Origin of the sequence: Nonomuraea sp. NPDC003804, from assembly GCF_040610675.1 — a bacterium.
In the GTDB taxonomy this organism is placed as follows: domain Bacteria; phylum Actinomycetota; class Actinomycetes; order Streptosporangiales; family Streptosporangiaceae; genus Nonomuraea.
Map to the genome: position 1 here is coordinate 1 of NZ_JBEXMT010000049.1, position 55,214 is coordinate 55,214.

47 protein-coding genes and 1 tRNA gene are annotated in these 55,214 nt (G+C 71.2%); 19 read left to right on the forward strand and 29 right to left on the reverse strand.

The annotated features are described in order from the left end of the window. Positions 1–323: 323 nt before the first annotated feature. The 5 genes from ABZX22_RS42090 to ABZX22_RS42110 all read right to left on the reverse strand — a co-directional run bounded on the left by ABZX22_RS42090 (position 324) and on the right by ABZX22_RS42110 (position 3,914). Positions 324–397, reverse strand: a tRNA-Lys gene (locus tag ABZX22_RS42090). Between the two features lie 45 nt (positions 398–442). Beyond that, positions 443–1,366, reverse strand: a complete 924-nt coding sequence (locus ABZX22_RS42095; protein WP_354921895.1) for a nucleoside hydrolase — start codon at positions 1,364–1,366, stop codon at positions 443–445. Between the two features lie 250 nt (positions 1,367–1,616). Then, positions 1,617–2,006, reverse strand: a complete 390-nt coding sequence (locus tag ABZX22_RS42100; RefSeq protein WP_354921898.1) for an OsmC family protein — start codon at positions 2,004–2,006, stop codon at positions 1,617–1,619. A 217-nt stretch (positions 2,007–2,223) separates the two neighbouring features. Next, the gene (locus ABZX22_RS42105; RefSeq protein WP_354921901.1) at positions 2,224–3,240 is read right to left on the reverse strand and encodes a HAMP domain-containing sensor histidine kinase; all 1,017 of its coding nucleotides are present in this window, start codon (positions 3,238–3,240) and stop codon (positions 2,224–2,226) included. After that, on the reverse strand, positions 3,237–3,914 hold the full coding sequence (locus ABZX22_RS42110) for a response regulator transcription factor (RefSeq protein ID WP_354921904.1): 678 nt from the start codon (positions 3,912–3,914) through the stop codon (positions 3,237–3,239). Before ABZX22_RS42110 ends, ABZX22_RS42105 begins: the two co-directional genes overlap by 4 nt. 45 nt (positions 3,915–3,959) lie before the next feature. Here ABZX22_RS42110 and ABZX22_RS42115 point away from each other — a divergent pair, with 45 nt between their 5' ends. Continuing rightward, a complete protein-coding gene (locus ABZX22_RS42115) occupies positions 3,960–4,598 on the forward strand; it encodes a hypothetical protein (protein ID WP_354921907.1) in 639 nt (212 codons plus the stop codon). A 43-nt stretch (positions 4,599–4,641) separates the two neighbouring features. Beyond that, on the forward strand, positions 4,642–5,391 hold the full coding sequence (locus ABZX22_RS42120; RefSeq protein ID WP_354921910.1) for an FAD:protein FMN transferase: 750 nt from the start codon (positions 4,642–4,644) through the stop codon (positions 5,389–5,391). 5 nt (positions 5,392–5,396) lie between these two features. Here the strand turns inward: ABZX22_RS42120 and ABZX22_RS42125 are convergent, their stop codons facing one another. Further along, positions 5,397–5,672 (reverse strand): hypothetical protein, encoded by a 276-nt coding sequence (locus tag ABZX22_RS42125; RefSeq protein ID WP_354921913.1) that lies wholly within the window; start codon positions 5,670–5,672, stop codon positions 5,397–5,399. Between the two features lie 211 nt (positions 5,673–5,883). On the opposite strand from ABZX22_RS42125, the gene ABZX22_RS42130 reads away from it, so the two are divergent. Together ABZX22_RS42130 and ABZX22_RS42135 are read left to right on the forward strand one after the other, a co-directional pair. Continuing rightward, positions 5,884–6,255, forward strand: coding sequence for a phage holin family protein (locus ABZX22_RS42130; protein ID WP_354921916.1), 372 nt, complete (start codon positions 5,884–5,886; stop codon positions 6,253–6,255). Further along, positions 6,255–7,571: an aromatic amino acid lyase gene (locus ABZX22_RS42135; RefSeq protein WP_354921919.1), complete on the forward strand. Its 1,317-nt coding sequence runs from the start codon at positions 6,255–6,257 to the stop codon at positions 7,569–7,571. The genes ABZX22_RS42130 and ABZX22_RS42135 overlap by 1 nt, the downstream gene beginning before the upstream one ends. Here ABZX22_RS42135 and ABZX22_RS42140 read toward each other — a convergent pair. Beyond that, positions 7,561–8,553 carry a LacI family DNA-binding transcriptional regulator gene (locus ABZX22_RS42140; protein WP_354921922.1) on the reverse strand — a complete coding sequence of 331 codons (993 nt, stop codon included), beginning with the start codon at positions 8,551–8,553 and terminating at the stop codon, positions 7,561–7,563. The two genes, ABZX22_RS42135 and ABZX22_RS42140, sit on opposite strands and share 11 nt — an antisense overlap. Positions 8,554–8,683: 130 nt before the next feature. On the opposite strand from ABZX22_RS42140, the gene ABZX22_RS42145 reads away from it, so the two are divergent. Both ABZX22_RS42145 and ABZX22_RS42150 read left to right on the forward strand, forming a co-directional pair. Then, the gene (locus ABZX22_RS42145) at positions 8,684–9,610 is read left to right on the forward strand and encodes an amidohydrolase (protein WP_354921925.1); all 927 of its coding nucleotides are present in this window, start codon (positions 8,684–8,686) and stop codon (positions 9,608–9,610) included. A gap of 6 nt (positions 9,611–9,616) precedes the next feature. Next, on the forward strand, positions 9,617–10,141 hold the full coding sequence (locus tag ABZX22_RS42150) for a cysteine dioxygenase family protein (RefSeq protein ID WP_354921927.1): 525 nt from the start codon (positions 9,617–9,619) through the stop codon (positions 10,139–10,141). Positions 10,142–10,143: 2 nt separating this feature from the next. Here the strand turns inward: ABZX22_RS42150 and ABZX22_RS42155 are convergent, their stop codons facing one another. Both ABZX22_RS42155 and ABZX22_RS42160 read right to left on the reverse strand, forming a co-directional pair. Beyond that, positions 10,144–10,815 carry a (2Fe-2S)-binding protein gene (locus ABZX22_RS42155; RefSeq protein WP_354921929.1) on the reverse strand — a complete coding sequence of 224 codons (672 nt, stop codon included), beginning with the start codon at positions 10,813–10,815 and terminating at the stop codon, positions 10,144–10,146. A gap of 33 nt (positions 10,816–10,848) precedes the next feature. Then, entirely contained in the window at positions 10,849–12,006 is a 1,158-nt protein-coding gene (locus ABZX22_RS42160; RefSeq protein ID WP_354921932.1) for an MFS transporter, read from the reverse strand. Between the two features lie 105 nt (positions 12,007–12,111). Here ABZX22_RS42160 and ABZX22_RS42165 point away from each other — a divergent pair, with 105 nt between their 5' ends. Beyond that, positions 12,112–13,089: a LacI family DNA-binding transcriptional regulator gene (locus tag ABZX22_RS42165; RefSeq protein WP_354922016.1), complete on the forward strand. Its 978-nt coding sequence runs from the start codon at positions 12,112–12,114 to the stop codon at positions 13,087–13,089. A gap of 28 nt (positions 13,090–13,117) precedes the next feature. Here ABZX22_RS42165 and ABZX22_RS42170 read toward each other — a convergent pair whose 3' ends face one another. Then, entirely contained in the window at positions 13,118–14,335 is a 1,218-nt protein-coding gene (locus ABZX22_RS42170) for an MFS transporter (protein WP_354921935.1), read from the reverse strand. A gap of 57 nt (positions 14,336–14,392) precedes the next feature. On the opposite strand from ABZX22_RS42170, the gene ABZX22_RS42175 reads away from it, so the two are divergent. Further along, positions 14,393–15,364: a winged helix-turn-helix domain-containing protein gene (locus ABZX22_RS42175; RefSeq protein ID WP_354921938.1), complete on the forward strand. Its 972-nt coding sequence runs from the start codon at positions 14,393–14,395 to the stop codon at positions 15,362–15,364. Here ABZX22_RS42175 and ABZX22_RS42180 read toward each other — a convergent pair. The 3 genes from ABZX22_RS42180 to ABZX22_RS42190 are packed head-to-tail and all read right to left on the reverse strand — an operon-like array spanning position 15,354 to position 18,388. Next, positions 15,354–16,151 (reverse strand): carbohydrate ABC transporter permease, encoded by a 798-nt coding sequence (locus tag ABZX22_RS42180; RefSeq protein ID WP_354922019.1) that lies wholly within the window; start codon positions 16,149–16,151, stop codon positions 15,354–15,356. The two genes, ABZX22_RS42175 and ABZX22_RS42180, sit on opposite strands and share 11 nt — an antisense overlap. Next, a complete protein-coding gene (locus tag ABZX22_RS42185) occupies positions 16,151–17,056 on the reverse strand; it encodes a sugar ABC transporter permease (protein WP_354922022.1) in 906 nt (301 codons plus the stop codon). The genes ABZX22_RS42180 and ABZX22_RS42185 overlap by 1 nt, the downstream gene beginning before the upstream one ends. A gap of 33 nt (positions 17,057–17,089) precedes the next feature. Beyond that, on the reverse strand, positions 17,090–18,388 hold the full coding sequence (locus ABZX22_RS42190) for an ABC transporter substrate-binding protein (RefSeq protein WP_354921940.1): 1,299 nt from the start codon (positions 18,386–18,388) through the stop codon (positions 17,090–17,092). Between the two features lie 565 nt (positions 18,389–18,953). On the opposite strand from ABZX22_RS42190, the gene ABZX22_RS42195 reads away from it, so the two are divergent. Beyond that, positions 18,954–20,816 (forward strand): ABC transporter ATP-binding protein, encoded by a 1,863-nt coding sequence (locus tag ABZX22_RS42195; RefSeq protein WP_354921943.1) that lies wholly within the window; start codon positions 18,954–18,956, stop codon positions 20,814–20,816. Positions 20,817–20,986: 170 nt separating this feature from the next. Here ABZX22_RS42195 and ABZX22_RS42200 read toward each other — a convergent pair whose 3' ends face one another. The 3 genes from ABZX22_RS42200 to ABZX22_RS42210 all read right to left on the reverse strand — a co-directional run bounded on the left by ABZX22_RS42200 (position 20,987) and on the right by ABZX22_RS42210 (position 23,806). Next, a complete protein-coding gene (locus ABZX22_RS42200; protein WP_354921946.1) occupies positions 20,987–22,420 on the reverse strand; it encodes a penicillin-binding protein 2 in 1,434 nt (477 codons plus the stop codon). A 272-nt stretch (positions 22,421–22,692) separates the two neighbouring features. Then, positions 22,693–23,052 carry a MerR family transcriptional regulator gene (locus ABZX22_RS42205; protein WP_354921949.1) on the reverse strand — a complete coding sequence of 120 codons (360 nt, stop codon included), beginning with the start codon at positions 23,050–23,052 and terminating at the stop codon, positions 22,693–22,695. Between the two features lie 94 nt (positions 23,053–23,146). Next, positions 23,147–23,806 (reverse strand): TetR/AcrR family transcriptional regulator, encoded by a 660-nt coding sequence (locus ABZX22_RS42210; RefSeq protein ID WP_354921952.1) that lies wholly within the window; start codon positions 23,804–23,806, stop codon positions 23,147–23,149. 72 nt (positions 23,807–23,878) lie between these two features. On the opposite strand from ABZX22_RS42210, the gene ABZX22_RS42215 reads away from it, so the two are divergent. Further along, positions 23,879–25,153, forward strand: coding sequence for a GH1 family beta-glucosidase (locus ABZX22_RS42215; RefSeq protein ID WP_354921955.1), 1,275 nt, complete (start codon positions 23,879–23,881; stop codon positions 25,151–25,153). A gap of 187 nt (positions 25,154–25,340) precedes the next feature. Here the strand turns inward: ABZX22_RS42215 and ABZX22_RS42220 are convergent, their stop codons facing one another. Continuing rightward, positions 25,341–26,246, reverse strand: coding sequence for a hypothetical protein (locus tag ABZX22_RS42220; protein WP_354922024.1), 906 nt, complete (start codon positions 26,244–26,246; stop codon positions 25,341–25,343). Between the two features lie 186 nt (positions 26,247–26,432). On the opposite strand from ABZX22_RS42220, the gene ABZX22_RS42225 reads away from it, so the two are divergent. Together ABZX22_RS42225 and ABZX22_RS42230 are read left to right on the forward strand one after the other, a co-directional pair. Beyond that, entirely contained in the window at positions 26,433–29,480 is a 3,048-nt protein-coding gene (locus tag ABZX22_RS42225; RefSeq protein ID WP_354921958.1) for a M14 family zinc carboxypeptidase, read from the forward strand. Positions 29,481–29,596: 116 nt separating this feature from the next. After that, positions 29,597–31,030, forward strand: coding sequence for an aldehyde dehydrogenase (locus ABZX22_RS42230; RefSeq protein WP_354921961.1), 1,434 nt, complete (start codon positions 29,597–29,599; stop codon positions 31,028–31,030). Between the two features lie 217 nt (positions 31,031–31,247). On the opposite strand, the gene ABZX22_RS42235 is transcribed toward ABZX22_RS42230, so the two are convergent. The 4 genes from ABZX22_RS42235 to ABZX22_RS42250 all read right to left on the reverse strand — a co-directional run bounded on the left by ABZX22_RS42235 (position 31,248) and on the right by ABZX22_RS42250 (position 35,805). Further along, the gene (locus tag ABZX22_RS42235; RefSeq protein ID WP_354921964.1) at positions 31,248–32,009 is read right to left on the reverse strand and encodes an alpha/beta fold hydrolase; all 762 of its coding nucleotides are present in this window, start codon (positions 32,007–32,009) and stop codon (positions 31,248–31,250) included. A 9-nt stretch (positions 32,010–32,018) separates the two neighbouring features. Next, positions 32,019–32,291 (reverse strand): hypothetical protein, encoded by a 273-nt coding sequence (locus tag ABZX22_RS42240; RefSeq protein ID WP_354921967.1) that lies wholly within the window; start codon positions 32,289–32,291, stop codon positions 32,019–32,021. A 56-nt stretch (positions 32,292–32,347) separates the two neighbouring features. Continuing rightward, entirely contained in the window at positions 32,348–34,756 is a 2,409-nt protein-coding gene (locus tag ABZX22_RS42245) for a LuxR C-terminal-related transcriptional regulator (RefSeq protein WP_354921970.1), read from the reverse strand. Positions 34,757–34,959: 203 nt separating this feature from the next. Beyond that, entirely contained in the window at positions 34,960–35,805 is an 846-nt protein-coding gene (locus ABZX22_RS42250; RefSeq protein ID WP_354921973.1) for a hypothetical protein, read from the reverse strand. Positions 35,806–35,933: 128 nt separating this feature from the next. Between ABZX22_RS42250 and typA the strand changes: the two genes are divergently transcribed. Both typA and ABZX22_RS42260 read left to right on the forward strand, forming a co-directional pair. Beyond that, a complete protein-coding gene (typA, locus tag ABZX22_RS42255) occupies positions 35,934–37,787 on the forward strand; it encodes a translational GTPase TypA (RefSeq protein ID WP_354921976.1) in 1,854 nt (617 codons plus the stop codon). A gap of 209 nt (positions 37,788–37,996) precedes the next feature. After that, complete coding sequence (locus tag ABZX22_RS42260) at positions 37,997–40,555, forward strand: hypothetical protein (RefSeq protein ID WP_354921979.1); 2,559 nt, start codon at positions 37,997–37,999, stop codon at positions 40,553–40,555. 379 nt (positions 40,556–40,934) lie between these two features. Here ABZX22_RS42260 and ABZX22_RS42265 read toward each other — a convergent pair whose 3' ends face one another. Then, the gene (locus tag ABZX22_RS42265) at positions 40,935–41,585 is read right to left on the reverse strand and encodes a DUF2461 domain-containing protein (RefSeq protein ID WP_354921982.1); all 651 of its coding nucleotides are present in this window, start codon (positions 41,583–41,585) and stop codon (positions 40,935–40,937) included. A 342-nt stretch (positions 41,586–41,927) separates the two neighbouring features. On the opposite strand from ABZX22_RS42265, the gene ABZX22_RS42270 reads away from it, so the two are divergent. Further along, entirely contained in the window at positions 41,928–42,458 is a 531-nt protein-coding gene (locus tag ABZX22_RS42270) for a hypothetical protein (protein ID WP_354921985.1), read from the forward strand. 38 nt (positions 42,459–42,496) lie between these two features. Here ABZX22_RS42270 and ABZX22_RS42275 read toward each other — a convergent pair whose 3' ends face one another. The 4 genes from ABZX22_RS42275 to ABZX22_RS42290 all read right to left on the reverse strand — a co-directional run bounded on the left by ABZX22_RS42275 (position 42,497) and on the right by ABZX22_RS42290 (position 46,861). Beyond that, a complete protein-coding gene (locus ABZX22_RS42275) occupies positions 42,497–43,246 on the reverse strand; it encodes a phosphotransferase (protein ID WP_354921988.1) in 750 nt (249 codons plus the stop codon). A gap of 50 nt (positions 43,247–43,296) precedes the next feature. Next, positions 43,297–44,826, reverse strand: a complete 1,530-nt coding sequence (locus tag ABZX22_RS42280; protein WP_354921990.1) for a helicase HerA-like domain-containing protein — start codon at positions 44,824–44,826, stop codon at positions 43,297–43,299. After that, positions 44,823–45,611, reverse strand: a complete 789-nt coding sequence (locus tag ABZX22_RS42285; RefSeq protein WP_354921993.1) for a polysaccharide deacetylase family protein — start codon at positions 45,609–45,611, stop codon at positions 44,823–44,825. Before ABZX22_RS42285 ends, ABZX22_RS42280 begins: the two co-directional genes overlap by 4 nt. A 653-nt stretch (positions 45,612–46,264) precedes the next feature. Further along, positions 46,265–46,861, reverse strand: coding sequence for a sigma-70 family RNA polymerase sigma factor (locus tag ABZX22_RS42290; RefSeq protein WP_354922027.1), 597 nt, complete (start codon positions 46,859–46,861; stop codon positions 46,265–46,267). Between the two features lie 237 nt (positions 46,862–47,098). Here ABZX22_RS42290 and ABZX22_RS42295 point away from each other — a divergent pair, with 237 nt between their 5' ends. Further along, positions 47,099–48,169, forward strand: coding sequence for a PLP-dependent cysteine synthase family protein (locus ABZX22_RS42295; protein ID WP_354921996.1), 1,071 nt, complete (start codon positions 47,099–47,101; stop codon positions 48,167–48,169). Between the two features lie 112 nt (positions 48,170–48,281). Here the strand turns inward: ABZX22_RS42295 and ABZX22_RS42300 are convergent, their stop codons facing one another. Then, positions 48,282–49,277 carry an iron-siderophore ABC transporter substrate-binding protein gene (locus tag ABZX22_RS42300; RefSeq protein ID WP_354921998.1) on the reverse strand — a complete coding sequence of 332 codons (996 nt, stop codon included), beginning with the start codon at positions 49,275–49,277 and terminating at the stop codon, positions 48,282–48,284. Between the two features lie 100 nt (positions 49,278–49,377). On the opposite strand from ABZX22_RS42300, the gene ABZX22_RS42305 reads away from it, so the two are divergent. From ABZX22_RS42305 to ABZX22_RS42315, 3 genes are read left to right on the forward strand one after another with little or no spacing between them, the layout of a single operon-like run. Then, positions 49,378–50,373, forward strand: coding sequence for an iron ABC transporter permease (locus ABZX22_RS42305; RefSeq protein WP_354922001.1), 996 nt, complete (start codon positions 49,378–49,380; stop codon positions 50,371–50,373). Further along, positions 50,370–51,413 carry an iron chelate uptake ABC transporter family permease subunit gene (locus ABZX22_RS42310; RefSeq protein ID WP_354922004.1) on the forward strand — a complete coding sequence of 348 codons (1,044 nt, stop codon included), beginning with the start codon at positions 50,370–50,372 and terminating at the stop codon, positions 51,411–51,413. Before ABZX22_RS42305 ends, ABZX22_RS42310 begins: the two co-directional genes overlap by 4 nt. Beyond that, the gene (locus tag ABZX22_RS42315) at positions 51,410–52,228 is read left to right on the forward strand and encodes an ABC transporter ATP-binding protein (RefSeq protein ID WP_354922007.1); all 819 of its coding nucleotides are present in this window, start codon (positions 51,410–51,412) and stop codon (positions 52,226–52,228) included. The genes ABZX22_RS42310 and ABZX22_RS42315 overlap by 4 nt, the downstream gene beginning before the upstream one ends. Here the strand turns inward: ABZX22_RS42315 and ABZX22_RS42320 are convergent. Together ABZX22_RS42320 and ABZX22_RS42325 are read right to left on the reverse strand one after the other, a co-directional pair. Beyond that, complete coding sequence (locus ABZX22_RS42320) at positions 52,194–53,393, reverse strand: MFS transporter (RefSeq protein WP_354922010.1); 1,200 nt, start codon at positions 53,391–53,393, stop codon at positions 52,194–52,196. The genes ABZX22_RS42315 and ABZX22_RS42320 overlap by 35 nt on opposite strands. Positions 53,394–53,398: 5 nt before the next feature. Then, positions 53,399–55,051 (reverse strand): tetratricopeptide repeat protein, encoded by a 1,653-nt coding sequence (locus tag ABZX22_RS42325; RefSeq protein ID WP_354922013.1) that lies wholly within the window; start codon positions 55,049–55,051, stop codon positions 53,399–53,401. Between the last annotated feature and the right edge of the window lie 163 nt (positions 55,052–55,214).

Genomic DNA, 55,214 nt, shown 5'->3' on the forward strand with positions numbered 1-55,214 from the left:
GCTGCAGGAATGACGACCCACAGCCAAGAGCCGAACCACAACAAGCGACAAGCCACCTCGAGGTGTCGCGCACCTACCGGAACTGCTGTCGCACATCAGCCGGAACCCTGTCGCCCGGCTACCGGAACCGCGTCTTCAAACCGTCGCGCAGGAACCGGAACCGATGTGTCCACCATCTACCGGAACCACACACCGAATACACACGACCACACCACGAGCAGCACGAAGATCAACAACGCCGAAGACAGGCAAATAAGTTGAGACGGCAAACAAAGCAAACAAAGAAACCCCAGCTCAAACGCATGAGCTGGGGTTTCTCGCTGTGCGCCGCCAGGGACTCGAACCCCGGACCCGCTGATTAAGAGTCAGCTGCTCTAACCAACTGAGCTAGCGGCGCTTGCGACAGGTGTAACTGTAGCAGCCGCCGACCACCACTCGCACATCACGCGATCGTCGCCGCCAGCCTCCCGTACGCCTCCATCACCAGCTTCCAGAACCGGTCGACGTCCAGTTCCACCGCCACCGAAGCGTTCGGCACCTTCCCGTCGAGCTGGAAGTCCGTGACCGTCATCCCGGACGTGTACGTCCCGACCGTCTCGACGTTCACCACCGCCGGGAGCACCTTCAGCAGGCTCGGGTCGATGACGTGCGCCACGGCGACCGCGTCGTGGATGGCCGGTCCGCCGTCGGCCTCCACCACGCCGTAGAACTGGGAGATCGGCACGACCAGGTCGGCCAGCCGGCCCAGGGACCGCATCTGGTCCAGGATCGACTCGGTGACCACGGCGGTCAGGGTGACGTCGAGGCCGACCATGGTGACGTTCCATCCCGCGCCGAACACGATCGCCGCGGCCTCGGGGTCGGCCTTGATGTTGAACTCGGCGGCGGGCGTGTGGTTGCCGCGGGTGTAGGAGCCTCCCATGATCACGAAGTCGCGCACCCACTCGACGATCCGCGGCTCCCGCCGTACGGCGAGGGCGATGTTGGTGAGGGGGCCGACGGCGACGAGGGTGATCTCCCCGGGCGCCGAGCGGAGGGTCTCGATGATGAAGTCGACGGCGTGCCCGTCGGTGACCCCGTTGACCGGCACGGGGAGGATCACGCCGCCCAGGCCGGTGGCGCCGTGGACGGATTCGGCGCGCACTCCCGCTCCGAGCAGGGCTTGGGCACTGCCGGGCGTGACGGGCACGTCGTCGATCCGGTAGAACTCGCGCAGCGCGAGCGCGTTGGCGGTGGTCAGGTCGAGGTTGACGTTCCCTCCGACGGTGGTGATGCCGACGAGGTCGATCTCGGGGGAGCCGGCGGCCAGCGCGAGGGCCAGGGCGTCGTCGATGCCGGGGTCACAGTCAAGGAGGAGCTTTTTCACGACAAGACAGTACACATGAATCGGGACCGGGTGGTTTCCCCCAAAACCACCCGGCCCCGATCTACCGCGGTCCAGGCCGACACCTTCCCCCAAAGTGCCGGCGGTCCCGCTCAGCAGACGACGGTCCCCCTCCGCGTCCGCATCGGCAAAAGCTCTGCAAGTCAGTCGCAGCACCCTTGACCTGCTTCAACGTTACAGAGACGAATGCAACGGACGCGTCATACCAGGGTCGATTATCGCCCTAATCAGGCTAGGGGAGCTCCAAGCGGACCTCCGTACCCTCCCGGAGGGAACGGCTCACCGTGCAGTGCTTCTCCTCCACCCGTTCGGCCACCGCCCTGAACACCTGGTCGGCCTCGTCGGAGGGAACCTCCACATCGTAGGTCACCGTCAGCGGCCCGAGCAGGTTCGACTCGATCTTCTCCGCCTCGACCGTCATCGCCAGGCGCAGCAGGCGGTGCCCACGCTTGGCCGTGAGCGGCTCCACGGTCACGATGTTGCACCCGCCGACGGCCGCCAGGAGCAGTTCGACGGGGGTGAAGACGCCGTCCTGGTCGCCGCCGCCGATCTCGACTCGCGCGCCCCGGGCGTTGGTCGCCACGAAGCCGTCATCTGTCCGCTCAACACGCACGTTTGCCATGCCGGCAAACCTACCGGGAGTATCCGGACATCGCGCAGCAGGCGTTCCGGACGGCCCTCGCGTACGGCGTTCCCGACGATCCTCACGTACGGCAGGGCGCCAGGGAAGATCCCCCTTTACCGCAGAGCGCGCGGGAAGATCCCAGCGTTCGCAAGATCGGCGCATGGACCCCGGGGGGCGCCGCGGCACGCCATCGTGCTGCCCGCGAGCGCCAGGGTCACGCCATGGCAGGCAGGACCAGGCGTACCAGCGTTCCCCCGTCCGGCGCCGGTACCGCCGACACCGTCCCTCCGTGGCTGTCCACGACCTGCCGGACGATCGCCAGTCCCAGCCCCGATCCCGGCTTGGCCCGCGCCTCGTCGGCCCGGTAGAACCGGTCGAAGACGAACGGCAGGTCCGCGACGGGAATCCCCGGCCCGTGGTCCCTGACTTCCAGCACGCCTTCCCGCAGCGTCACCTCCACCGTGTCGTCGGGCGCGCCGTACTTGGCCGCGTTATCGAGCAGGTTGCCGACCGCCCGGGCGAGCCGGTCGGGCACCCCGCGCACCACGGTCGGCTCGACCGCCACCGTGAACGTGGTCACGGCCCAGTGCAGCCCGGCTCGGGCCACCTCGTGCGTGACGATCTCGTCCAGCCGTACGTCTTCCACCAGTGCCGCCGGCTCCTCGTCCCTGGCCAGCTCGACCAGGTCGGACACCAGCCCGCTCAGCTCCTCGAGCCCGTAGACCACGGCCCGCCCGACCTCGTCGCGCTCGGCGGCCGGCACGTCGCCGCGTACCAGCAGTTCCGCGTTGGTGCGCACGGCGGTCAGCGGGGAGCGCAGCTCGTGCGAGGCGTCGGCGACGAGCTGCTTCTGGGCTTTGGCGGAGCGTTCGAGCGCGTCGAGCATCGTGTTGAAGCTGGCCGCCAGTTTCCCGATCTCGTCGTCCCGCGTCACGTCGATGCGCAGCCCGAGGTCTCGGGTGCGGGCGATCTCGCCGGCCGTGGCGGTGAGTGTCGACAGGGGGCGCAGCGACGCGCGGGCCGCGAGCCACCCGAAGACGGCCGCGATGACCAGCCCGCCCGCCGCCACCGCGAGGAACGGCCAGCCGAACTCGGCCTGCCACCGCCCGATCTGCCCCATGACGCTCTCGGCCCTGCGGCAGGTGACGTAGTAGGCGGCGCCGAGCACGAGCAGGACCGACAGCGCCGCCGCGATGCCCGCCGCGAGCGCGAGCCTGAGATGCAGCCTCATGTCTCCCTCAACACGTAGCCGAGTCCGTGAACCGTCTGGATCAGCCGCGGTTCCCCGTCGTGCTCGGTCTTGCGCCGCAGGTAGCGGATGTAGACCTCGAGCGAGTTGGAGCCGGGCGTGAAGTCGTATCCCCAGATCCGCTCCAGGATGACCTCCCTGGTGAGGACCTGGCCGGCGTTGCGCATGAGCAGTTCGAGCAGCGCCGCCTCGGTGCCGGTGAGGTCGAAGATCCGGCCGCCGCGCCGGGCCTGGCGGCTCTCGGTGTTCAGGGCGAGTCCGGCGAACTCCAGCGCTCCGCCCGAGGAGGAGGTACGGCGCAGCAGCGCGCGAACCCTGGCGAACAGCTCTTCGAGGGCGAACGGCTTGACCACGTAGTCGTCGGCGCCGGCGTCCAGTCCCTCCACCCTGTCGCCCACGCCGGACAGCGCCGTCAGCATGAGGACGGGTGTCCTGTCGCCTTCGGCGCGCAGGCGGCGGCAGACCTCGAGGCCGTCCATGCCGGGCATCATGACGTCGAGCACGATCAGGTCGGGCCGGTCCACGGCCGCCACGGCCAGCGCGGTCGGCCCGTCTGGGGCGCTGCTCACCTGGTAGCCCTGGACGCGTAGCGCCCTGGTGACGGCGTCGCGCACCGAGGGTTCGTCATCCACCACCAGAACTTCGGATTTACCCATGTTTTATTCAGGCAACTCTCATGTAAGTCCCAGACCGTCGTTTCTATGACTACCAGTACGGTGCTCTTCTGGTCTGGCGCGATAGTGGGACACTTCGGAGCGCTTCACCCCGCATGGAGCTTCCCGTGGCTGCCGACCGCCCATGTCGGCGCCGCCGTCCTGGTGGGGCTCGGCCTGGTGGCGGCGCGCTGGAACCGTCGGGAGCGGCCGCATCCGAGCCTCAGGTGGGCGGCCTACCTGTCGGGCGCGCTGCTCGTCGCCTACCAGCTGGCCGCTCCCGCGACCGTGACGGGGCCGAGCCGCGTGGCCGCCTTCCTCCTGTACGGCGCGGCGCTGGCCGTGCTGCTGTGGGAGCGCAGGCCCGCCTCCAGCAGGTCGACGCTGCTGATCGCCGAAGGGGTCGGCGCGGCGGCGATCGCCGCGAGGGTCAAGGATCCGGCCAGCACGCTGGTTCTCTACCGGGCCCGCGACACCCGCGAGGCCGAGCAGGCGCGGGAGTTGCGCGAGCTGGGCGTGCCGGTGGTCCTCGTGGAGGGGACCGAGCACGATCCTCGGGCGAAGGAGGCGGTCAGCGCCTCGGGGCTGCGCCGCCTGGTGCCGGACATCTCCCAGCGCACGGTCCAGGTGTACGGCCCGCGGGCCTTCGTCCGCTATGTCAGGGGCGCGCTGACCAAGCTCAGGTAAAGGGCTTAGCCGAGCGTTATCCGTGCCGTGGGACGGTGGCTGTATGACCTTTCCTGGCGCCACCCGAGTCCAGATGGTGATGAACCTGCCGGTGTGCGTGGACATCCGCACGGCGCTGCCCGAACGCGAGCTGACGCCCCTGCTGGACGACGCGTTCGCGTGGCTGCGCTGGGTGGAGGACACCTTCCATCCCGACGTGGACGGCAGCCAGATCGCCCGGCTGAACAGCGGGCGGACCATCGCGCAGATCCCCGAGGTGGTCGAGGTCCTGCACCGGTGCGAGGAGCTGAGGGAGGCGACCGGCGGCTGGTTCGACAGCCGCCGCGACGGGCGACTGGACCCGATGGTCTACGTGCGGGGCTGGGCGGTGGAGCGGCTGTCCCGCGCCCTGGCCGGCGCGGGCGCGGTGGACCACCGGGTGACCGCGGGCAGCGGGACGCGGGTGCGCGGCTCGTCCTCGCCGGGACGCTCCTGGCGCGTGGGCATGCGCGACCCCTACGACGGGGTCACCACCAGGGTGCTGTTCGCCCACGACGCGGCCGTGGCCACCGCTGGCGGTGAGGAGTACAGCGGGCCGGGAAGGTCGTGGGTGTGCGTGGTCGGCCCCGACCTGGCGGCCGCCGGGGCGTACGCCGGTGCCATGCACGCCATGGGGACGGCGCGGGCCAGGCGGTTCGCGGGGGAGCTCGCCGCGGCCCAGCCGTACCAGACCATGGTGGTCGGGGCGGATGGGCGCGCGACGACGACGCCCGGTTTCACCGGCCACGGCGTGGAGACCAGCCTGGCCGGCTGACCGGGCTAGGCGTCGGGATGCTTCGACAGGTATTCGACGTAGAGCGGTTTCAGCGCCTCTCCCAGCTCACCCTGCCCTGAGGCCATGGCATCACTGAGCAGGGCGGACAGGTGGCTCAGGTCGTTGACGACCTCCCCATGGTGACCGGTGGCCGCCTCCGCGGCGGGGATCGCCTTGAGCAGGTCCCAGATGAACGCGAAGTCGCCGTGGCGTACGGCATAGCGGACCGCCCGCTCGTGCAGTTCGCTCGCCGTCAGCGTCTCGAGTTCTTCCGTGTCCATGTCACTCCCTCCACAGGAGGGGCCTTCCCCGCGATGTCACCTCGATAACGCTTCCCGAAGACTCCGTGGAGCGATCGACGGGCGCGTGGTGTCCGAGTCCGCCCGGACGCGGCGCCGGAGATCCTTTTCGGCCCGCCGGTGGGACCGGCCGTGCCGCGCCTGCTTGCGCCTCTATCGCATCGCCGATCAGAAAGTGCGAGGATCCTGTGGCGTGAAGCTCATCATCAAAGTTCTCGTCGTGGCCGCGTCCCTCTGGGTCGCCACGCAGCTCGTGAGCGGGGTGGCGATCACGACACCACCCGGCACGGCCCAGTACTGGGGCACGCTGCTGGTGGTGGCGCTGATCTTCGGCCTGATCAACGCCGTGATCAAGCCGATCATCGAGACCATCGGCTGTGCCTTCTACGTGGTGACGCTGGGGCTGTTCGCCCTTGTCGTCAATGCCGGTCTGATGCTTCTGACGAGCTGGATCTCCGACCAGCTCGACGTCCCCTTCCATGTCTCCGGATTCTGGCCCGCGTTCTGGGCCGCGATCGTGGTCTCCATCGTGAGCTGGGTGCTCAGCCTGATCCTGCCTGACTGATGGAGCTCGACGGCAGCGGTCTCACCTGCGCGCGGGTGGCCGCCGGCGGCCCGGTTTCGATCGCGTCACTCGATCGGGCCCGGGCCGCCTGGCGTACGGCCCAGTCGCTGACCGGGCCCGTGTACGGCAGGAGCACGGGGGTCGGTGCCAACAAGGAGATCTCGGTGGAGGAGGGCGGGCTCGCCCTGCTGCGCAGCCATGCCGGCGGGGCCGGGCCGCTCGTGCCGGCCGAGCGGGCCAGGGCGATGCTCGTCGTCCGGCTGAACCAGCTGCTGGCGGGCGGTTCCGGCGTGGATCCGGCGCTGCTGCCGGTTCTCGCCGAGGCGATCAACACCGGCCACACCCCTCCGGTGCGCACGTACGGCGCGATCGGCACCGGCGACCTGACCGCGCTGGCGACCACCGCGCTGTGCCTGCTCGGCGAGCGGGAATGGCGGGGGCCCGGCCCAGGGCCGCGTTTCGCGCTCTCGCCGGTGGACGCGCTGCCGTTCATCAGCTCGGGGGCGGCCACGCTGGCGGACGCGGCGCTCGCGCTGCACGAGGTGCGGCTGCTGCTGGAGGCGGCGGTCGGGGTGGCGGCGCGCACGTTCGCCGCGGTCGACGCCTCGGTGGAACCGCTGGCGCCGGCCGTCCACGCGGCCAGGCCGCAGCCGCGGCAGGCGGAGGTGGCCGACCGGCTGCGCGGGCTGCTCGCCGCGCGTGAGGCGGCCAGGATCCAGGATCCGTACGGCTTCCGCGCCTTCGCCCAGGTGCACGGGGCGGCGCTCGACGCGCTGGCACGGGCGGAACGGGCGGTCGAGGTCGACCTCAACGCGGCCACCGAGAACCCGCTGGTCGGCGCCGGGCGCGCCTGGCACAACGGCAACTTCCACTCCGCGCCGATCGCCCTGGCTCTCGACGCGATGCGCGCGGCGCTGGTGCCCGCCGCGCAGCTGGCGACCGCCAGGCTGGCCACGCTCATGGAGCCCGCCTATACCGGGCTGCTTCCCTTCCTGTCCGGGCGGCTGGGCGAGTCGGGCGCGATGATCCTGGAGTACGTCGCCCAGGACGCCCTCGCCGAGCTGCGCCTGCTGTCGGCGCCCGTGACGTCCGGCACGGCGGTGATCTCGCGGGGCGCCGAGGACCACGCCGGTTTCGCCACGCAGGCGGCGCGGGCCGCGCTGCGCTGCGTGGAGCCGCTGGAGATCGTGCTGGCCTGCGAGCTGGTCGCCGCGGAGCGCGCGCTGGCGCAGCGCTCCGCGCCCGGTGAACCTGACCGGCCGCTCGACACCGACCTCGAGGCGGCCAGGGCGGAGCTCCGCCTGATCAGCCCGTGATCCGGCGCACCGAACCGCGTTCGCGCAGCGTGGGCTGCTGGACGACCCTGCGGCGGCGCACCGCGCCGTCGGCCGCCGCCGCCACCAGCCGGACGGCGGCGCGGACGATGCCGTCGAGGTCCCAGTCGACGGTGGTCAGGCCGGGGGTGAGCAGGCCCGACATGGGATGGTCGTCGTAGCCCATCACCGACACCTCGCCGGGCACCGCGATGCCCCGCTCGGCCGCGGCGGCGTAGACGCCGTAGGCGATGGAGTCGGAGAAGCAGAACACGGCCGTGTGACGCCCGCCGGCCAGCACCTGGTGGGCCACCTCGGTGGCGCCGGCGAGCCCGTGGGGCGCGGTGGCCACCTCGATGTCGAGGCCGAGCCGGTCAGCCTCGGCGCTGGCGTGGACGTCGGCGGGCCGGTCGGGGGTGCGCGCGCCCGTGGGGGTGAGCACGGCGATGCTGCGGTGGCCGAGCTGCTTCAGGTGTTCGAGGGCGAGGGTGACGCCGTGCCGGTTGTCGAAGACCACCTCGCCCGCCGTGCCGGGCAGCCCGTCGCCGATGGCGATGACCGGCACGGACTCGCACAGGTCCGCCCAGAACGGCGCGGCGGGGTCGACGGGCTGCACGATGAGGCCGTCGACGCGCTGGTCGCGCAGCTGCTGGGCGAGCACCCGCTCGCGGCCAGGGTCGCCGACCGCGTCGAGGATCAGCGCGTAGCGGTCCTTCTCCCTGAGGCCCCTGCTGATGCCGACCGCGAGCGACTGCTGCCACAGGTCCTCGAGCGAGCCGCAGAGCAGGCCGATCATGCCGGTGCGGCCGCTGGCCAGCGCTCGGGCGATGGGGTCGGCCTCGTAGCCGAGCTCGGCCGCCGCCGCGCGGACGCGTTCCATGGTCTCCTCGGAGACCTGGAGGCCGCGCAGCGCGTAGGAGACGGCGGCAGGTGACAGGCCGGTCGCCTGCGCGACCTCTTTGATGGTCGCTCGCTTTCGGGCCATTCGCCAAGCCTACTCAGCATTGACAGGCACGGGGGTGAAGCGGTTCACTGAATCGCATCACTGAATCGCTTCACAAGCAGGACCCAGGGTTTACCTGTATTGTCAGTAGGAAATAGAGGGAGGTGTGGCCGTGAGCATTGACGTGCACCAGCATCTGTGGACCCCGTCGTTCGTCGACGCGCTCCGCGCCCGCGCCACGCCTCCCTACCTCGACGGGTGGACGCTGATCCTCGACGGCGAGCCGCCCTACGAGGTGAACCCGGCCGACCACGCCGCGCGCGACACCACCGGGCTCGAGCTCGCGCTCGTGTCCCTGTCCAGCCCGCTCGGCATCGAATCGCTGCCGCCCGAGGAGGCGTGGCCGCTCATCGACGCCTACCACGAGGGCGCGCTGGAGCTGCCGGAGCCGTTCGGCGCGTGGGCGGCGACCTGCCACAGCGAGATCGACCCCGACCGGCTGGCCGCCGACCTCGACCGCGGCTTCCACGGGCTGCAGATCCCGGCGACCGCCGCGCCCGACGACCGCCTGCTCGAGGTGCTGACCGCGCGCGACCTGCCACTGTTCGTCCACCCGGGACCGGCGGCCGCCGAGCAGGACCGGCCCGGCTGGTGGCCCGCGCTGGTGCCGTACGTGCAGCAGATGCACGCCGCCTGGCACCACTTCCGCGCCGTGGTGCGCCCGCGGCACCCGCGCCTGCGCGTCTGCTTCGCGCTGCTGGCGGGGCTCGCGCCGCTGCACTCCGAGCGGCTCATCGCCAGGGGCGGCGGCCGCGGCCGGGTCGACCCCGACCTGTTCGTGGAGACCTCGTCGTACGGCCCGCGCGCGATCGACGCGATCATCCGCGAGCTCGGCATCGACGTGGTGGTGAACGGTTCGGACGCGCCGTACGCCACCGCCTTCCAGGACGGCCCCGGCATCGGGCCGGCGGCCGCGCACGCCATCAGGGTCACCAACCCGCGTCGCCTGCTGTGCGGAGACGCGTCGTCGGCCCCTTCGCCGCCTCCGGCCAGGAGAGCGGCAGCAGCCACGTTCTCACGAATGGGACGAGAGGAGTAAACGCCCGTGAGCACCAACCTTCCCGCCCGCACGCTCGATCGGCGGGAACTGCGCGATCTGGTCGACGACCTGGCCGCGAACCCTGCCCAGTGGCAGGACCAGGTGGCGTTCCCGGCCGACGGCGGCCGGCACTACGCCTCGCTCTACCGCGACGCCTATGTCGATGTGTGGCTGCTCTGCTGGCGTCCCGAGGATGACACGGGCTGGCACGACCACGACATCTCCTCCGGAGCGGTGCACGTGGTGCAGGGCGGGCTCCTGGAGTGCAACCCGCGCATCGGCGGCGAGCACCTGGAGACCGTCGTCGCCGAGGGGCAGTCGTTCCACTTCGGGCCCGACCACATCCACCGGCTGACGGGGGCGGTGGACCGGAGTGTGTCCATCCACGCCTACTCCCCGCCGCTGTGGCGGCTCGGGCAGTACTCCATCGACGACACGGGCCTGATGCGCAGGGTCTCGGTGAGCTACGCGGACGAGCTGCGCCCCATCGACGAGACCCCGGCGAGCGGCGTCATGGAGGAGGTGGCCTGAGCTCAGGCCGCGCACGCCTCCCGCAGCACGCAGCACGTGGCGCACGGCTCGGCCTCCGGGAGCGTGACCCACAGGCAGCAGGTCCTGCGCCGGTAGCCGTCGGCGGTCTGTTCGAGCAGGCCGTCGACGGGCCGCCCGATCGCGCGCAGCAGGCCCATGTAGTCACCCTGGACCACCGCGGTCATCGGGTGCGCGAACGCCTCGGCCGTGGAGCCCCACAGCGTGCGCCTGCCCACCCTGGCCTGGACGCTGATCGCGTTGACCAGCGGCTCGTGCGCCTGCAGGAGCGCGGCCCCGATCGCCGCGGCGCTGTCGACGACCGACACCGAGGTGGCCGCGATCGTCACGCCCGCGTCGGAGGGCTTGAAGTAGATGTCCTCGAACCGCATGACGGGCACCTGCCGGTTCAGCGCCCAGCCGACCGCCATCGGGAAGGTCAGCCAGTAGCCGAGCGCCTTCCACAGCAGCGCCGCGCCCACGTGCCTGGGCGCGCCGTAGCGGCCCGCGGTCTGCTCGACCAGCCCGTCCAGCAGGGTGTACGGCGCCCGCGTCAGCTCGCTGAGCGGCGTCCACGAGGCGTCGGGGTCGATGACGAGACCCGGCTCGACGCCCAGCACACCACCGCGCTCGGCGGCGACGCGCTCGAGCACCCCGGTCAACTCCGCGAGCGGCACGGCAAGGCCCTTCCTCGTAAAGGTAAGCCTTACCTAAGATAGCAGAGGCCGTCCCGCACGGATCCCGACGGCCAGCTGGATCAGGCACGCGACGAGGCCAGCCAGCAACGGCAGGGTCCACCCTCCCGACGCCTGCCGGAGGAACCCGATCGCCAGGGGGCCGAGCGCGGCCAGCACGTAGCCCACCGACTGGGCCACGGCCGACAGCGCGGTCACCGACGACGGGTCGGGCGCGCGCAGCGTGATGATGAGCAGCGCCAGCGCCAGCGAGGCGCCCTGACCGACACCGAGCACGATCATCCACAGCCACGGCACGGTGGTGGGCGCCAGCAGCACGCCGGCGTAACCGGCCGCGGTCAGCAGCGCGGCGGCGGCCACGTGCGGGGCCTGCGACGCCCGGCGCTCGGCGTGCACGGGGACGGCGAGCGTGGCGGCGACCTGGGAGAGGTTCGAGACGGCCAGCAGGAAGCCCGCCTGCTCGGCGGGGACGCCCGCCTCCTGGAAGATCGTGGGCAGCCAGGCGAGCATCGCGTAGAAGGTCAGCGACTGCAGGCCCATGAACACCGTCAGCTTCCAGGTGAGCGGGCTGCGCATCAGCGCCATGAACGGCCGCGGGCCGTTGGCGGGCGCCGCCCGCCCGCCGAGGGCCTGGGGCAGCCAGAGCGCCGCGGCGGCCAGGGCCGGCAGCGCGACCAGAGCGGAGACGCCGCGCCAGCCGTACCCGGTGAGGTGCTGGAGCGGGATCATCAGCGCGGAGGCCGCCGCGGCGCCGGCCACCAGGGCCGTGACGTAGACGGAGGTGAGCAGGCCGGCCTTCGCCGGGAAGTGCTGCTTGACCACGCCCGGCATGACCACGTTCATGATCGCGATGGCGGTGCCGGCGATCGCGGCGCCCGTGTAGAGGGCGGACGCGCCGTCCAGGCTGCGCAGCAGCACGCCCGCGGCCAGGACGAGCAGGGCGACGAGCAGCGTGCGGTCCAGGCCGATCCGGCGGGCGAGCAGCGGGGCGACCGGACCGAACAGGCCCAGGCAGACCACCATGACGGTGGTGATCGCACCCCCGCCCGCAGGAGTGAGGCCCACATCGGTCATGATCTGGTCGAGGAGGGGGGAGACGCCTGCGATGGCGGGTCGCATGTTGAGCGCGGCCAGCACCAGCCCGGCGACGACGAGGGCGGATCTCAACGACATAGCGGGCCCCACTCTGTCATGCCGTCGCGGCCTGTCCGACGCGGGGCGGCTGACAACGTTGTCAAGCAGGCGTACGTGGGAAAGGATCCCTGTGTGAGACCGACGATGAAGGATGTCGCGGCGGAGGCGGGGGTCGCGCTCAAGACCGTCTCCAGGGTCGTCAACAACGAGCCGGGCGTGAACACCGCCACCGCCGAGCGGGTACGCGCCGCGATCGAGCGGCTCGGCTACAGCCGCAACGAGAGCGCCAGGGTGCTGCGCCAGGGCAGGACGTCGAGCATCGGCCTGGTCATCGAGGACGTCGCCGACCCCTTCTACTCCGGGTTGACCCGGGCGGTCGAGGAGGTGGCGATCAAGCACGGCTCCCTGGTGCTCAGCGGCTCCTCCGGCGAGGACCCGGCCCGGGAGAAGGAGCTCGTGCTCACCTTCTGCGCCCGCCGGGTCGACGGCCTCATCGTCGTGCCCGCCGGGAACGACCACTCCTACCTGCGGGCCGAGCTCGACGCGGGCACGCCCGCCGTCTTCGTCGACCGGCCCGCCGGCCCTGGCCCGGAGGTCGACACGGTGCTGTGCGACAACGCGGGCGGGGCGCGGCTGGCCGTACGGCACCTGCTCGCGCACGGGCACCGGAGGGTGGCCTTCCTGGGCGACAGTCCGACGATCTTCACGGCGGACGAGCGGCAGCGCGGTTACCGGGAGGCGCTCGGCGACCTGGTGGACGAGCGGCTGGTCTCGATGGCCCACCCCTCTCCCGAGAGGGTGCGGGCGGTGCTCGACCGGTGGCTCGGGATGGACGACCCGCCGACCGCGCTGTTCACGGGCAACGGCCGGTGCACGGTCACGGCGCTGCGGGCGCTGGAGGGGCGGCGGATCGCGCTGGTGGGGTTCGACGACTTCGAGCTGGCGGACCTGCTGGATCCCGCGGTGACCGTGGTGGCGCAGGACCCGGCGGGGCTGGGGAGGATGGCGGCCGAGCTGCTGTTCAGGAGGATCGCGGGGAACGGGGGGCCGGTCGAGCGGGTCATCCAGCCGGTGCGGCTGATCGCGCGGGGATCGGGGGAGATCGGGCCGGGCGGGGGCTGACGGTGGAGGCCGGTGGGCGCCTTCTTCGTCAACGGTGGAAGTGGGTGGATGCGGTCCGGGGTTCGGCAGGGCGGCGAAGGGTGCGGGACAGGGCGAGGGCGGCGAGGATGCCGGCCGCGCCCGAGGCGGCCATCGCGGCCCCGGGTCCGGCCACCTCGGCCAGCCCGCCGACCATCGCCGCCCCCAGCGCCTGACCGGTCATCAGCCCGGCCGACTGCAGGCCGTACGCGTGGCCTCTGACCTGCTCCGGCACCGCCTCCAGAAAGTGCCGCTGCAGCCCCAGCTGGTAGGCCAGGCAGCCCGCCGACAGCGCCGCGAGCAGCGCGGTGACCGGCAGCCCCGGCGCCGCCACGAAGGCCAGCCACGGCACCCCCATCGCCGCCGCCAGCGGAAGCGACAGCCGCTCGCGCGTCGCGGGCGCGGCGAAGCGGCCCACGGCGAACTCCCCCACCGCCATTCCCGCCGCCGCCACCGCGAGGGCCAGCCCGGCCCCCGTCGCCGACCCCGCCGCGGTCAGGTACGGCACGACCATGGCCTCGGCGCCCGCCAGGCACATCGGCGGCACCCACATCGCCAGCAGCAGCCCCCGCACGCCACGCGACCCCAGCAGGCTCCGGTTGACCCGCAGCGTCGTGCGCACCGTGCCGCGCCCGGAGCCGCCCCGCGCCGGCGCGGCGGGCAGGCCGTACCTGAGGACGAGCGCCGCCACCGCCGAGATGGCCGCGGTGATCGCCAGCGCGCCCTCCGGCCCCGCCACGGCGAGGATCCCGCCGCCCAGCGACAGCCCGCCGATCTGCGCGCCCGCGCTGGTCATCCCCAGCAGCGACCGGCCCAGGACGAAGGCGTCGCCGGGCAGCACGTCCGGCAGCATGGCGTTGCGCGCCGCGCCGAAGACGGGCTGGACCAGCCCGGTGACCAGGATCAGCGCCAGCATCGCCCACACCGGCAGTCCGGCGTAGGCCAGCAGCAGGCACACCACGAGCCTGACCAGTTCGCCCGCCACCATGAGGCCGCGGGCCGGGAGCCTGTCGGCCAGCGACAGCAGGAACATGCCGCCCACGAGGTAGGGCAGCCAGCCCGCCATGTAGGCGGCCGCCGACAGCCCGGGCGAGCCGGTCCGTTCGAACACCAGCACCGACAACGCCAGCATCTTGACCCCGTCGCCGACGATCAGCAGCGCGAAGCTGCCGAACAACACCCTGAACTCCCTGACCCTGAACACGTCACGGAATGTCGCCTGCTCCATGCGCTCACCCTGGGCACCGGCACGACAAATGACGATTTATTCGGGAATATCCGAAAGGTGATCAGGATCGAGGTCAGCCCGCAGGACATTGCCGCCAGCCGCTTCGCCATCTCGCCGCTCGTGGAAACCCTCCACGCCACCTGGGTGCTCGAAGGCAGGGAGAGCGCCGGGGCGCTGCAGGCGTGGGCCGCGCGGTGGCGGGAGCCGTACCGGCGGCTGGGGCAGCCGGGGCTGCCGCTGGTCCAGGCGATCTCCGGCAACCTCGGGCCGGCGAACGTGGACTTCATCGCGCCCCCGCCGACCGGCGTGAGCGTGCCGTTCGACACGGAGCTGGCCGCGCTCAGGGCCACCCCGCTCGCGCGCGCCCACGAGGAGATCGCGCGGATCCCCGTCCCCCGCGCGCTGCGGGCGGCCCTCACCGGCCCCGACGTCGTACGGCTGGTCGCCGACGCCCTCGAGGCGGTGTGGCGGGAGATCATCCTGCCCGAGTGGCCGCGCTTCCAGGCCGTGATGGAGCGCGACGTGGTGTGGCGGGCGGGCAGGCTGGCGACCTTCGGGTGGGCGGCCGCGCTCGACGACCTCAGCGCGCAGATCCGCTGGCGCGACGGCGGGCTCGACTGCGACCTGACCAGCGACTTCGTCAAACGCGACCTCAACGGCAGGGGGCTGCTGTTCCTGCCCTCGGTGTTCGGCTCGCGGGTCGGCGCCTACCTCGACGACGCCTGGCCGTACGCGCTGGTCTATCCCGCACGCGGCGTGGGCGCGACCCAGGCCGGCGCGGGCCCGCGCCTGGAGAGGCTGACGCGCCTGATGGGCCGCACGCGCGCCCGCGTCCTGGCTGAGCTGGCCACGCCCGCCACCACGACGCACCTGGCCGCCGTCATGGGCCTGGCCCTCGGCACGGTCGGCGAGCACGTCGGGGCCCTGCGCGGGGCCGGCCTCGTCACCGGCGCCCGCGCGGGCCGCGGCGTGGTCTACGCGCGCACCCCCTTGGGCGACGCGCTGGTCTCCGGCGAGCTCACCCCTTGAGCGCGCCCGCCATCAACCCCCTCATGAAGAACCGTCCGAGCAGCAGGTAGATCAGCATCGTCGGGATCGAGGCGAGCAGCGCCGCGGCCATCTGCTGGCTGTACGGCGTGGCCTGCGCCCCGGCGATGTTGTTCAGCATCACGGTGGTCGGCCAGCTCGTCGGCCCGGTGAGGAAGACGGCGAACAGGAAGTCGTTCCACAGCGAGGTGAACTGCCAGATGATCACCACGGCGACGGCGGGTCCCGACACGGGCAGCACCACCGACCAGTAGGTCCGCAGCATGCCGGCGCCGTCCACCCGGGACGCCTCGACCAGCTCGTCGGGGATCGTCACGTAGTAGTTGCGGAAGATCAGCGTGCAGATCGGGATGCCGTAGACGACGTGCGCGAGCACCAGGCCGGGGATCCCGCCGTAGATGTCGAGGTTCACCATGAGCTGCACCAGCGGGATCATGACCCCCTGGTAGGGGATGAACATCCCGAACAGGAACAGCGTGAACAGCACGTCCGCGCCGGGGAAGCGCCATTTCGACAGCACGTAGCCGTTCATGGAACCCAGCGCGCACGACAGCAGCGATCCCGGCACCGCCAGCAGGACGCTGTTCCAGATGCCCGGCGCCAGCTTCTCCCACGCCACCCGCCAGGCCTCGAACGTCCACACCTGCGGCAGGTTCCACGCCTGCGCGGGATTGGCCTCGGTGAGCGGCTTGAAGCTGGTGACCAGCAGCACGTAAATGGGGATCAGGAAGACGACCGCGAAGGCGATCAGCAACCCACGGCGGACGATCACGAGCGCCTCTCCTTGCGGACCGACCAGATCAGGTAAGGGATCACGAAGATCGCCACGCTGAGCACGATGTAGGAGGCGATGGTCGCGCCCTTGGCCGGGTCGTGGGAGTCGAAGACCGCCACCCACATGAACACGGCGGGCACGTCGGTGATGATCTGCTTGCCCGACACGGCCATGACCAGGTCGAAGGTCTTCAGCGAGATGTGCCCGAGGATGATCAGCGCCGACAGCGTCACGGGCCGCAGCAGCGGCAGCACGATGTGCCGGTAGACGCCCCACTCTGTGCACCCGTCCACCCGGGCGGCCTCACGCAGCTCCTCGGGGATCCCGCGGAACCCGGCCAGGAAGAGCGCCATGACGTACCCGGCCATCTGCCAGATCGCCGGGACGGCCATGGCGGCCATGCCCCAGTCCTGGTCCCTGAACCAGGCCCACTGGGGCAGCCCGAGCACGTCGAACAGCCGGTTCAGCCCGACCGCCCGCTCGCCCTCGGCCGAGTTCATCAGCCAGCGCCAGACGATGCCGGTCGCCACGAACGAGATCGCCATGGGGAACAGGTAGATCGCCCTGAACGTGCCCTCGCCCCTGATCCCCTTCTCCATCAGGAAGGCGAGGAACCAGCCGAGCAGCAGCGCCCCGCCGACGAACACGACGGTGAACAGGATCGCGTGGCTGACCGACAGGTGCCAGCGGGGCAGGTCCCAGATGTCGATGAAGTTGCGCAGGCCGACGAACGAGCCCTCCGACACCTCGTCGTGCTTGTCGGTCATGGCCAGGCTGAAGTTCCAGCCGAGCATGCCGTACACGAACACGCCGATCAGGATGATCGAGGGGGCCACCAGCAGCAGGCCCGGCAACCAGGCGCGGGCCCGCCGCAGGGCGGGCCCGCCTTTTCTAACCATCACGATGCCTCACGGGGCCTCATCACCAGGGCCTCACTGGGCGTTGGCGGCGGCGGCGTCGACGAGGCCCTTCTGCAGCGCGGCCACGTCCTTGCTGCCGATGAACAGGCCGACCGCCTCGTTGACGGCGGCGAGCCACGGCTGGTTGACGGCCACGCCGTGCTGGATGGATCCGGCCAGCTTGTCGGCCGACCAGTCCTTCAGCGCGTCACCGAGGTAGTCGGTGTAGAGGGAGGCGTCGGCGTCCTTGCGGGCCGGGATGGAGCCCTTCTTCGGGTTGAAGGCGTCCTGGCCCTCCTTGCTCGCCGCCACCTTGAGCCAGGCGATCGCGCCGTCCCTGTTCTTGGCGCCCTTGGGGAGGGTGAAGCTGTCCGACAGCCACAGGTAGGTGCCCCCGGTGCCGGGCGCGGGCGCCCAGTCGAAGTCGGTCTTCGACTTCTTGCCGAGACCGCCGTCCGGCGGGTTGTGGAAGTAGCCGTAGGCCCAGTCGCCCATGATGTTGAAGGCGGCCTTGCCCTCCGCCACCTGCGCGGCGGCCGGCTGCCAGTCGTCCTGCGGGTCACCCGCGTACGACAGGATCGTCTTGAAGTTCTCCAGCGCCTTGGTGACCTCGGGGGAGGCCCAGTTGGCGCCCGGCTTGAACAGCGCGTTGTAGCCGTCGGTGCCGAGGGAGCCGAGCAGCACGCTCTCCATCAGGTGGGTGACGGTCCACTCCGAACCGATCGACAGCGGGATCTTGCCCTTGGCCTTGACCTTCTCCAGCGCGGCGACGAACTCCTCGATCGTCTTGGGCGCGCCCGCGACCCCGGCCTCCTTGAGGACGCTCGGGTTGAACCACAGGATGTTCGAGCGGTGGATGTTGACGGGCACCGAGTAGATCTTGCCCTGGTAGCTGATCTGCTCGACCAGCTGTGCGGGGAAGACGTCCTTGAGCTTCAGCTCGTCGTAGAGGAAGGTCAGGTCCTCCAGGTCGCCCGCCTTGATGTAGCCCTGCAGTTCGGCGCCCGCGTGCCCCTGGAAGGTGTCAGGCGGGGTGTCCGCCTGGAGTTTGGACTGCAGCAGCGCCTTGGCCTTGTCGCCCGAGCCACCCGCGACCGCGGCGTCGAAGAAGGAGAAGCCGGAGTTCTGCTTCTCGAAGATCTCCTTCATGGCTTTCAGGCCGTCGGCCTCGCCGGGGCCGGTCCACCAGGAGAAGACCTCCACCTGTTTCTTCGCGTCGCCGCCCGCGCCGGAGGCCTGGCCCGACGGAGCCGCGGGGCCGCCTCCGCCCCCGCAGGCCGTCAGCCCGAGCACGGCCGCCATGGTGATCGTCGCTAACCACCGTCGTCTCATCGCACACCGCTCCTTTGCCACGGTCGGGTGACAACGTTGTCAGTAGGGCAATCAACCCACTTCGCACTCCGCGACGTCAAGGCATGTGCGGGTAACAGCTCGGCATAGCCGGGGAGCGCTCTCTCCGGCCGCGCCCGGTCCATGCGGAACGCCGGGCGCTCAGGGAGGCTGTGCGGGCTCGAGCCCTGCGCGACTCGAGCCCGCTGCCGCGCCCGCCGGACCACGACCTCCACCCCTCCGAGGAGGCCGGGCCCTCACGCGAACGCGACGTCCCGATGGATCGACCGGCGGCTCTCCCGCGTGTGGGTACACCCGGGAGCACCGGGCCGAGGCGTGTGCCGCCGGTCGATCACAGGGCAACGCTAGGCCGCGCGCGCCGCCGGCACATGCGCCGAGATGGCCATTCGGGCATGTATCCGGTGTGGGTCAACAATGTGTAGAGAATGTGCTCCGGCATGGTCAGGCACCGGCCCCCTGTGTACGCCCCCGGGCACCCGCGGCGCACCAGAACGGTCTGGCGGGAAAGCCGTAGGAAATTGTCGGTGCCACCGTTCACACTCCAGGTATGGCGGACGAGCCCCTCGAACTAGGCGAGATCTCCTTCTCCGACTGGCACGCCCACACCGACAAGATGGCCGAGGTCGGGTTCCTGACCATCGCCAGGCGGCTGCCCGCCCTCGTGGGGCAGGCGATGCGGATGGCATGGCGGGCCAGCCCCCGTGACACCGCGGCCACCGTCGGCTTCAACCTCGCGGGCGGCATCTTCACCGCCTTCGGGCTGCTGGCCACCACCGGCGTCCTCGAAGCACTGTTCAGCGAGGGGCCCACGCCCGAACGGGTGTGGGCCGCGCTGCCGAGCCTCGCGGTGGTGGCGGGCGCCGCCGCGCTGCGCACGCTGACGCAGGCGGCCGCGGGCTGGGCGCAGTCCCGGCTCGACCCGCAGGTCTCCCGGCTCACCGAGGAGCGGCTGTACGGCCTGACCAGCCGGGTGCCGCTGGTGGCCTACGACGATCCCGACTTCCACGACGCGATGGAACGTGCCAGGGTGCGCGGCGTCGCCATGGCCGACGTGGTGGTGATGACGGCGATCGACGTGATGACCGCCGCCATCGGCATCGCCGCCGCGGCCGGCGTGCTGGGCATCCTGCACCCGGTTCTGCTGCCGCTCCTGGTCCTCGCCGTACTGCCGGACGCGTGGGCGGCGGTGCGTTCGGCCAGGATGCGCTACTCGTACATGTACTCGCTGATCCCCGCCCGCAGGCGCAAGTGGATCATCGCCGAGCTGCTCGCCGACCGCTCCCCCGCCGCCGAGGTCCGCTCCTTCACCATGCGCGGCTTCCTGCTGCGGATGTACGACGCGGTGGCCAGGGCCGAGCAGGAGGTCCTGCTGCGGCTGGCCCGGCGGCAGACGATGGCCAGGCTGGTCGGCGAGGCGCTGGGCGGCCTCGGCACCGGCCTGGTCTACGTCGCGCTGGGCGTGCTGCTGGCCGTCGGGGCGCTGCCGCTGGCCGTGGCCGGCACCGCCGTCCTGGCGATCAGGCAGGGCCAGATGTCACTGAGCAACCTCATGTACGCCACCAACCGCCTCTACGAGGAGGGGCTGTACTTCACCGACTTCCTCGACTTCTGCGCCGACGCCGAGCGGCGGATCGCCGACCCGAGGCCCACGCCCGCGCCCAGGTCGTTCGACGAGATCAGGGCCGAGGACATCACCTTCACCTATCCGGGCTCCGACAGCCCGGCGCTGCGCGGGGTGTCCATCAGGGTCGGCAAGGGCGAGGTCATCGCGTTCGTCGGCGAGAACGGCTCGGGCAAGACCACGCTCGCCAAGATCCTGTCAGGCCTCTACGAGCCGGACGGGGGCACCGTCAGCTGGGACGGGCTCGACGTGCGGGAGGTGCCGCCCGAGGAGCTGCGCCTGGCCACCGCGGTCATCGCGCAGGACCACACCAGGTGGCCGCTGACGGCCCGCTACAACATCACGATGGGCACCGACAAGGGCGAGCCCGCGCTGGTCGCCGCGGCGGAGGTGGCCGGCGCCGACGAGGTCGTGGCCGAGCTGCCCCACGGCTACAGCACGCTGCTCGACCGGCGGTTCAAGGACGGCCAGGAGCTGTCGGGAGGGCAGTGGCAGCGCATCGCGGTGGCGCGCGGCTTCCACCGCGACGCGCCGCTGCTGATCTGCGACGAGCCCACCGCCGCGCTCGACGCCAGGGCCGAGCACGCGCTGTTCGAGCGCATCCGCCGGCACTCCGACGGGCGCACCGTGCTGCTGATCACGCACCGGCTGGCGAGCGTGCGCTACGCCGACCGGATCTACGTGCTCGACCACGGCAAGGTGGTGGAGGAGGGCACGCACGAGCAGCTGATGGCCGAGGACGGCCTCTACGCCGACCTCTACAACCTCCAGGCGCAGGCCTACCGCTGACCGACCGGGCCGCCCGTGCGGGTCGGGGCCGGGGCGGGGGACTGCGGGGGCACGTGCCGGGAGTCGCGGCGGATGCCGGGGCGGGGTACCGCAGGGGCGTGCGTGCCGGGGTCGCCAGGGCCAGGTACCGCCGGGCGTGTGCGTGCCGGGCGGGTGTGCGGTGCGGGTGGTCAGGCCAGGAGGGCCTGCATGATGCGGCGGGCGATCGGGGCGGCCACGTCGCCGCCGGAGCCGGACCGCTCGACCACCACGCCCACCGCCACGCGCGGGCTGTCGGCCGGGGCGAAGGCCGTCAGCAGCGCGTGGTCCCGTGCTCCCGGCGCGTTCTCCGCCGTGCCCGTCTTGGCCGCGACCACCACGCCCGGCAGCGCCGCCGCCGTACCGGTGCCGCCCTCCTCGGTGACGTTGACCATCATCGCGGCGAGCTGCGCGGCCTCGCGCGGGCTCATCGCCGAGCGCCACTGCGACGGCTCGGCCGTGTCGATGACCGAGCCGTCGGGCAGGCGCACCTCGTCCACGAGATAGGGCCGCATCAGCGCGCCGCCGTTCGCCACGGCGGCCGACAGCATGGCGATCTGGAGGGGAGTGGCCTTGTCGTCGAACTGGCCGATGGCCGACAGCGCGGTCTGGGCCTGGTCGAGACCGCTGGGGTAGACGCTCATGGAGACCGGCATCGGGACGGTCAGCGTGTCGTCGTTGAACCCGAACGCCTCGGCCTGCTGGCGCAGCGCGTCCTGTCCCATGTCGAGGCCCATGGCGGCGAAGGCGGTGTTGCAGGAGATCTGGAAGGCGTAGGCCAGCGGGGGGCGCCCGTCGCCGCACGCCGCTCCCCCGGCGTTGCGCAGGTACGTCGAGGTGCCGGGCAGCAGCAGGCTGCTGGGCGCGTCGAGGGGCGAGTCCGCCTCGTAGGTCCCGGAGTTCAGCGCGGCGGCGCTGGTGACGACCTTGAAGGTGGAGCCGGGCGGATAGTTCTGGTTGAGCACCCTGTTGAGCAGCGGCCGGCCCGGGTCGGCGTGCAGCAGCGCGTCGGCCTCCCTCAGCTTGGCCGGGTCGAAGGTGCTGTAGAGGTTGGGGTCGTAGGAGGGGTAGGAGACCATCGCCAGGATCGCCCCCGTCGTGGGGTTGACCGCCACCGCGGCGCCACGCCGTCCCGTCGCGGCCAGTCCTTCGTAGGCGGCCCGCTGCGCGCGCGGCTCGATGGTGGTGCGCACGTCGGCGCCCTCGCTGATGCCGTCCGTCACCAGTGCCCGCACCCGCGCCTTCGGGGCGCTGCCGGTCAGGGCGTCGTCCTCGGCCCGCTCCAGACCCGTGGTGGTGTAGAGGGAGGCGTGGCCGGTGACGGTCGCGTACAGGTCGCCGCCGGGATAGAAGCGCCGGTAGGCGTAGCTGGGGTCCTTCGTCCTGCGGCTGACGGCCATGACCGTGCCGTCGCGGGCGAGGATCTTGCCGCGCGGATGCGCGAACTTGGAGATCACCGTGCGGTGGTTGCGCGGGTCGGCGTTGAGGCTCGCCGTCCTGAACCCCTGGATGAGGGTGACGTTGGCGAGGAGCGCGAACATCATCGCCGCGCACACCATCGCCGCGCGACGCAGCGGGATGTTCATCCGTCTCGCCCGGGGCCCGGCCATCAGACGCGCGCGGAGGGGACTGCCCGCTTCAGCTGACCGGGCACCGTGGAGAGGTGAAACCCGTGGCCCGGGCCGCGTTCCGAGGCGGCGGTCACGAGGCGCGCCCTGACGTGAGAACGGCGATCGGCGTCGTGAGGGCGGGGCTCGCCCTTCGGGAGGCTGCGGAAGCGGCTTGGCGAGAAGCCGCTCCCTTCAGGGAGCGGAGGAGTCACACCTCCCGGTTTAGCAACCGCAATCCCAAGCGGGGGCTAGAGCACGCTGCGGTAGTAGGAAATCTTGTGCTGGATGTAGCGCTGGCGCTCGATCAGGTTGTCGATCTGGCCGCGCACCCTGATGTCGTGCTCCTCCAGGAGCGCGATCCTGTCGGGAATGGTGTGGTCGCCCGCGCGCACCAGCTCGGCGAAGCGCAGCATCTGGGCGATCGGCATGCCCGTGTCGCGCAGGCACCGGATCGTGCCGAGCCAGCCGAGGTCGTCCTCGGAGAACCTGCGCTGCCCCGCGGCGTTACGGTCGACGGGGGCCAGCAGACCGATCTTCTCGTAGTAGCGAAGGGTGTCGAGGCTGAAGCCGGTCTCCTCGACCACTTCAGCGGGCGTGTAGACGGTCACACGGCCGATCCTTCCACCTGGAGTGCGCTCCAGGTCAACCGCTTGACACGGAGCGCCCTCCAGGCCGGCGCCGCGCCCAAGCTGGACGACACGCTCACGGCGCGGCTGGACGCGCCGTGCTGAGGTGGCCGGCGAGGTAGCGGCGGACCAGCTGCTTGCACTCGGCGATGAGCTCGGGGTCGCCGTCGGGGCTCCTGCTGAAGGCCAGCTTCAGTACGGCGTCGGCGGCCTCGACGGCGACACGCAGCGCCAGGTCGAGCCGTTCGCCCTCCGGCTTGTCGTACAGGCCGACGACGAGGGCGCGCAGCCGCTCGGCCACGACGGCGCTGTTCTCGGTAGCCGCGTCGAGCATGTGGCTGGTGCCCGGCAGGGCCGGACCGCCGGGCGTGGGCAGCACCTCGCCGAAGTCGACCACCGCGAAACCCGGTGTGCTGCGCTTCATCGCCACGAATTCGTCGATCGCCAGGTCGGACAGCTCCGACCAGTGGGCGAGATCGGCCGTCGCGATGCGGTCGGTGACGCGGGTGAGGAACCTGTCGAGGTTCCGCATGGCCAGCGCCCTGACCAGACCCTGCTTGTCGGGGAAGAACTGGTAGAAGGTGCCGATGGGCACCTCGGCCCTGCGGGCGACCTCCTTGGTGGTCAACCCGTCGTAACCCACTTCGTCCAGGAGCGAGGCGCACTCGTCGAGCATCCGCTCGACCCGCTCGGCGCTGCGGCGTTGGGAGGGACGGCGGCGCAGAGTAGTCGTCATGCTCCCATCCTTGCCCATTCCGGCGGCCGTGCCGCGCGACTCCGGTTCCTTGATCGCCTAATATGACCGGTTATGTTCCTCTGGGGTACGGCCACCGCCGCCTACCAGATCGAGGGCGCCGTCCACGAGGACGGCCGCGGCACCTCCATCTGGGACACCTTCTCCCACGAGCCCGGCAGGACCCGCGACGGGCACACCGGCGACGTGGCCTGCGACCACTACCATCGCTGGCCCGAGGACCTCGACCTGATGAGCGACCTGGGCGTCAACGCCTACCGGTTCTCGATCGCGTGGCCGAGGATCCAGCCCGACGGCTCCGGCGAGGTCAACCCGAAGGGGCTCGACTTCTACGACCGGCTCGTGGACGGCCTGGGCGAGCGCGGCATCACCCCCGTGCCCACGCTGTTCCACTGGGACCTCCCCCAGGCGCTGGAGGACAGGGGCGGGTGGCTCGACAGGGACACCGCGTACCGCTTCGCCGACTACGCCGCGGTCGTGGCCGAGCGGCTCGCCGACCGCGTACCGATGTGGATCACGCTCAACGAGCCGTTCGTGCACATGGTGTTCGGCTACGCGATGGGGGTGCACGCGCCCGGCCGGGCGCTGATGCTCGACGCGCTGCCGGTGGCGCACCACCAGTTGCTCGGGCACGGGCTGGCCGTAGGGGCGCTGCGGGCGGCGGGCGCGCGGCAGGTGCTGGTGACCAACAACTGCACCCCCGTGTGGGCGCAGGACGCGGCGGCGGGCGACGCGTACGACGCCCTGCACAACCGGCTGTTCAACGATCCCGTGCTGCTGGGGCGCTACCCCGACCTGTCGGCCTACGGCGTCACGCTCGACTGCGTCCGCGACGGCGACCTGGAGATCATCTCCACCCCGCTCGACGGGCTCGGCATCAACTACTACAACCCCACACGGATCGGCGCCCCCACCGACGACACGCTGCCGTGGACCGACCTCGGCATCACCGGCTACCCCACCACCGCCTTCGGCTGGCCGGTGGTCCCCGACGGGCTGCGCGAGCTGCTGGTGGGCCTGCGCGACCGGTACGGCACGGCGCTGCCGCCGATCTACATCACCGAGAACGGCTGCTCCTACCCCGAGCAGGACGACCAGGCCAGGATCGCCTTCCTCGACGGCCACCTCGCCGCCCTCCGCGCCGCCCAGGACGAGGGGGTCGACGTACGGGGCTACTTCGTGTGGTCGCTGCTGGACAACTTCGAGTGGGCCGAGGGCTACCACCAGCGCTTCGGCCTGGTCCACGTCGACTTCCCCACCGGCAGGCGCACGCCCCGCGCCTCCTACCACTGGCTGAAGGACCGGCTCTCCGGCACCGCGCACCCGTAGCCGACACCCGCCCGGGTACGGCCCGCTTCCCGCCCGGCCCGAACCGGCTGGTCCCACCCGGTACGGCCCGCTTCCCGCCCGGCCCGACCGGGTGCCCGGTCCCGGCGGGCGCGGTCCACCTGCCGCCCGGCCCGCCCGGTCCCGCCGGGTGGGCCGCGGCGGGCGGCTCGAACGGATCAGGCGCGGCTCAGAACACCGACACGTGCACGTGGTCCCAGTGGTTGGCGGTCACGCCGCCGCGGTCGGACATCATGTCCCAGCCGCCGCCGGTGCGCACGTCGTAGTAGCGCTGCTTCCAGATGATGTACATGACTCCGAGCCGCGACCCGTTGGAGATCAGCCACTGGGCCAGCTCGTCGCCCCTGACCAGGTTGGCGCCGGTGGCCATGGTGCCGCCGGGGCTCATCATGAAGTCGCACGCCCGGCCCTTGCCGTGCTCGCCGGGGTCGCCGACGCGCAGGCAGCCGACGCCGTAGAACATCGGGAAGTTGCGCATCACCTCCTCGCGGACCGAGATCATGCGCGAGGTGAGGCCGTTGGCGTTGCCGGGCTGCTGGATGCCGTACTTGGCCAGCAGCTTCTCGATGTCGCGCCGCTTGCTCTGCATCTTCTTGATGTCGCGCTCGAGGTCGTCGATCTTCGCGGCGGCCTCCTTCTTCGCCTTGTTGGCGTTGGCGACCATCTCCTTGATGCGGCCGAGTTTGGAGGTGCGTTCGGCCGACAGGTAGGTCATGTTCGCCGCCTGCCCCAGCACCTGGTACGGCTCGCCGGGGATGGAGAACAGGCTGGTGCCGTCGAACGGCCCCTGGATGTAGGTGGTCTGCGCGATCTGGCTGACCTCGACCTCGGCGGCGGCGAGCGCGGCCTTGAGGTTGCCCGCCCGGTCGGTGGCCTTCTTCGCGGCCAGCCTGGTGTCCTCGAGGCTCTCGAGGGTGCCGCGGTAGACCTTGTTGAGGTCGGCCGCCTGCTTGGTGAGCTGGCGCAGCTTGGTCCTGTTGTCGGGGTCGGCGGTCGCCGCGTGCGGCAGGGGGAAGGCGACCAGCGCGACGAGGATGACGGCGAGCGCGGCAAGACGCCCTGATCTCACGTCCATCCTCCCCTCATAGACGCAGTGACTATAGAAGATGATCTTGACTGCTGCCACCCGAACCATGGAACTCGTGCGCCTTTGGCGAAGTATCTAGCACTTTGTCCGACAACAGGCCAACACTTGGGTCTTGCCGAGCCCCCGACGCCGGGTGACATTTCGAGCATTCCGTCTTCTGCAAAGGGGCAGAACTTGTCTCGTACTTTCACCCTCGTCACAGCCGTGACCGCCTGTCTGGCCACCTCCCTGGTGGCGGGGCAGGCCGTCGCGGCTGAGGACCCCGCCTTACCCCCGTCCGACCGGATCGAGCTCTACCAGGTGGACGGCCCGCCGGGCACCGGTCAGGCGCTCGCCGAGGACGGCGTCGACGTCGTGCAGAAGCAGGCCGTCGCCGGCAAGGAGCACATCGAGTTCACCGCCGACCAGGCCGACCTGGTCAGGATCACCAAGCTCGGGCACAAGCCGCAACCCGTCCGCAACCCGCAGGGCCAGACGCAGCTCGAGGCCGCCAAGGCGCAGGCCGCGGGCGGCTACACGGTCTGGCGCAGCTACTCCGAGCAGGGCGGCATCGCCGACCAGCTCAAGGCCATCGCCGACGCCAACAAGGACATCGTCAAACTGCAGTCGATCGGCAAGACGATCAAGGGGCAGGACATCCTGGCGGTCAAGGTGACCAAGCACGCCAGGATCCTGCCGGACGGCGCCAGGCCCGCCGCCCTCTACTCGGCGACCCAGCACGCCCGCGAGTGGATCGCGACAGAGGTCGACATGCGGCTGCTGAAGCACGTGGTGGCCAACAAGAAGGCGCTGGCCGACCTGCTGGGCTCGACCGAGCTGTGGTTCGTGCCCGTCGCCAACCCCGACGGCTACGACTACACCTTCACCGAGGGCAACCGCCTGTGGCGCAAGAACCTGCGGGACAACAACGGAGACGGGCAGATCACCGCGGGCGACGGCGTCGACCCCAACCGCAACTTCCCCACGAACTTCCACTATGACGAGGAAGGCGCCTCCAGCGTCCCGAGCAGCGAGACCTACCGGGGAACCGGCCCGGCCAGCGAGCCCGAGACCAGGGCGATGGACGGGCTGCTGCGCCGGATCAAGTTCAAGCTGCAGCTCAACTACCACTCCTTCGGTCCGCTGCTGCTGTACCCGATGGGCTGGCAGATGTACACGCAGACCGCCGACAACCCGGTCTACGAGGCCCTGACCGGCACCGACGCCAACCCCGCCGTCCCCGGCTTCAACCCGGGCCTCGCCGCGGGAGAGCTGTACATCACCAACGGCGACACCAACGACCGCGCGCACGCCCAGTACGGCACGCTGTCCTGGACGCCGGAGCTGAACGAGGGCTGTGACGGCTGCGGCTTCGTCTTCCCCGACGACGAGGCGCTGGTCCAGGCGGAGTTCGACAAGAACCTGCCCTTCGCCCTCGACATCGCCAGATCGGCGGCCAACCCGGTCGAGCCGGTCAGCCACCTGGGCAACACCACGCCCGACTTCGTGGTCGACGACTTCGAGGTCAGCCACGGCACCGACCAGGTCGTGCAGGTCAACGCCAAGCGCAAGCTCGGCCCCGTGGTCGTGCAGTACCAGGTCAACGGCGGCCGCACCAGGACCGCGCTCACCACCGAGTGGAAGGGCGGCGAGCGGTACGGCAAGGGCTACAACGTCTACTACCACCAGCTCCGCGGCAAGATCACCGGCACCAAGCCCGGCGACAGCGTCAAGGTCTGGTTCCGGTCGCTGACCAAGAAGAGCGCCGACTTCACCTACAAGGTGGCCGACGACATCGGCGGCAAGGTGCTCATCCTGGCGGCCGAGGACGTCACGGGCATCAGCCCCGCGCAGGGTGTGACGGAGTCGAAGTACGTCGACGACTACGCCAAGGCGATCTCCGAGGCCGGTTACACCTCCGACGTCTACGACATCGACAAGAACGGCCGCAAGGCGCCGCACCCGCTGGGCGTGCTCAGCCACTACCAGGCCGTGGTGTGGGAGACCGGTGACGACATCAACCCGCGTTCGGCCGGACAGGTGCCCGGCACCATCGCCAGGCACAGCGTCGAGACCGAGCTCGCGGTGCGCGACTACCTCAACGAGGGCGGCAAGCTGCTGTCGGCCGGCAAGTACGCCCACTACGCGCGCAACGCCAACCAGGGCTTCTTCTTCCAGCCCGACCCCTCGCTCGGCGAGTGCGTGGTCGCGGCCACGCCGCCGTGCTTCGAGATCAACAACGACTTCCAGCAGTACTGGCTGGGGGCCTACATCTGGTTCGACAACGGCGGCACCAACCCGCAGACGCACGAGCCGTACGCGCTCAAGGGCAGGGTGGGCGCCTTCGACGGCTTCACCGGCACGCTGAACGGCGGCGACTCGGCCGGCAACCAGGACCACAACAACTCGTGGGTGGCCACCTCGGCGATCCTGCCGGTCGAGACCTTCCCGCAGTTCGAGAGCAGGGCGGGCATCTCCTGGGACCGGCCGGGCGGGCCGTTCGACCCGCACACGGGGTCGTGGGACGTGCAGAGCGGCATCGCCGACGCCTCCTGGAAGCGCCTGACCAGGACGATCGACCTGACCGGGAAGAGCAGCGGTGAGCTGACGTTCTGGGCCTCGCGCGACACCGAGGCGGACTGGGACTTCTTCACCGTTGAGGCGCACACCGTCGGCCAGGACGACTGGACGACGCTGCCGGACGCCAACGGGCACACCACCCAGTCCACCGGGTCGAGCTGCAACACGCCCAGCGGCCAGCACTGGCGGACCATCCACCCCTTCACCACCCGTTACCAGGGGCCGAACTGCGAGCCGACCGGCAGCAGCGGCGCGTGGCACGCGGCCAGCGGCAACTCGGCAGGCTGGCAGGAGTGGAAGATCGACCTGACGCCCTACGCGGGCAAGCAGGTCGAGATCTCGCTGTCGTCGATCACCGACTGGTCCACCCACCAGGCGGGCGTCTTCCTCGACGACGCGAAGGTCACGCTCGACGGCGCGGTGGCCGAGCAGACCTCCTTCGAGTCCGACCTCGGCGGCTGGACGGCGGGCGGACCGCCGCCCGGTTCGGGCCCGCTGCTCAACACCTGGGCTCGCACGGACAAGGTCTTCGACGAGGGCGGCGGCATCGTCACCAAGGACACCGTCCTGCTCGGGTACGGCGTCGAAGGTGTCACCACGCAGGCACAGCGCACCGATCTGGTGAAGCGGTCGCTGGCGCACCTGCTGGGCGACTCCCGCTAGCGCACGGCGCTGAGGGGTACGGCTCTGTGGGCCGTACCCCTCTTGCGTGCCTTCACAGAACATGATTCGGTCTCCCAAAGGAAGCAAGCACTCGGTCACATGAGAAGGGTCACGACATGCGCCAGCACGACACGCTGTTCATCGGGGGCGAATGGGTGGCTCCGGCGGGCACCGGCATCATCGAGGTCGTCAACCCCCACACCGAGCAGGTCGTCGGCCGGGTCCCCGACGGGACGCCCGCCGACATGGACCGCGCTGTGGCCGCCGCCCGCGAGGCCTTCGACCACGGCCCCTGGCCCAGGCTCAGCTTCGGCGAGCGGGCCGCGGCGATCGGCAGGCTCGCCGACATCTACGCCGCGCGGCAGGGCGAGATGGCCGCCCTCATCACCGAGGAGATGGGCTCGCCGATCACCTTCTCGCAGCTGGCCCAGGCCCCCCAACCGCTCGGGATGCTCCAGTACTACGCCGAGTACGGCAAGACCTTCCAGCAGGAGGAGGAGCGCCCCGGCCTGTTCGGCCCCACGACGGTGCGCAGGGAGCCCGTCGGCGTGGTCGCCGCCGTCGTGCCGTGGAACGTCCCGCAGTTCGTCTCCATGACGAAGATCGCCCCCGCGCTGCTCGCGGGGTGCACGATCGTGCTCAAGCCCGCCCCCGAGACCCCGCTCGACGCCTACCTGCTGGCCGAGATGGTGCAGGAGGCCGGCATCCCCGGCGGCGTGCTCAACATCGTCCCCGCCGGCCGCGAGACGGGCGAGCACCTGGTCTCCCACCCCGGCGTCGACAAGGTGGCCTTCACCGGCTCGACCGCCGCGGGCCGCCGCATCGCCGCGATATGCGGCGAACAGCTCAAGCGGTGCAGCCTGGAGCTCGGCGGCAAGTCGGCGGCGATCGTGCTCGACGACGCCGACCTCGGCGCGAGCATGGGCATGCTCGCCATCGCCTCGCTCATGAACAACGGCCAGGCCTGCGTGGCCCAGACCCGCATCCTCGCCTCCCGCCGCCGCTACGACGAGGTCGTCGAGGCCGTGGCGGGCATGGTCACCTCGCAGGTCGTCGGCGACCCCGCCGATCCGGCCACCGGCATCGGCCCGCTGGTCGCCAAGCGGCAGCAGGAACGCGTCGAGGGCTACGTCAAGATCGGCATGGACGAGGGCGCGAAAATCGTCGTGGGCGGCCTCGACCGGCCCTTCGACACGGGCTGGTACGTCGCGCCCACCGTCTTCTCCGGCGTCAGCAACGACATGCGCATCGCCCGCGAGGAGATCTTCGGCCCGGTCCTGGCCGTGATCCCCTACGAGGACGAGGCCGACGCCGTCCGCATCGCCAACGACAGCGACTACGGCCTGGCCGGCACGGTGTGGACGGCCGACACCGAGCACGGCATGGACATCGCGCGCCAGGTCCGCACCGGCACCTACGGCGTCAACTGCTTCATGCTGGAGTCCAACGTGCCCTTCGGCGGCTACAAGGCCAGCGGGGTCGGCCGCGAGCTCGGCCCCGAGGGGCTGTCCGCCTACCTGGAGTACAAGACGATCGCCCGGCTCGGCTGAGTCCCGGCGACGAGGTGCCCCGGTACGGCGTGCCGTACCGGGGCAGGGTGCGGGGTGGCACCCAGCGCGCCCCCGCGACGCTGGGCGTTCACCCGGCTACAGAAGGAAGTATGTCCCGCGTCTACCGCCGTGACGGCCGATGCGGCCGATGGCAGTCCCCCGGCGGGTTCCTTCCTTACGTCATAGGTAGACGCTCTTCATCCGGAAAAGGTTCGATCTAGTCCCGCGCGGTGTTCGTGGTGATCCACTTGCCGACGCGGCGGATGAGTTCGGGTGTCGCGGCCGACTCGGCGTGCCCGAAGCCGGCCTCGATCCACAGCTCCTTCGGCTCGCGGGCGCCGTCGAAGATCTGGTGGGCGTGCTCCAGCGGGAAGAAGGTGTCGGCGTCGCCGTGCACGACGAGCAGAGGCGTCGGCGAGATCAGCGCGGCGGCCTCGTACGGCGGCATCGGGATCGGGTCCCACTGGCCGCGGGCGATCCTGGTGCGCTTGACCACCCGCGCCGCCAGCCTGCCGAACGGCCGCTCGATCGCCCAGTGCACCTGGCGCATCGGCCTGGTGTCGCGGTAGTACCAGCGGGCGGGCCCGCTCACCGCGGCCACCGCGTCCACGCCGCGGTGCAGCGCCGCGTGCCGGACGGCCACCGCCGCCCCCATCGAGAAGCCGGCCACCGCCACCGAGGAGTAGCCGGCGACCCGCGCGTGCCGGACGGCCGCCTCCAGGTCGAGCACCTCCCTGTCGCCCACGGTGCTCTCGCCGCCCGAGCGGCCGTGGCCGCGGAAGTCGAAGGCCAGCACGCCGCCGAACCCGCTCAGCACGTGGACGATCCTGCGGGCGGTGCGGTCGCGCCACGACCCGGTGAAGCCGTGCGCCACCACGATGCCGAGGTCGCCGCGGCCACGGGTGGGGGTGTGGGCGGCGTCGATCCGGACGCCGTCGGCGGTCCTGAGCATGACCGGGAAGCTGGTGGCGAAAGGCATGGAGCGAGCCTACTGACGGAGCTCGGCGCTCCCGATGACCTGCCTGATGCGGGAGTCCTCGGCGGCCTTGATGGCGTCGTCCGAGTCGGAGATCATGATGCGCGCGGCGCTCTGCCGGATGTGCTCGCCCACCTCGACGCCGGCGGGCAGCACGGTGACGATGGCCCCCACGGCGATCGCGCCGTCCACCGCCGCGTCGAGATCCGCTCCCCGGGGCAGGCAGACGACCACCCGGTCGCCAGGGCGCAGCCCGCGGCGCCGGAGCAGGTCTTCTGTGCTCATGCGACTCAGGCTAGGGAGCACGCTTCGCCCGCACATGGGGCGTAATATGCAGACCGCTATGCAGAACCCAGGCCGTGCTCCACGGCCCAGAGCGCGATCTGCGCGCGCGAGGTGAAGCCGAGCTTCTCCATGATGTTGGCGATGTGCCGGGCGACGGTGGCGGGGCTGATGACCAGCTCGTCGGCGATGCCTTTGTTGGACAGGCCGCGGGTGAGCAGGCCGGCGATCTCCTGCTCGCGGGCGGTGAGCACCGGGTGCGGCACCTCGGCCACGGCCGGGGCCGGCAGGCTCCCCGCCGCTCCCCCGCCCTCCAGCACCAGGCGCGCGACCTCGACCGGGTCGAGCTGCCTGCCCCTCGACCACTGCAGCGCCGTACGGCCCTCGCCGAGCTTGTCGCGGGCGCGGGCGAGCAGGTCCTCGATCCGGCCCGAGCCGGTCGGCTCGCCCATCTCCTCGGCGAGCGCGGTCGCCGCCCCCGAGCACAGCACGGCCGACCCCAGGTCGCCCTCGACGTCGGCCAGCCGTGACAGCACCCGCAGCACGCGCGCGACGCCGAGCCGCTGACCCGTCCGCCGCGCCAGTTCCAGGCACTCGGCCAGCAGTTCCCTGGCCATGGCGTGGTCCCTGCGGCCCACCGCGGCCTTGGCGACCATGACCAGGCAGCGCTCCATCTCCACCCTGTTGTCGAGGTCGCCGAAGATCGCGGCGGCCTCGCGGTAGTGGCTCACCGCCGCCTCGGTGTCGCCGCGCCATTCGGCCACCGCGGCGAGCTGGCTGGTCGCCATCGCGACGTGCCACGGGTGGCCGTTCTCCCTGGCGACCGACAGCGCCTCGCCCGCGTGCCGTTGCGCCAGGCGCAGCTGGCCCCTGACGCCCGCGAGGACGGCGAGGCACGAGTGCGCGATGACCCTGTTGAAGGTGTCGTCGTGCGCTCTCGTGGTGGCCACGACCTCCTCGAAGTGCCGCTCCGCCCGGTCGAACTGGCCGGTGCGCAGCAGCAGCACCCCCGCCACGTTGAGCGTGACGCCCTTGCCGAGGCTGTGCGGGACCGTCTCCTGCTCCTTGAGCGCCTCCGCGACCACCCGCTCGCAGCCGGCCAGGTCGTCCCTCGCCTCGAGCCCGTAGGCGAGCGCGCCCTTGCTGAGCGCGATCACCTCGGGCGGCACGCCCGTCAGGTCGAGGCGCAGCAGCCGCTCGAACCAGTCGACGCCCTCGGCGATCTGCCCGTGGACGGCCAGCAGCGCCGAGGCCACGTACGCCAGGCGCAGCCCCAGCAGGGCGTTGCCCGACTCGACCGCCCAGCCCACGGCGGCCCTGCAGTCGTCGAGCAGGCTCCTGCCCCTGACGAAGAACGGCAGGCGCTCCGGCCACGGCGCCCGCGGCGCCGCCAGGCCCGACTCGAAGCACCGTTCCTGCACCTCGCAGATCACCCGCAGGTGGCGGTCGCGGAACCAGACGACCTCGCCGCTGTCGCGCAGGCGCTCGGCGGCGAACTGTTTGATCGTCTCCAGCAGGCGGTAGCGCCCCCCGTCGGCCAGCAGCAGCGACTTGTCGGCCAGGCCGGCCAGCAGGTCGAGCATCTCCTCCGCGGGCAGCTCCCGCTCGTCGGCGCACACCTGCTCGACCAGGTCGAGATCGAAGAGCCCGGCGAAGACCGCCAGCCGCCGCAGCAGCACCCGCTCCTTCGGGGTGAGCAGGTCATGGCTCCACTCCACGGCGGCCAGCAGCGTCCGCTGCCTGGCGGGAGCCGTACGGTCACCGCTGGTCAGCAGCCGGAAGCGGTCGCCGATCCGGTCGGCGATCTGCGCGGGGCTGAGCACCCGGGTGCGGGCGGCGGCCAGCTCCAGGGCCAGGGGCAGCCCGTCGAGCGCCACGCACAGCCTGGCCACGTCGTCGAAGTCGACACCGGCCAGCCTGGTGCCCACCGCCATCGCCCGGTCGGTGAACAGCAGCACGGCCTCGGCGTCGGGATGGCGGGCGTCCGGCAGGTCGAGCGGGGGCACCCGCCAGACCAGCTCGCCGGGAACGCGCAGCGCCTCCCTGGTCGTCAGGAGGATCCGCAGGTCGGGACAGCGCGCCAGCAGCTCCGACACCAATTCGGCGCACCGCTCGACGACCTGCTCGCAGTTGTCGAGCACGAGCAGGGCCCGGGCGCCGCGCAGCCGTACGCGCAGGCCGTCGAGCGCGGGCCGCGACCGTTCCTCCCGCACGCCGAGCACGGTGGCGATCTCGTGCGCCACCAGGTCGGCGCTGGTGATCCTGGCCAGCTCGACCAGCCACACGCCGTCGGGGAAATCGGGCACCACCCTGGCGGCCACGCGCAGCGCGAGGCGCGTCTTCCCGATGCCGCCCACGCCGCAGAGCGTGACCAGGCGCTGATCGCGCAGCAGTCCGCACAGCTCGTCCATGTCACGCGTGCGGCCGACGAAACGATTCGGTTCGACCGGGAGGTTATGCGATGTCATGCCTTCAACCGGAGTATTCAGGGCAGGCGTCACCGCGAGTGTGCATGCGATCACTCAGCTACACAAGCGGTTCGGAGGTCAATCAGCGGCGCGCTCTCATCTTCGCGCACATGCGGCCCCGTCTCCCGGGATTCGATCCGTTCCCGCCGGACCCGTGGTACGGACGTGGTGATCCACGGCGTCGCGGTCCTGCGTGCCGCTCCTCAGGCCAGGCGCGTCATGAGCTTCGGGAGCAGCGGGGCCAGCCATCCCAGCAGCCCCCACACCAGGAGGTAGGCGCCCGGATCCCAGCCGGGCACGGCGAGCGACACCGCCAGCCAGACCACGGCCAGCGCGGCGTTGACCGACACGACCCAGCTCACCCGCACCGCCCGGCGCAGCGGTCCGGCGCCCATCACGTACAGGGCGGTGGCCGGCACCGCCACGCCGAGGACGGCCGCGCCGAGCCGTACGGCGGCCGCGGGGTCGTCCAGCGGGAGCAGTCCGGGGGCCAGGGCGCCGAGCACGCCCGCCAGGCACAGGTACCTGGCGGGCCCGCCCACGTGGTGGCGCAGCCCCTCGTCGTCCAGCCCGGCGTGGAAGGCCCTGGAGGCGTCCCTGCGCGCCCGCGCCTCCGCCGGGATGTTCAGCCGTTCCCGCCTGGCCCCGACCGCCCAGGGCACGCCGTAGACCACCAGGATCACCGCGAGGTACACGGCCAGGTTCCAGCCGCCCGGCCCGGCGGCGCGTACCGGCTCGCCCAGCCACACCAGCGGCGCCACCAGCATGCCCAGCACGAGCAGCGTCACGATCTCCATGCCCCAGCCGTCCCACCACGGACGCCGGACCGCCCGGGGAACAGGGAGGCTGTTCCTCAGCGTTGTGTAGTCGCCACCCAGTTCCTCGGCGCGCCGCACCGCCTCCCCGTTCGGGCGGCCCTGGCGCTCGAGGATCAGTGCCCGCAGCAGCCACGGCTCCGGGTCGAGGGGCGAGTCCGAGATCAACCGGTCGACGTAGGCGTGCGCCCACGGGTAACGCCGCTCGTCCAGCAGCCTACGGACATGCCGCATGTGAGGGGACACAAGGTGAAGTCTGCCCTGTTGCTCCCACCACACCAAGGGTGTAACGGGATCAACTAAACTGGTTGCGCCGCATCGTCCCGCGGTCAGCCTCCACGAACACAGAGTGAGACCTCATCATGCCTTTGAACAGCCGCGACGACCTGCGGAACATCGCGATCATCGCGCACGTCGACCACGGCAAGACCACTCTCGTGGATGCCATGCTCTGGCAGTCCGGGGCCTTCCGCGCCAACCAGGACGTCGACGACCGTGTCATGGACTCCAACGACCTAGAGCGCGAGAAGGGCATCACCATTCTCGCCAAGAACACCGCCGTCAAGCACGGTGACATGACCATCAACATCATCGACACCCCCGGCCACGCCGACTTCGGCGGCGAGGTCGAGCGCGGCCTGTCGATGGTCGACGGCGTGGTGCTGCTGGTCGACGCCTCCGAGGGGCCGCTGCCGCAGACGCGGTTCGTGCTGCGCAAGGCCCTGTCCGCGAAGATGCCGGTCATCCTGTGCATCAACAAGGTCGACCGGCCCGACGCCCGCATCAAGGAGGTCGTCGACGAGGTCTACGAGCTGTTCATGGACCTCGACGCGACCGAGGAGCAGATCGACTTCCCGATCGTCTACGCCTCGGCGAAGGCCGGCCGCGCCGCCATGGAGCGTCCCGCCGACGGCGGCATGCCCGACTCCGAGGACCTCGAGCCGCTGTTCGACGTCATCAAGCGCACGATCCCGGCGCCGACCTACGACCCGAGCGCGCCGCTGCAGGCCCACGTCACCAACCTCGACGCCTCCTCCTACCTGGGCAGGATCGCGCTGTGCCGCATCCACCAGGGCACGATGAAGAAGGGCCAGCAGGTCGCCTGGTGCAGGACCGACGGCACCGTCCAGCGCGTCAAGATCACTGAGCTGCTCATGACCGAGGCGCTGGAGCGCAAGCCGGCCGAGCAGGCGGGCCCCGGCGACATCATCGCGATCGCCGGCATCCCCGACATCATGATCGGTGAGACGCTGGCCGACCCCGACGACCCCCGCCCGCTGCCGCTGATCACCGTCGACGAGCCCGCGATCTCGATGACGATCGGCACCAACACCAGCCCCCTCGTCGGCAAGGTGAAGGGCTCGAAGGTCACCGCCCGCATGGTGAAGGACCGCCTCGACAAGGAGCTGGTCGGCAACGTGTCGCTGCGCGTGCTGCCCACCGACCGGCCCGACGCCTGGGAGGTGCAGGGCCGTGGCGAGCTGGCCCTGGCCATCCTGGTCGAGCAGATGCGCCGCGAGGGCTACGAGCTGACCGTCGGCAAGCCGCAGGTCGTCACCAAGACCATCGACGGCAAGATCCACGAGCCGGTCGAGCGCCTGACGGTCGACTGCCCCGAGGAGTACCTCGGCGCGGTGACGCAGCTGCTCGCCGTCCGCAAGGGCCGCATGGAGCACATGACCAACCACGGCACCGGCTGGATCCGCATGGAGTTCGTGGTCCCCGCCCGCGGCCTCATCGGCTTCCGCACCGAGTTCCTCACCGAGACGCGCGGCACCGGCCTGGTCCACCACGTCTTCGAGGCCTACGAGCCGTGGTTCGGCGAGCTGCGCACCCGCAACAACGGCTCCCTGGTCGCCGACCGCTCCGGTCCGGTGACCGCGTTCGCCATGACGAACCTGCAGGAGCGCGGCGTGCTGTTCGTCTCGCCGGGCACCGAGGTCTACGAGGGCATGATCGTGGGCGAGAACTCCAGGTCCGACGACATGGACGTCAACATCACCAAGGAGAAGAAGCTCACCAACATGCGCTCGTCCACGGCCGACGTGACCGAGACGCTGATCCCGCCGCGGGTGCTGTCGCTGGAGCAGGCGCTGGAGTTCATCCGCGAGGACGAGTGCGTGGAGATCACGCCGGAGACCGTACGGATCCGCAAGGTCGTCCTCGACGCCGCCACCCGCGGGCGCGCCGCCGCCCGCGCCAAGCGCACCAACTGACCCGGCGCCCCGCCCCCGTGGGCGGGGTCCGTCGGATCGGAGCCTCTCGGGCCCCCGCACCGTCCGGTCTCTCGCGAGCACCGGACAGCGCGGGGGCCTTCGTGCTGCCCGGACTTTTCCGGCGAACCTGACATCCTTCGCGGCTTTCTTGTCATCGTGCTCCGGCTGGTGCCCTGCGGTGATCCCTCCGTTACCCAGCGGCGTGGATCATGCTGGTTGTGGGCCGGCTGAGGAGCATCGTCGCGTACGCGCTGGCCGCGATCTCCGTGGGAGCCATCGTCTGGTGCGTGGTCGAGGCCAGACCCGTCACCTACGCGGCGCCCACCCCCACCCCCCACACCCCCTCGCTGCTCGAGGTGTACGGCGCGCAGGACCACACCCCCCGCAGGCCGCCCGAGCTGACCACCGAGGTGACGATCGCCGACGCCACCGACACCGACCTGGCGGCGGTGCCGCAGGGCAGGATCGACGAGCGCGACCGGCAGCTGAAGATCACCGTGGTCCACCGCCTCGTCCTGGACCGCACCGACCTGCTGGCGACGCTCCTGCGTTCCGAGGGGCCCTTCCCCGACGACATCCAGGGCTTCACCGACCGCCGGCTCGGGGCGGTGAAGACCGACGACCGCGCGGCCGTCCTCACTCCCACCACGAGGCTCGCCCCCGTGCTCACCACGTCCGGCTCGCGGACCACGGCGCGCTTCACGATCACGATGCTGCGCCAGGTCGCCGACGACGAGCTGCCGCGGCTGGACTTCCTGCCCCCGACCGAGCAGGACGCGACGGGCTTCGCGCGCGAGATCACGCTGACCGCGCCCTCCTGGACGGTGATCAAGCTCGAGCGGGTGACCCCCGAGACGGAACAGCCGGGCCGGCTGGCGTTCACCGCCTTCACCGCGCCGGTCTCGGTCCATCTCGCGCACCGGTCCTACGGCAGGCCCGACGCCGAGGAGACCGACCCGTTCTCCTGGACGCCCGTGCTGAGCGTCTTCACCGCGATCGCGCTGACCGTCTTCCTCGGCAAGGCGCTCGGCCCCTCGTGGTGGCGGCGGACGCCCAACCGCGAGCTGGCGATCGGCACCGTCCTGTGCGTGGTGGCGCTGCTGCTGGCCACGCTCCTGGCGGGCATGCCGTACCTGGGGCCGGTGATCCTGTTCGGCGCGCTGCCCATGCTCGCGCTGCGCCACGCGCGCCGGGTCGTGCCCGTCCGGCCGCCGTGGACCTCCACGGACGCGCTGCTCGTCACCGGCGTCGGCGTGCTGGTGGCCGGCGGCATGCTGTTCTGGTCGTTCGTCCACGGGCAGGTGCCGCCGCTGACGCTCGGCGCGGGCACCGCGACGGCGGCGCTGGCCGCGGCGGGCTCGGCCGTGGCCTTCAGCACCGACCTCGGCATCGCCGTCCTGGTGGCCAGGCTGGCCGCGGTCACGGCTGGCGTGGCGGTGGGCGCCCTGGCGCTGGCGCTGTGGGTGCGGGCGCTGATGAGCGGCGGCTACTTCCCTCCCGACAGCGTCCGGCTGGTGCTCGCGCTGTGCTGGTCGCTGATCGCGATCGGCGGGATCGCCGTCTCCACCCGGTCGTGGTCGCGCGTCGCGATCGTGGTGGCCGTGCTTGGCAGCCTGCTGCTGCTCGGCTGGCCGACCGAATGGCTCGACGCGGGCTCGTGGAGCGTCCAGCCGGACCAGATCGCCGACCGGACGCCGCCCCCGCTGGTGCTGGGACAGCCGCTCAACGAGGTCACGCGCGGCGCGCTCGGCCTGCTGCTGCTGACGTTCGCGCTGCTGGTGCTACGGCTGCGGCGGCTGGGTGCGTCACTCGACGCCATGGCCGACCCGGCGGTCGTGGCCACGGTGATCGTCTGCCTGATGGTCCTCTACCTCACCCCGCGCGCCGACCCCGACTCCACCGTGATCGAGCTGCCGCTGCCGTCGCTGGCCATCACCTCGCTCGTGGCGTGGGCGGCGGCCACCTGGCTGCTGTCGGGCCCGCGGCCCCAGATCGTCGAACCCTGCTCGCGGGCCGAGCACCGGGCGCTGGTCAGGGACGCGCTGCACCGGCGGGTGCTGCACGGATCCGAGCAGGAGCTCTACCGGCTGAGCAGGGGAAAACTGGGATCCGGCGAGCTCACGATGGAGGACTTCGAACGCCAGCGCCACGAACTCGACCACATGCTCACCGTCGAACCCCCGCACACCGAGACCGCCTTCGCCACCTCGGCGGCCTGCACGCCCTGGCAGAACGGCCTGGCGGCGTTCGTGGTGAGCCTGCTGCTGTCGCTGCCCTTCGCCCTCATCTACGGCTGGCCCGACGGGGTCGAGCTGACCAGCTGGGTGTTCGACTCCCGGTTCATGTTCACGCTGCCCGCCTTCGGGTTCCTCTACGGATACTTCTATCCGCGCCTGCGCGGCACGCAGCCGGTCACCAAGGCGCTCTTCGTGATGAGCGCGGCACTGGTCACCGAACTGTCGGCCTACGTCCCGTCGCTCGTCGACCCCGACATCGGCGGCCTGGACAAGTTGCAGGTGGTCGCGATCGTGGTCGGACAGGGCGCGCTGGTCTTCATCGGCCTCGGCCTCTACTGGGAGTGGCGGATCATGTTCACGGCCGGGGAGCCGTGGGCCAGGGTGCGCAACATCCGCAGCGTCCGCAGCCTGGCCACCCCGCTGGTCGCCGTCGTGATCGCGGCCGGCACGACGGCGGCCACCTCGGCGGCGACCAAGACGGTGGACCGGATCCTCAAGGGCGACTCCACCACCAGCCAGAACGCCCCCTGACCCGCCCATCCGCCCGTCTGCGCCGCCCGTCTGCCCGCCCGCCCGTCTGCCCGCTCGCCCGCCCGGAGGAAGCCAGGCCGGTTTCCCGGCGGTCGCCGCCAGGAAACCGAGGCCGCATGCCACGGCGGTCGCGGCCAGGGAGGCGAGGCCGCCTTCCCGGCAGTCGCCGACAGGAAGGCGAGGTCGCGCGCCACGGCGGTCGCCGACAGGAAGGCGAGGTCGCGCGCCACGGCGGTCGCCAGCAGGAAGGTGAGGTCGCCGTGCCCGGCGGTCGCCGCCAGGGGACGCGGGGCCCGCTCGGGCGTTCTTCGTGGGATGGCGGGCGGATGGATCCGGGGCCCGGGGGTGGTTTTCCGGACTCCCGGGACAGGCGTGCGGATCAGCGGGGCGGCAGCTCGCTGCCCCTGACGTGGGCGCAGAGCCACTCGACCAGCGGTGCGTAGTCGCGCCACGTCGTGCGGACCCGGTCGGCGGCCTGGACGGTGTGCACCCACGGCTCGGGCTCGAAATGCCGCCCGAAGTAGAGCGAGCGATGCCGCAGCAGCTCGAGGCGCGGATGGTCCTCGGGCACCCCGCGCGGCCTGGTCTTGAGCCGGTCGCCCTCCGCGGCGTAGCCGGCCTTCGCCAGCGTGTCGGCGATGCGCTGCAATGGCTTGCCCGAGATGTCCGCGTCGACGGCGGCCCGGTAGCGGGCCACCTGGTCGGAGGCGGTCGAGTAGAAGCCGCCCGCCGTATAGAGGCCGGAGGCGTCCAGCTGGACGTAGAGGCCGATGCCGGGCATGGCATCGACGAAGGCGCCCTGGTGCGTCTTGTAGGGCGACTTGTCCTTGGCGAAGCGGACGTCACGATACGGCCGGAACAGCTGGGCGGGGCCGAACTCGGCGGCCAGGTCCTCGACCAGGGCCAGCATGGGCGCCCTGACCGCCTCCTCGTAGAGCTGCTTGTGCCGCGTGAAATAGGCCTTGCTGTTGTCGGCCTCAAGGCCCTCGTAGAAGACGAAGGCCTCGTCGGGGAAGCCGGTGAATCCCATCCTCACAGGGTGCCATGCGGTACCGACAGCCGCCGCACCGCCACCCGAACCGACGATCGGCGCCGCGCCGCCACTCAAACCCAGACCCAGGCGCGGCTGGAGCCGCCGGTCCGAGGACCCGCTCACCCTCGAAGAGATCGACCTGCGGCAAACGACTCCAGTCCCGGCCCCACCCGAGCTCAGGCAGCCAAGCCCAGATCCAGGTGGGCGTCCATGTCGATCTGGATGGTGCCGTACAGCGCGGGCCCTTGTGGATCTCACGGCGTAGCTCTTCGGCGGCCACGTACTTGGCGATGGATATCCGCTGGTCGGTTCCTCGAGGAACCTGGACAATTGCCTGTCGTGATGGGGATCTCGGGCTTCGAGCCGACCTTTCTCGTCGGACTTGAAGCCGTCCGCGAGGAAAATGGACAGGGCCTGGCCGCGCTTGGTGGCAGGCGTCTGACTGAGTTCGGGATTGTGCGTTTCGTCGAGGACGGGGACTGGTTCGCTGACTGCCCCGTCGTCTTGGACTTCGACGGCGTCCAGGTAGAGATCTGCCACTGGAAGTTCGATGAGCTGTCGATCAGCTGGAACACCATCGACACGACGGCTGCGATCAGTGGCTGGGAATGGTCCGAGCTGACTCCGGCGTGGTCCAGCGCCGACGAGCGGCTTGAGCCGTTCGTCGGCCAGGAACTGCGCGAGGTTGCTCTACTTGAGTGGCGGCCATCAGGTCGTGACGTGGCGGCCGACACCCTCGCTGTGGAGTTCGTCTTCGACACGGGACGCTTCCACATTTCTAACGCTCTTGATGAGAACAGCATCGATCTCGGCGACGCCCATCCAGAATTCGTGCGGTACCCACTGGGCTGTGACGTGCAGCCTGACTAGGTCGGCCTCCGGTTGATCTCGATGACCGGCAGCCGTGCCTAGCCGAGCCGATCCAGAGCCCGCCCGACCGCTCGCATGAACGTACCGGGCGGGTTTCTCGGCCCTTCATCCTTCAGCAGGAATACCCACATCAACGCGAACAGCCTGCGACACTCCGACATCCTGCGTTCCTCAGCGGAGTCGAGCTCGAAACACAGCTCGCTCTCCCCATGTACCCAGCGCGACACGTGCTCGGCCATCTCCGCCACCTCGGTCGCCCGATCGCTGCGTCCCGACTCCTCGAAATCGACGATCCTGACGCGCAGGCCGTCCCAGAGGAAGTTCGCCATGTTGCCGTCACCGGCCCCGAACACCGGCCGCACCCCACGCTCGCCTGGCTCCCACCCAGACAGCCACCGCGCGCCCTCTCTGACGGCCTGGTCTGCGAGCTCATTCTGCGGCTGCCACCGGCCGGCCCACACGAGCAGTTGATCCCTGATCCGCTCCACCGGCCACAACCGCTGCGGTACCCGGTCGAGCACCTGTCGGGGTACAGCGCTGTGCAGCCGGTCCACCGCCTCCACCAGTTCCTTCTCCGGTACGGCAGGCAGCAGGAGGACGGGCGTCCCTTCGATGCGCGACATCACCACCAGATCGGTCCCGTAGTCCACGGGTAGGGGCGCGAGCCCGGGCGCGTGCTCCGCCAGCAGCTCCAGCGCCCGCCATTCCCGCTCGGCGCCGCCCTGCTTGCCGTCGGCGAAGCGTTTGCGTACCAGGTCGCCGTCGATCTGCACGTCGTGGGTCTGCATGAGTGGATATTGAACCAGCCGTGGGCAGCGAAACGACGGCTCGGCGGGGGTCAGCGTCGGCGGCGCCTGGCCGTACCGAAGACCGAGCGGCTGATCTCCCGCCCCAGCGCGCTGGCCGCCGACCGCGCGAAGGACTTGAAGACCGCCGACCCGAGCACCGCCTCCAGCACCGAGGGCTGCTCCTGCGGCGCCCGCGGAGCGCGCGGACCGGGAGCGGGGACGGGAGCGGGCGCGGGCGGGGGCGAGGGCGAGGCAGGCGGCGGCGGGGCCATCCTGGCGGCCAGCAGCTCGTAGGCCGACTGCCTGTCGATCGGCCGGCCGTACCTGGGCAGCAGGGGCGAGGCCGCCACGATCCCCCCTACCAGGCCCGGGTCCGAGGGCGCCATCAGCGAGCGCGGCGCGAGCAGCCTGGTCCAGGCGACGGGTGTGGGCACGCCCGTGTCCGACAGCACGGTCACGACCGCCTCGCCGATGCCGAGCCGCGTGAGCAGCTCCTCCAGGTCGTAGTCGGAGCGCGGGAAGGTGGAGACCGTGGCCTTGAGCGCCTTGGCGTCCTGCGGGGTGAAGGCGCGCAGCGCGTGCTGGACCCTCGCCCCGAGCTGGGCCAGCACGTCGGCGGGCACGTCCTTGGGCGTCTGCGTGACGAAGAAGACGCCGATCCCCTTCGACCTGATCAGCCGCACCGTCTGGGTGATCGAGCGCAGGAACGCCTTGGAGGCGTCGGTGAACAGCAGGTGCGCCTCGTCGAAGAAGAGCACGAGCTTGGGCCGGTCGGGATCGCCGACCTCGGGCAGGTCGGCGAACAGGTCGGCCAGCAGCCACATGAGGAAGGTGGAGAACAGGGCGGGCCGGTCCTGTACGGCCGGCAGCTCCAGGATCGACACCACGCCCCTGCCGTCCGGGGTGACCCGCATGAGGTCGCGGGTGTCGAACTCGGGCTCGCCGAAGAAGCGGTCGGCGCCCTCGGCCGACAGGTTGGTCAGCGCCCGCAGGATCACTCCCGCCGTCTGCTTGGACAACCCGCCGACGCCCTTCAGCACCTCCGGGTTGTCGACGAGGTACTGAATGACCGCCCGCAGGTCCTTCATGTCCAGCAGCGGCAGGCCGTGGGTGTCGGCGAAGTGGAAGATCAGCCCGAGCGACGACTCCTGGGTGTCGTTGAGTTCGAGCACCTTGGCCAGCAGCGTGGGGCCGAAGGCGGTCATGGTGGCGCGCAGCGGCACCCCTTCGCCGAGCCCGCCGAGCGCGTAGAACTCCACCGGGCACGCGGCGCCCGACCAGTCCTGCCCGATCTCCCGTACCCGCCTCAGCAGGCCGTCCGAGGGCTGTCCCTGCGACGCCATGCCGGACAGGTCGCCCTTGATGTCGGCGAGGAAGACCGGCACGCCCTGGGCCGACAGCTGCTCGGCCATCAGCTGCAGCGTCTTGGTCTTGCCGGTGCCGGTCGCGCCCGCGACCAGCCCGTGCCGGTTGAACATCCGCAGCGGCATGCGGATCGGCGCCTGCGGCCGCGGCTCGCCGTCGGCGACGAGGACGCCGAGCTGGACGGTGGGGCCGTCGAAGTCGTAGCCGTGTGTCATAGCTCGGTGTACTTCCTGCCGGCCGCGGGCGTCGTGCCGTACAGCTCGGAGATGGTGACGAACCGGTAGCCCTTGTCGGCGAGGCTCTCGACCACGTTGGGCACGGCCTCGACCGTGGTGCGGTGGATGTCGTGCATCAGCACGATCGACCCGCCCGTGGCCTTGGCGGCGCGCCGGGCCACGACGGAGGGGACGCGGTCACGCCAGTCGAGGGTGTCGACGCTCCACAGGATCTGGGCCAGTCCCAGCCTGCGGGTCTCGGCCGCGACCCTGGCGTCCGTCGACCCGTACGGCGGGCGCATCACGGTCATCCGCACCCCGGCGACCTGCTCGACCACGTCCTGGGTACGGCCGAGCTCGCGCGCGATGCCCTCGTCGGACAGGCCGGGCAGTTCGGCGTGGCTCCACGAGTGGTTGCCGATCTCGTGCCCGGCGGCGACCATGCGGGGCAGCGTGTGGTCGCGGTCGGCGGCCACCATCTGTCCCACGACGAAGAACGTCGCCTTCACCTCGAGGTCGTCGAGCTCGTCGAGCAGCCAGGGGGTGTACCTGCCCGGGCCGTCGTCGAAGGTCAGCGCCACGCACTTGACCTCCCTGCAGTCGACCGTGAGGTCGGGATGCGGCCAGCCGGGCTGGACCGCCGTCAGGGACCTGGCCAGGGCGCCGGGGTCGACGCGGGCGGGGGCCCGCGCGCTGAGCCGTACGACGCCGCCGCCCTTGACCGCCGCAGGTGTGCCACATCCCGCCACCAGCATCATGGCCAGCAGCCCTGACCACACCCGCATGCTTCCCCCCGAAAGCGCGCTCGGGGGACCACGTCACGGATAGTCCTGGACCGAGCCCCCCCGTAGCCCCTTGGCCAGGTCATGCCACCAGACTGGGATATCAGCCTGGAGCTCGGTGTGGCGACGCGCCACTCTGATAGCACATCCAACCGGATCCGTACCCAAATGCCGACGTTTCACCGAACCCTCTTGCCATCGGTAGAACCCGTCGCGGTACCGCACGACAAGTCCTATCCACACCGAGAGAGTGGCGTCGTCGCCCACCTCGTAGGCGCTGGTCACACCCAGGCCTGTCAGCTCCGCGTGAAGCTTCTCGATCGCCGCACGGGACTCAGTCAACGCGCAACCCCCTGTCGAGGACGTGTCGCACATGGGGGATGTACCCAGCTTGGGGGCGATCGAGTGCCCGCAACGGACAACACATACCGTAATCATGGAACCACGGAGTGTTCCGGGAAAGCCGTTCGACGCTATTGGTATCGATCTGCGCGCGGGCCGTCCAACACCGGAGCCCGCGCCCCCTCGGGGACACGGGCTCGGGACAGGCCGCCGGTCGGGCGGCCACGGGCGGACGGGCGGCGACGGCGTGGTGCCGGTCGGGCGGCCAGGGGCGGACGGTCCGGCGTGGTGCCGGTGCGCCCGCGCGGGAAGCTCTAGGCGGCCACGCGCTGTGCGGGCAGACGGAGGGCGCCCTCCTCGCGGGCGTACTCCTCCAGCATGCCGCGCAGCTGCCGGCGGCCGCGGTGCAGCCTGGACATCACGGTGCCGATGGGGGTGCCCATCCGCTCGGCGATCTCCTTGTAGGCGAAGCCTTCGACATCGGCCAGGTAGACGGCGACGCGGAAGTCCTCGGGCAGGGCGCGCAGCGCGTTCATCACCGCGCTGTCAGGCAGCTGCTCGAGCGCCTCGGTCTCGGCGGACTTCAGGCCGCTGGACATGTGCGACTCGGCCGCGTGCAGCTGCCAGTCCTCGATCTCCTCGGCGGCCGAGAGCTTCGGGGAGCGCTGCTTCTTGCGGTAGTCGTTGATGAAGTTGTTGGTCAGGATCCGGTGGAGCCAGGCCTTGAGGTTGGTGCCCTCACGGAACTGGTGGTACGACGTGTAGGCCTTGGCCACCGTCTCCTGAACCAGGTCCTCCGCGTCGGCGGTGTTACGGGTCAGACGCATCGCGGAGGCGAACAGCTGCGAGGTCACGGGCACGACGTCGCGCTCGAACCAGTCCTGGCGCTGCTCTTCGGTCATAGTGATCATGTACATTCCCCCTCCATGCTCTCCCCCCGGTGCCTGTCAGTCGCCCAGGCGTAACCATCCTCGCGAACCACACGTAAGGGTGGTGTTAGGAGTTCTACCTGGTCAGGGGGCCTATCGGTCCGTATGCTCGCGGCGTGCACCATCACGTCCACGGCCGGACAAGTCTCATTATCGTAACACTCTTTACTCAATTGCGCCCTAACTGTGGGCAGAGTCACATGAGATAGCGTATGGACCATGGAATACGTGGACCGTCACGACAGTCGGGTCCGGCGCTGGGTCGCCGAGGCCATCCGGAAGGTGGAGGCCGACACCAACCGCAGCTCTGACACTCACCTCCATGTGTTTCCGCTTCCCCCGCACTGGGGGGTAAACCTCTACCTGAAAGACGAGTCGGTACACCCCACCGGTTCACTCAAGCACCGCCTGGGCCGCTCGCTCTTCCTGTACGGCCTGGCCAACGGCTGGATCGGCCCCCTGACCACGATCGTCGAGGCGTCCAGCGGCTCCACCGCGGTCAGCGAGGCGTACTTCGCCAGGCTGCTCGGCCTGCCGTTCGTGGCGGTGATGCCCGCGACCACCTCGCCGGAGAAGATCTCCCTCATCGAGTTCTACGGCGGCAAGTGCCACCTGGTCGACGACCCCTCAGCGATCTACGCCGAGTCGCACCGGATCGCCACCGAGACCGGCGGCCACTTCATGGACCAGTTCACCTATGCCGAGCGGGCCACCGACTGGCGCGGCAACAACAACATCGCCGAGTCGATCTACGCGCAGATGTCCATGGAGCCCTACCCCGAGCCTGAGTGGATCGTGGTGGGGGCGGGCACCGGCGGCACCTCCGCCACGATCGGGCGCTACATCCGCTACCGCCGCTACAGCACGCGGCTGGCGGTCGTCGACCCGGCGGGCTCGGCGTTCTACCCGTCGTGGGTGTCGGGCGAGGAGGAGGGCGCGCCGGGCTCGCGGATCGAGGGCATCGGGCGGCCGCGCGTGGAGCCGTCGTTCCTGCCCGGCGTGATCGACCGGATGATCAGGGTGCCCGACGCGGCCTCGATCGCCGCCATGCGGTGGGTGCGCCAGGTCACCGGGCGCGACGTGGGCGGCTCGACCGGCACCAACGTGGCGGCGGCCGTGCGGCTCATCACCGAGATGCGGGCCCAGGGCGAGCACGGCAGCCTGGTGACGCTGATCTGCGACAGCGGCGACCGCTACCGCGGCACCTACGGCGACGACGCGTGGCTGGCCGCCCAGGGCATCGACGTCCAGCCGGATCTGGCCGCCTTCCGGGCGTTCCTGTCCTCCTGACGAGAGTCCCCGGAAAAAACTGACAGAGTCCCCGGAAAACCTGACGGGGCCCCGGAAGAGCGCGACGGCCCCGCGCCGGAGGTGGCGCGGGGCCGCGTGCGGGAGCGGAGGGTCAGGCGGACCGCGCCGGGTCCACGCCGAAGATCTTCGCGATGTCGTCCAGCATGGAATGGGCGCCCTGGATGCCGACCGCGCTCATCCACGTGGCGTCGGCCACGTCGTGCTTCTTCCCCTTGAGCTTGCCCCACAGGGGGTTGCTCACGAACTGCTGCTTCGGCGCCTCGGCCGACGGGTCGGCGTAGGTGGAGACGAAGATGTGGTCGGCGTCGAACTCGGCGATGCGCTCCTGGCTGATGTCGACGGCGATCGCCTTGGGGTCCTTCGGCTGGTCGGCGGGACGGGTGAAGCCCACGTCCTTCAGCACGATCCCGGAGTAGGAGTTCTCGACGTACAGGCGGGTGGTCGGCTCGCCGGCGAAGCGGACGACGGAGACGGTCGGCAGCGCGCCGTCCTTCTTCTTGATCTCGTCGCCGATGGTGGCCGCGCGCTCCTCGAAGGCCTTGATCCTGGTGTCGGCGAGGTCCTCCTTGCCGAGCGCCTGGCCCATGAGGCGGATGTTCTCCTTCCAGATGGCGCCGGTGGTCTCACTGAACACGGTCGGCGCGATCTGCGACAGCTTGCTGTAGAGGGCCTCGTGCCTGACCTTGGCCGAGACGATCAGGTCGGGCTTGAGCGCCATGATCTTCTCGAGGCTCGGCTGCTCCAGCGTGCCGACGGGGGTGGCCTCCTTGCCGTACTGCTGGGCCACCTCGCCGAGGTAGTCGGGCAGCTTGTCGTCGATGGAGCGGTAGGTGGTGTAGCCGACGACCGGGGTCTCCAGCGTGAGCACCGCGTCGACGAAGCTCTGGTCCAGCGCGACGACGCGCTTGGGCTGCGCGGGGATCTTCGTCTCGCCCATGGCGTGCTTGATCACGCGGAAGGGCGCGGCCCCCGCCGACTGCGTGCCCGCGGGCTGGTCCGCCGGGGTGGTGGTCGAGCCGCAGGCGGCCATGCCCAGGCTCAGTACGGCTCCCGCCACGCCCATGGCCACAGCGCGCAACGCGTTCATCGGATCTCTCTCCAGGTTTAGGTAAGGCAAACCTCATTTAGATTAGCTATGCCTAAGCTGGCATACTTCACCGGGGCCGGCAACAAGGAAGGAAAGGCACGTGGGACGACGCAGTGCGGTGTTCTGCGGGCTTCTCGCCGTCGTCGCGGTCGCCGCCGTGATGAGCATCACGATCGGGTCCAAGCCGGTGCCGCCCGCCGACGCGTGGCACGCGCTGGTGTCCCCCACCGGCACCGAGAACGACATCGTGATCCGCTCGCTGCGCGTGCCGCGTACCGCGCTCGGCATCCTCGCCGGGATCGCGCTGGGTGTGGCGGGCGCGCTGATGCAGGGCCACACCCGCAACCCGCTGGCCGACCCCGGCCTGCTCGGCGTCACCCAGGGCGCGGCGTTCGCGATGGTGGCGAGCATCGTCTTCCTGGGCGCGACGAGCCTGTACGCCTACATCTGGTTCGGCCTGGCCGGGGCGCTGATCGCCAGCGCGGGCGTGTTCGCGCTCGGCATGGTGGGCGGGCGCGGCGGCCCCACCCCGGTCACGCTCGCTCTCGCGGGCACCGCCGTCAGCGCCTTCCTCTACGCGCTCACCTCGGCGCTGGTCCTGGTGGACGAGCAGGCCATGGACGTCTTCCGGTTCTGGCAGTCCGGTTCGGTCGCCGCCAGGGGGGCGGATGTCGTCTGGCAGGTCGTGCCGTTCATCCTCGTCGGCCTCGTGCTCGCGATGATCAACGCGCCGGGGCTCAACGCCCTCTCCCTCGGGGAGGACGTCGCCCGCAGCCTCGGCCAGAACATCGCCCTCACCAGGGGCGTCGGCATCGCCGCCGTCACCCTGCTGTCGGGTGCCACGGTCGCGGCCTGCGGCTCGCTGTCCTTCATCGGGCTCATCGTCCCCCATCTGGCCCGCCCGCTGTCGGGCACCGACCACCGGTGGCTGCTGCCGTTCTCCGGCCTGGTGGGGGCCGCGCTGCTGCTGGTGGCCGACGTGATCGGCCGGGTGGTCGCCCCGCCGGGCGAGCTGGAGGTGGGCGTGGTGCTCGCGCTGATGGGCGCCCCCTTCTTCGTCGCGCTGGTCCGGCGCAGGAAGCCGGTGCGGCTGTGACGTCTCTCGCGTTGAGGATCGGCGGCCTGTCCTGGCGGGTACGGCTGCGCGGCGCCGCCGTCAGCGTCGTCGGGCTGGCCCTGGTCCTGCTGGTCATGGCGCTGAACATGCGTATCGGCGACATCCCGATGACGCTGGCCGAGGTCGCCAGGGCGGTGGTCGACACCGGCAGCGCCAACCACTTCGTCGTCATGGACCTGCGCCTGCCCCGCGCGCTGACCGGCGCGCTCGTCGGCGCGGCGCTCGCCCTCGCCGGCGCGATCACGCAGTCCATCGCCCGCAACCCGCTGGCCAGCCCCGAGATCCTGGGCGTCACCACCGGCGCCTCCGTCACCGTGGTGGCGGGCGTCGTGCTGTCGGGCAGCGCCTACGGCGGCGTCAGCGGCCTGCTTGCCAGCATCGGCATCCCGGCGCTCGCCCTGCTGGGCGGCCTGCTGGGCGCCTCGATCGTCTACGCCCTGGCGTGGCGGCGCGGCCTCGACGGCTACCGCCTGGTCCTGGTCGGCATCGGTGTGGCCGCGGTGTTCACGAACGTGAAGTTCTGGCTGCTGACGGTCGGCGACGTCAACGACACCGGCAGGGCCATGGTCTGGATCGCCGGCTCGCTCAACGGCCGCGGGTGGGAGCATGTCCATCCCGTCGCGATCGCGGTGGCGGTGCTGGTCCCGCTGACCCTGCTCGGCACCCGCTCCCTCGACGCGCTGCGCTACGGCGACGACACGATCACCTCGCTCGGCGTGCGGATGAACCTGGCACGCGGCCTGATGCTCCTGGCCGCCGTGCTGCTGGCCGCCGTCTCCACCGCCTCGGCCGGCCCCATCGCCTTCGTCGCGCTGGCGGCGCCGCAGATCGCCCTGCGCCTGGCCAGGTCGGCGCAGCCGCCGCTGGTGTCCTCGGCGGTCGTGGGCGCGCTGCTCACCGCCGCCGCCGACCTGATCGCCCGTGTCGCCTTCTCCCCCATCGAGCTGCCCGTCGGCGTCGTGACCGCGGTGCTGGGCGCGCCGTACCTGATCCACCTCATCTGGAGGGCACGCACATGAGGCTCCAGGCCGTGAACGTGAGGCTCGGCTACGGCGAGCGCGTCATCGTGGACGGGCTCGACCTCGGCGTCGAGACGGGCACCGTGACCACGATCATCGGGCCGAACGGCTGCGGCAAGTCCACCCTGCTGCGCGCCCTCGGCCGCCTGCTGAAGCCCTCGGGCGGTGAGGTGCTGCTCGACGGCAAGCGCATCGACCGGATGCCCACCCGCGAGGTCGCCAAGGTCCTCGGCATGCTGCCCCAGTCCCCCACCGCTCCGGAGGGCCTGACGGTCTCCGACCTGGTGGCCAGGGGCAGGCACCCGCACCAGACGTGGTACCGCCAGTGGTCGTCCGACGACGAGTCGTCGGTCGCCAGGGCGCTGGCGATGACGGGCCTGGCCGACCTGGCCGAGCGCCCGCTGGACGAGCTGTCGGGCGGCCAGCGGCAGCGCGCCTGGATCTCCATGGCTCTGGCCCAGGGCACCGACCTGCTGCTGCTCGACGAGCCGACCACCTTCCTCGACCTGGCACACCAGGTGGAGGTGCTGGAGCTGGTACGGCACCTGCACACCGAGGCCGGCCGGACCATCGTCATGGTGCTGCACGACCTCAACCTGGCCGCCCGCTACACCGACCGCCTGGTCGCCATGCGCGCCGGACGGGTCGTCGCCGCCGGCACGCCGCACGAGGTGCTGACGGAGGACCTGCTGCGCGAGGTGTTCGAGCTGGACGCGATGGTGATCGACGACCCGGTCGCCGGCACCCCGCTCGTCGTCCCCATCGGCACCAGGGTGCCGGTCAGGGAGCGGCTGGCTCCAGAACCACGTTTCTGAGCGGCGACCTCGCCGCCGCCAGGGCGATCAAGAGGCTGACCGCTCCCGCGAACGCCATGAGCGCGTACGCGTCGTGCACGGCCGACTCGAAGACCCCCGCGGTCAGCGCGGCCAGCGGGATGGCCAGGAAAGCGATCATGCGGGCGGTGCCCAGCACCCGGCCCAGCAGGTGGTCGGGGATGAGGCGCTGCCGTACGGTCATGAGGGCCACGATGCCCACGCCCGCCGCGGCGAACTGCCCCATCCATGCCAGCCCGATCAGCAGCGGCCCGCGGGCCGGGATCATCGCCAGGATGGACACGCCCTCCAGCAGCATGCCGGCGCTGATCAGGGTGACGGGCCTGATCCTGGGCAGCAGGCGGCCACCGAGCAGGGCGCCGAGCACCGCGCCGGCGCCCTGGAAGGCGTAGACCACGCCGATCTGCCCGGGGCTGAAGTGGTGGTAGGCGGTCAGGTAGAACACCATGTCGGCCAGCAGCAGCCAGACCCCGAAGTTGCCCGCGAAGGCGAACACCGCCAGTGTCAGCACCGTCCGGTCCGCCCCGAACAGGTACCCGAACCCCTCCCTGAGGTCGGCGAGCACCGACCGGTACGCCCTCGTCACGGCCGGAGCGGTCCTGATGAGCGCGATCAGCGCCGCCGACAGCAGGAAGGTGGCCGCGTCCACGTAGATCGCCACCTGGTGGCCGAAGGCGACGACCAGCGCGCCGCCCAGCATCGGGCCGAGCAGGTTGACCGCGTGCTCGCCGATGTGGATGCGCGCGTTGGCCGGCGCCAGCCGTTCGACGGGCACGAGCGACGGCACGAGCGCCCGGAAGGCGGGCTGGTAGAGGGGATCGACACAGGCCAGCAGGAAAGCCATCGCGTAGATCAGCCAGAGCGGCGGCGCGCCGAGCGTCACCACCACGGCCAGGGCGAGGGCCAGGGCACCCGCGGCGAGGTCGCCCGCCACGAGGATCACCTTGCGGCTGTGCCGGTCGGCCAGCACGCCGCCGAACATCGCCAGGGCGAGGTAGGGCAGGTACTCCAGCGCGTAGACCAGACCGGTGCCGAGCGCGGAGCCCGTCAGCTCCAGCACCAGCAGCGGCAACGCCAGCCGGTAGATCCACGTCCCGAGCGAGGAGACGAGGAACCCGGACAGCAGAAGCCAGAACCCCGCGCCCATCGCTCTCACTCCCCCGACAGCGCCGCTCTGATGTCCTGGTCGTCGGGGGCCAGCTCGGCGGCCCTGCGCAGATCCGCCGTGGCCTGCTCGGTACGGCCCGCGGCCCGCATCGCCATCGCCCGGTTGAACAGCAGCTCGGGGTTCTCCTTCAACGCCACGGCCCGGTCGAGGTCGGCCGCCGCCTCGCCGTACCGGCCGAGGTCGAACTCCAGCGCCCCCCTGCTCGCCCACGCCTCGACCAGGCCGGGGTCGGCCTTCAGCGCCGCGTCGAAGGCCGCCCGCGCCTCGGCCGGTCTGCCCTCGGCCGCCTCGATCTGGCCCAGCACGCACTGCAGGTGCGCGTTGCCGGGATCGAGGCCGAGCCCTCGCTCGACGTCGCTCCTGGCCGGGCCGTACCGCCCGGTCGCCGCCCTGAGCCCGGCCCGGTTGACGTAGGCGGGGGCGAAGTCGGGGTCGAGCTCCAGCGCGTGGTCGAGGTCGTGGAGCGCGCCGTCCAGGTCGCCGGCCGCGTAGCGCAGCTCCGCCCGGTTGTAGTAGGGCTCCGGCCACGGCGGGCCGAGCCGCATGGCGCTCTCGAAGTCGGCCAGCGCCTGCTCCGTCCGGCCGAGCCTGCGCAGCAGGTCTCCCCTGTCGAGGTAGTAGTCGGGATAGCCGGGGTCGATCTCGATGGCGCGGGTGTAGTCGGCCAGCGCCTGCTCCGGCTCGCCCGACATCGCCCTGAGCTGGGCCCTGTTGGCGTACAGCACGAGCCGGTGGATCGGGTGCACGTCGGCCAGGTCCCGCTCGGCCAGGTCGATGGCCGCCTGGACCAGGCGCGCCGACTCGCCGAACCGTTTCCTGCGCACCTCGATCAGCGCCTTGGCGTTGAGGTCGAAGCCGAGGTGGAAGGCGCGCTCGCGCGGGTCGGCCAGCAGCGAGGTGATCGTGATGGCCTCGTTGATCCACGCCACGGCCGTCTCGGGATCGCGTACGGCCTGGTCGTGGTGGCGCACCAGCAGGGTGGCCAGCGAGCAGGCCACCGACGCCCGGTGCCTGGGGTCGACGGTGTGCCGCCTGGCTTGCTCGTACAGGTCGAACGCCGCGTCCTCCCTGTCGATCGCCTCCAGGGCCCCGGCCGTCCGGTGGATGAGCGTCATCCACCGCTCGGGGTCGTCGTCGTGGCGCAGTCCCTCCAGCGCGGCCAGCCCCGCCTCGGCCATCGCGTGGTGGAACCCCTCGTCGCGGTAGCGGTCGAAGTCGGGCGGGACGGGGCCGCCCGGTCGTGAGGCGCCGGCGACGACGGTCAGCTCCGGCACCCGCCTGCGCAGGACCTCGACCAGTTCGGTGTCGGTCTGGTCGGCCGCTTCGAGGTTGTCGACGGTCACGGTGCGGCGCTCGCCGTCGAGGCAGGCCCGGACGAACTGGGCCAGCCCGTTGGCGATCCGCAACGTGCGGCGGGCGCCGGGGATGAGGATGCGCTCCGCCTGCGGGAGCGCCTCGGCCAGCGAGGACCTGCTCCTCGGGATCTTCAGGTGCGGCGCGGCGGCGGCGATCTCGATGTCGTGCGCGGCCACCAGGTCGGGCCGTCGCTCGACGGCTTCGGGGACGAACAGGTCGAGGAGGGCGGCGGCGAGCGTGTAGGGCCCGTGGATGCGCCGGTCGGCGTCGATGACGGTCACGTGTACGCGATCCCCTTGAGGGTTTCCTGGGCGGCTTCGTGGTCCGGACAGCAGCGTGGGGGGGGGGGCCGGCCGGGGGGGCCGGGCCCCCCCCCCAAAGGGCGTGGTGGGCGGGGCGGGGCGGTATGAAGAGGGGGGGGGTTGGTAAGATTTTGTGGGCCAG

Bases quoted from the DNA above. Each gene is read 5' to 3' on its own strand.
- ABZX22_RS42100 (WP_354921898.1), bottom strand. From the start codon at position 2,006: ATGGCAAACGTGCGTGTTGAGCGGACAGATGACGGCTTCGTGGCGACC.
- ABZX22_RS42105 (WP_354921901.1), bottom strand. From the start codon at position 3,240: ATGAGGCTGCATCTCAGGCTCGCGCTCGCGGCGGGCATCGCGGCGGCG.
- ABZX22_RS42110 (WP_354921904.1), bottom strand. From the start codon at position 3,914: ATGGGTAAATCCGAAGTTCTGGTGGTGGATGACGAACCCTCGGTGCGC.
- ABZX22_RS42115 (WP_354921907.1), top strand. From the start codon at position 3,960: ATGACTACCAGTACGGTGCTCTTCTGGTCTGGCGCGATAGTGGGACAC.
- ABZX22_RS42120 (WP_354921910.1), top strand. From the start codon at position 4,642: ATGACCTTTCCTGGCGCCACCCGAGTCCAGATGGTGATGAACCTGCCG.
- ABZX22_RS42125 (WP_354921913.1), bottom strand. From the start codon at position 5,672: ATGGACACGGAAGAACTCGAGACGCTGACGGCGAGCGAACTGCACGAG.
- ABZX22_RS42135 (WP_354921919.1), top strand. From the start codon at position 6,255: ATGGAGCTCGACGGCAGCGGTCTCACCTGCGCGCGGGTGGCCGCCGGC.
- ABZX22_RS42140 (WP_354921922.1), bottom strand. From the start codon at position 8,553: ATGGCCCGAAAGCGAGCGACCATCAAAGAGGTCGCGCAGGCGACCGGC.
- ABZX22_RS42160 (WP_354921932.1), bottom strand. From the start codon at position 12,006: ATGTCGTTGAGATCCGCCCTCGTCGTCGCCGGGCTGGTGCTGGCCGCG.
- ABZX22_RS42165 (WP_354922016.1), top strand. From the start codon at position 12,112: ATGAAGGATGTCGCGGCGGAGGCGGGGGTCGCGCTCAAGACCGTCTCC.
- ABZX22_RS42170 (WP_354921935.1), bottom strand. From the start codon at position 14,335: ATGGAGCAGGCGACATTCCGTGACGTGTTCAGGGTCAGGGAGTTCAGG.
- ABZX22_RS42185 (WP_354922022.1), bottom strand. From the start codon at position 17,056: ATGGTTAGAAAAGGCGGGCCCGCCCTGCGGCGGGCCCGCGCCTGGTTG.
- ABZX22_RS42190 (WP_354921940.1), bottom strand. From the start codon at position 18,388: ATGAGACGACGGTGGTTAGCGACGATCACCATGGCGGCCGTGCTCGGG.
- ABZX22_RS42195 (WP_354921943.1), top strand. From the start codon at position 18,954: ATGGCGGACGAGCCCCTCGAACTAGGCGAGATCTCCTTCTCCGACTGG.
- ABZX22_RS42200 (WP_354921946.1), bottom strand. From the start codon at position 22,420: ATGAACATCCCGCTGCGTCGCGCGGCGATGGTGTGCGCGGCGATGATG.
- ABZX22_RS42210 (WP_354921952.1), bottom strand. From the start codon at position 23,806: ATGACGACTACTCTGCGCCGCCGTCCCTCCCAACGCCGCAGCGCCGAG.
- ABZX22_RS42215 (WP_354921955.1), top strand. From the start codon at position 23,879: ATGTTCCTCTGGGGTACGGCCACCGCCGCCTACCAGATCGAGGGCGCC.
- ABZX22_RS42220 (WP_354922024.1), bottom strand. From the start codon at position 26,246: ATGGACGTGAGATCAGGGCGTCTTGCCGCGCTCGCCGTCATCCTCGTC.
- ABZX22_RS42230 (WP_354921961.1), top strand. From the start codon at position 29,597: ATGCGCCAGCACGACACGCTGTTCATCGGGGGCGAATGGGTGGCTCCG.
- ABZX22_RS42235 (WP_354921964.1), bottom strand. From the start codon at position 32,009: ATGCCTTTCGCCACCAGCTTCCCGGTCATGCTCAGGACCGCCGACGGC.
- ABZX22_RS42240 (WP_354921967.1), bottom strand. From the start codon at position 32,291: ATGAGCACAGAAGACCTGCTCCGGCGCCGCGGGCTGCGCCCTGGCGAC.
- ABZX22_RS42245 (WP_354921970.1), bottom strand. From the start codon at position 34,756: ATGACATCGCATAACCTCCCGGTCGAACCGAATCGTTTCGTCGGCCGC.
- ABZX22_RS42250 (WP_354921973.1), bottom strand. From the start codon at position 35,805: ATGCGGCATGTCCGTAGGCTGCTGGACGAGCGGCGTTACCCGTGGGCG.
- typA (WP_354921976.1), top strand. From the start codon at position 35,934: ATGCCTTTGAACAGCCGCGACGACCTGCGGAACATCGCGATCATCGCG.
- ABZX22_RS42260 (WP_354921979.1), top strand. From the start codon at position 37,997: ATGCTGGTTGTGGGCCGGCTGAGGAGCATCGTCGCGTACGCGCTGGCC.
- ABZX22_RS42265 (WP_354921982.1), bottom strand. From the start codon at position 41,585: ATGGGATTCACCGGCTTCCCCGACGAGGCCTTCGTCTTCTACGAGGGC.
- ABZX22_RS42275 (WP_354921988.1), bottom strand. From the start codon at position 43,246: ATGCAGACCCACGACGTGCAGATCGACGGCGACCTGGTACGCAAACGC.
- ABZX22_RS42280 (WP_354921990.1), bottom strand. From the start codon at position 44,826: ATGACACACGGCTACGACTTCGACGGCCCCACCGTCCAGCTCGGCGTC.
- ABZX22_RS42285 (WP_354921993.1), bottom strand. From the start codon at position 45,611: ATGCGGGTGTGGTCAGGGCTGCTGGCCATGATGCTGGTGGCGGGATGT.
- ABZX22_RS42290 (WP_354922027.1), bottom strand. From the start codon at position 46,861: ATGATCACTATGACCGAAGAGCAGCGCCAGGACTGGTTCGAGCGCGAC.
- ABZX22_RS42295 (WP_354921996.1), top strand. From the start codon at position 47,099: ATGGAATACGTGGACCGTCACGACAGTCGGGTCCGGCGCTGGGTCGCC.
- ABZX22_RS42300 (WP_354921998.1), bottom strand. From the start codon at position 49,277: ATGAACGCGTTGCGCGCTGTGGCCATGGGCGTGGCGGGAGCCGTACTG.
- ABZX22_RS42315 (WP_354922007.1), top strand. From the start codon at position 51,410: ATGAGGCTCCAGGCCGTGAACGTGAGGCTCGGCTACGGCGAGCGCGTC.
- ABZX22_RS42320 (WP_354922010.1), bottom strand. From the start codon at position 53,393: ATGGGCGCGGGGTTCTGGCTTCTGCTGTCCGGGTTCCTCGTCTCCTCG.